At 71.8% G+C, this 51,650-nt stretch carries 49 protein-coding genes; 25 read left to right on the forward strand and 24 right to left on the reverse strand.

All coding sequences use genetic code 11. From position 1 onward, the window contains the following. The coding region (locus DLJ58_RS18980) for an MFS transporter (RefSeq protein ID WP_124858252.1) at positions 1 to 429 on the forward strand (429 nt) is incomplete at its 5' end. Between the two features lie 95 nt (positions 430 to 524). On the opposite strand, the gene DLJ58_RS18985 is transcribed toward DLJ58_RS18980, so the two are convergent. Both DLJ58_RS18985 and DLJ58_RS18990 read right to left on the reverse strand, forming a co-directional pair. Beyond that, positions 525 to 1,409, reverse strand: coding sequence for a S41 family peptidase (locus DLJ58_RS18985; protein WP_124858254.1), 885 nt, complete (start codon positions 1,407 to 1,409; stop codon positions 525 to 527). A gap of 57 nt (positions 1,410 to 1,466) precedes the next feature. Next, positions 1,467 to 2,132, reverse strand: coding sequence for a TetR/AcrR family transcriptional regulator (locus DLJ58_RS18990; protein ID WP_124858256.1), 666 nt, complete (start codon positions 2,130 to 2,132; stop codon positions 1,467 to 1,469). Between the two features lie 101 nt (positions 2,133 to 2,233). Between DLJ58_RS18990 and DLJ58_RS18995 the strand changes: the two genes are divergently transcribed. Beyond that, entirely contained in the window at positions 2,234 to 3,148 is a 915-nt protein-coding gene (locus DLJ58_RS18995) for an SDR family NAD(P)-dependent oxidoreductase (RefSeq protein ID WP_124858258.1), read from the forward strand. A gap of 36 nt (positions 3,149 to 3,184) precedes the next feature. Here DLJ58_RS18995 and DLJ58_RS19000 read toward each other — a convergent pair whose 3' ends face one another. From DLJ58_RS19000 to DLJ58_RS19020, 5 genes are all read right to left on the reverse strand, one after another. Then, on the reverse strand, positions 3,185 to 3,814 hold the full coding sequence (locus DLJ58_RS19000; RefSeq protein ID WP_124858260.1) for a VOC family protein: 630 nt from the start codon (positions 3,812 to 3,814) through the stop codon (positions 3,185 to 3,187). 37 nt (positions 3,815 to 3,851) lie between these two features. Continuing rightward, complete coding sequence (gene bla, locus DLJ58_RS19005; protein WP_124858262.1) at positions 3,852 to 4,775, reverse strand: class A beta-lactamase; 924 nt, start codon at positions 4,773 to 4,775, stop codon at positions 3,852 to 3,854. 22 nt (positions 4,776 to 4,797) lie between these two features. After that, positions 4,798 to 7,413, reverse strand: coding sequence for a rifamycin-inactivating phosphotransferase (rph, locus tag DLJ58_RS19010; protein WP_124858264.1), 2,616 nt, complete (start codon positions 7,411 to 7,413; stop codon positions 4,798 to 4,800). Between the two features lie 197 nt (positions 7,414 to 7,610). Further along, positions 7,611 to 8,312 carry a DUF4396 domain-containing protein gene (locus DLJ58_RS19015; RefSeq protein ID WP_124858266.1) on the reverse strand — a complete coding sequence of 234 codons (702 nt, stop codon included), beginning with the start codon at positions 8,310 to 8,312 and terminating at the stop codon, positions 7,611 to 7,613. Between the two features lie 145 nt (positions 8,313 to 8,457). Next, positions 8,458 to 8,994, reverse strand: a complete 537-nt coding sequence (locus DLJ58_RS19020; protein ID WP_124858268.1) for a TetR/AcrR family transcriptional regulator — start codon at positions 8,992 to 8,994, stop codon at positions 8,458 to 8,460. 66 nt (positions 8,995 to 9,060) lie between these two features. On the opposite strand from DLJ58_RS19020, the gene DLJ58_RS19025 reads away from it, so the two are divergent. The 3 genes from DLJ58_RS19025 to DLJ58_RS19035 all read left to right on the forward strand — a co-directional run bounded on the left by DLJ58_RS19025 (position 9,061) and on the right by DLJ58_RS19035 (position 10,288). Further along, positions 9,061 to 9,465 carry a nuclear transport factor 2 family protein gene (locus DLJ58_RS19025; RefSeq protein ID WP_124858270.1) on the forward strand — a complete coding sequence of 135 codons (405 nt, stop codon included), beginning with the start codon at positions 9,061 to 9,063 and terminating at the stop codon, positions 9,463 to 9,465. Positions 9,466 to 9,544: 79 nt separating this feature from the next. After that, the gene (locus DLJ58_RS19030; protein WP_124858272.1) at positions 9,545 to 9,829 is read left to right on the forward strand and encodes a hypothetical protein; all 285 of its coding nucleotides are present in this window, start codon (positions 9,545 to 9,547) and stop codon (positions 9,827 to 9,829) included. Between the two features lie 15 nt (positions 9,830 to 9,844). Further along, positions 9,845 to 10,288 carry a DUF5990 family protein gene (locus tag DLJ58_RS19035; protein ID WP_124858274.1) on the forward strand — a complete coding sequence of 148 codons (444 nt, stop codon included), beginning with the start codon at positions 9,845 to 9,847 and terminating at the stop codon, positions 10,286 to 10,288. 13 nt (positions 10,289 to 10,301) lie between these two features. On the opposite strand, the gene DLJ58_RS19040 is transcribed toward DLJ58_RS19035, so the two are convergent. Beyond that, positions 10,302 to 11,393, reverse strand: a complete 1,092-nt coding sequence (locus tag DLJ58_RS19040; RefSeq protein WP_124858276.1) for a winged helix DNA-binding domain-containing protein — start codon at positions 11,391 to 11,393, stop codon at positions 10,302 to 10,304. A 9-nt stretch (positions 11,394 to 11,402) separates the two neighbouring features. After that, the gene (locus DLJ58_RS19045) at positions 11,403 to 12,590 is read right to left on the reverse strand and encodes a DUF418 domain-containing protein (protein WP_124858278.1); all 1,188 of its coding nucleotides are present in this window, start codon (positions 12,588 to 12,590) and stop codon (positions 11,403 to 11,405) included. 158 nt (positions 12,591 to 12,748) lie between these two features. On the opposite strand from DLJ58_RS19045, the gene DLJ58_RS19050 reads away from it, so the two are divergent. From DLJ58_RS19050 to DLJ58_RS19060, 3 genes are all read left to right on the forward strand, one after another. After that, positions 12,749 to 13,417 carry a HEAT repeat domain-containing protein gene (locus tag DLJ58_RS19050; RefSeq protein WP_124858280.1) on the forward strand — a complete coding sequence of 223 codons (669 nt, stop codon included), beginning with the start codon at positions 12,749 to 12,751 and terminating at the stop codon, positions 13,415 to 13,417. 6 nt (positions 13,418 to 13,423) lie between these two features. After that, a complete protein-coding gene (locus DLJ58_RS19055; RefSeq protein WP_124858282.1) occupies positions 13,424 to 14,434 on the forward strand; it encodes a HEAT repeat domain-containing protein in 1,011 nt (336 codons plus the stop codon). Between the two features lie 109 nt (positions 14,435 to 14,543). Continuing rightward, on the forward strand, positions 14,544 to 15,023 hold the full coding sequence (locus DLJ58_RS19060) for a hypothetical protein (RefSeq protein ID WP_244219023.1): 480 nt from the start codon (positions 14,544 to 14,546) through the stop codon (positions 15,021 to 15,023). Positions 15,024 to 15,101: 78 nt separating this feature from the next. Here DLJ58_RS19060 and DLJ58_RS19065 read toward each other — a convergent pair whose 3' ends face one another. Beyond that, positions 15,102 to 16,112, reverse strand: a complete 1,011-nt coding sequence (locus tag DLJ58_RS19065; RefSeq protein ID WP_124858286.1) for a saccharopine dehydrogenase NADP-binding domain-containing protein — start codon at positions 16,110 to 16,112, stop codon at positions 15,102 to 15,104. Between the two features lie 93 nt (positions 16,113 to 16,205). Between DLJ58_RS19065 and DLJ58_RS19070 the strand changes: the two genes are divergently transcribed. Further along, positions 16,206 to 17,159, forward strand: coding sequence for a helix-turn-helix domain-containing protein (locus tag DLJ58_RS19070; RefSeq protein WP_124858288.1), 954 nt, complete (start codon positions 16,206 to 16,208; stop codon positions 17,157 to 17,159). A gap of 8 nt (positions 17,160 to 17,167) precedes the next feature. Here the strand turns inward: DLJ58_RS19070 and DLJ58_RS19075 are convergent, their stop codons facing one another. The 5 genes from DLJ58_RS19075 to DLJ58_RS19095 all read right to left on the reverse strand — a co-directional run bounded on the left by DLJ58_RS19075 (position 17,168) and on the right by DLJ58_RS19095 (position 22,452). Continuing rightward, complete coding sequence (locus DLJ58_RS19075) at positions 17,168 to 19,219, reverse strand: amylo-alpha-1,6-glucosidase (protein ID WP_124858290.1); 2,052 nt, start codon at positions 19,217 to 19,219, stop codon at positions 17,168 to 17,170. Continuing rightward, positions 19,216 to 19,584 (reverse strand): SCP2 sterol-binding domain-containing protein, encoded by a 369-nt coding sequence (locus DLJ58_RS19080; protein WP_124858292.1) that lies wholly within the window; start codon positions 19,582 to 19,584, stop codon positions 19,216 to 19,218. The genes DLJ58_RS19075 and DLJ58_RS19080 overlap by 4 nt, the downstream gene beginning before the upstream one ends. 81 nt (positions 19,585 to 19,665) lie before the next feature. Continuing rightward, on the reverse strand, positions 19,666 to 20,871 hold the full coding sequence (locus tag DLJ58_RS19085; protein ID WP_124858294.1) for a WD40/YVTN/BNR-like repeat-containing protein: 1,206 nt from the start codon (positions 20,869 to 20,871) through the stop codon (positions 19,666 to 19,668). Beyond that, positions 20,858 to 21,388 (reverse strand): RNA polymerase sigma factor, encoded by a 531-nt coding sequence (locus DLJ58_RS19090; RefSeq protein ID WP_386993815.1) that lies wholly within the window; start codon positions 21,386 to 21,388, stop codon positions 20,858 to 20,860. Before DLJ58_RS19090 ends, DLJ58_RS19085 begins: the two co-directional genes overlap by 14 nt. A gap of 53 nt (positions 21,389 to 21,441) precedes the next feature. Then, positions 21,442 to 22,452: a carboxypeptidase-like regulatory domain-containing protein gene (locus DLJ58_RS19095; protein ID WP_158629609.1), complete on the reverse strand. Its 1,011-nt coding sequence runs from the start codon at positions 22,450 to 22,452 to the stop codon at positions 21,442 to 21,444. A 241-nt stretch (positions 22,453 to 22,693) separates the two neighbouring features. On the opposite strand from DLJ58_RS19095, the gene DLJ58_RS19100 reads away from it, so the two are divergent. The 3 genes from DLJ58_RS19100 to DLJ58_RS19110 all read left to right on the forward strand — a co-directional run bounded on the left by DLJ58_RS19100 (position 22,694) and on the right by DLJ58_RS19110 (position 25,555). After that, positions 22,694 to 23,644 (forward strand): SRPBCC family protein, encoded by a 951-nt coding sequence (locus DLJ58_RS19100; protein WP_124858298.1) that lies wholly within the window; start codon positions 22,694 to 22,696, stop codon positions 23,642 to 23,644. 29 nt (positions 23,645 to 23,673) lie between these two features. Then, the gene (locus DLJ58_RS19105) at positions 23,674 to 24,846 is read left to right on the forward strand and encodes a zinc-dependent alcohol dehydrogenase (protein WP_124858300.1); all 1,173 of its coding nucleotides are present in this window, start codon (positions 23,674 to 23,676) and stop codon (positions 24,844 to 24,846) included. A 133-nt stretch (positions 24,847 to 24,979) separates the two neighbouring features. Continuing rightward, a complete protein-coding gene (locus tag DLJ58_RS19110; RefSeq protein WP_244219024.1) occupies positions 24,980 to 25,555 on the forward strand; it encodes a GNAT family N-acetyltransferase in 576 nt (191 codons plus the stop codon). A 31-nt stretch (positions 25,556 to 25,586) separates the two neighbouring features. Here the strand turns inward: DLJ58_RS19110 and DLJ58_RS19115 are convergent, their stop codons facing one another. Then, the gene (locus DLJ58_RS19115) at positions 25,587 to 26,612 is read right to left on the reverse strand and encodes a S66 peptidase family protein (RefSeq protein ID WP_244219025.1); all 1,026 of its coding nucleotides are present in this window, start codon (positions 26,610 to 26,612) and stop codon (positions 25,587 to 25,589) included. A 401-nt stretch (positions 26,613 to 27,013) separates the two neighbouring features. Between DLJ58_RS19115 and DLJ58_RS19120 the strand changes: the two genes are divergently transcribed. Next, on the forward strand, positions 27,014 to 27,400 hold the full coding sequence (locus tag DLJ58_RS19120) for a DUF2267 domain-containing protein (protein ID WP_158629610.1): 387 nt from the start codon (positions 27,014 to 27,016) through the stop codon (positions 27,398 to 27,400). 34 nt (positions 27,401 to 27,434) lie between these two features. On the opposite strand, the gene DLJ58_RS19125 is transcribed toward DLJ58_RS19120, so the two are convergent. Next, positions 27,435 to 28,913 carry a glutamate-cysteine ligase family protein gene (locus DLJ58_RS19125; protein ID WP_124858304.1) on the reverse strand — a complete coding sequence of 493 codons (1,479 nt, stop codon included), beginning with the start codon at positions 28,911 to 28,913 and terminating at the stop codon, positions 27,435 to 27,437. A gap of 153 nt (positions 28,914 to 29,066) precedes the next feature. Here DLJ58_RS19125 and DLJ58_RS19130 point away from each other — a divergent pair, with 153 nt between their 5' ends. Then, a complete protein-coding gene (locus DLJ58_RS19130; protein WP_124858346.1) occupies positions 29,067 to 29,405 on the forward strand; it encodes a DUF3817 domain-containing protein in 339 nt (112 codons plus the stop codon). Positions 29,406 to 29,427: 22 nt separating this feature from the next. Here the strand turns inward: DLJ58_RS19130 and DLJ58_RS19135 are convergent, their stop codons facing one another. Next, on the reverse strand, positions 29,428 to 29,967 hold the full coding sequence (locus DLJ58_RS19135; RefSeq protein ID WP_124858306.1) for a hypothetical protein: 540 nt from the start codon (positions 29,965 to 29,967) through the stop codon (positions 29,428 to 29,430). A 153-nt stretch (positions 29,968 to 30,120) separates the two neighbouring features. Here DLJ58_RS19135 and DLJ58_RS19140 point away from each other — a divergent pair, with 153 nt between their 5' ends. From DLJ58_RS19140 to DLJ58_RS19150, 3 genes are read left to right on the forward strand one after another with little or no spacing between them, the layout of a single operon-like run. Continuing rightward, a complete protein-coding gene (locus DLJ58_RS19140) occupies positions 30,121 to 31,245 on the forward strand; it encodes a baeRF2 domain-containing protein (protein ID WP_124858308.1) in 1,125 nt (374 codons plus the stop codon). Then, on the forward strand, positions 31,238 to 32,992 hold the full coding sequence (locus DLJ58_RS19145) for a thiamine pyrophosphate-binding protein (RefSeq protein ID WP_124858310.1): 1,755 nt from the start codon (positions 31,238 to 31,240) through the stop codon (positions 32,990 to 32,992). Before DLJ58_RS19140 ends, DLJ58_RS19145 begins: the two co-directional genes overlap by 8 nt. Before the next feature lie 49 nt (positions 32,993 to 33,041). Beyond that, positions 33,042 to 34,130 (forward strand): iron-containing redox enzyme family protein, encoded by a 1,089-nt coding sequence (locus DLJ58_RS19150; protein ID WP_124858312.1) that lies wholly within the window; start codon positions 33,042 to 33,044, stop codon positions 34,128 to 34,130. Positions 34,131 to 34,327: 197 nt separating this feature from the next. Here DLJ58_RS19150 and DLJ58_RS19155 read toward each other — a convergent pair whose 3' ends face one another. Continuing rightward, complete coding sequence (locus tag DLJ58_RS19155) at positions 34,328 to 34,558, reverse strand: CDGSH iron-sulfur domain-containing protein (protein ID WP_112587484.1); 231 nt, start codon at positions 34,556 to 34,558, stop codon at positions 34,328 to 34,330. A 145-nt stretch (positions 34,559 to 34,703) separates the two neighbouring features. Here DLJ58_RS19155 and DLJ58_RS19160 point away from each other — a divergent pair, with 145 nt between their 5' ends. Together DLJ58_RS19160 and DLJ58_RS19165 are read left to right on the forward strand one after the other, a co-directional pair. Continuing rightward, positions 34,704 to 36,146: a hypothetical protein gene (locus DLJ58_RS19160; protein WP_244219026.1), complete on the forward strand. Its 1,443-nt coding sequence runs from the start codon at positions 34,704 to 34,706 to the stop codon at positions 36,144 to 36,146. 222 nt (positions 36,147 to 36,368) lie between these two features. Continuing rightward, on the forward strand, positions 36,369 to 37,517 hold the full coding sequence (locus tag DLJ58_RS19165; RefSeq protein WP_124858316.1) for a SigB/SigF/SigG family RNA polymerase sigma factor: 1,149 nt from the start codon (positions 36,369 to 36,371) through the stop codon (positions 37,515 to 37,517). Positions 37,518 to 37,581: 64 nt separating this feature from the next. Here DLJ58_RS19165 and ctaD read toward each other — a convergent pair whose 3' ends face one another. The 5 genes from ctaD to DLJ58_RS19190 form a co-directional block, all read right to left on the reverse strand. Next, a complete protein-coding gene (gene ctaD, locus DLJ58_RS19170; RefSeq protein WP_124858318.1) occupies positions 37,582 to 39,573 on the reverse strand; it encodes an aa3-type cytochrome oxidase subunit I in 1,992 nt (663 codons plus the stop codon). Between the two features lie 124 nt (positions 39,574 to 39,697). Then, a complete protein-coding gene (locus tag DLJ58_RS19175; protein WP_124858320.1) occupies positions 39,698 to 40,426 on the reverse strand; it encodes an ATP-binding protein in 729 nt (242 codons plus the stop codon). A gap of 147 nt (positions 40,427 to 40,573) precedes the next feature. Then, entirely contained in the window at positions 40,574 to 41,032 is a 459-nt protein-coding gene (locus DLJ58_RS19180) for a DUF4383 domain-containing protein (protein ID WP_124858322.1), read from the reverse strand. 85 nt (positions 41,033 to 41,117) lie between these two features. After that, positions 41,118 to 42,284 carry a glycosyltransferase gene (locus DLJ58_RS19185; RefSeq protein WP_124858324.1) on the reverse strand — a complete coding sequence of 389 codons (1,167 nt, stop codon included), beginning with the start codon at positions 42,282 to 42,284 and terminating at the stop codon, positions 41,118 to 41,120. After that, complete coding sequence (locus DLJ58_RS19190; protein ID WP_124858326.1) at positions 42,281 to 43,297, reverse strand: glucosyl-3-phosphoglycerate synthase; 1,017 nt, start codon at positions 43,295 to 43,297, stop codon at positions 42,281 to 42,283. The genes DLJ58_RS19185 and DLJ58_RS19190 overlap by 4 nt, the downstream gene beginning before the upstream one ends. 195 nt (positions 43,298 to 43,492) lie before the next feature. On the opposite strand from DLJ58_RS19190, the gene DLJ58_RS19195 reads away from it, so the two are divergent. The 6 genes from DLJ58_RS19195 (at position 43,493) to DLJ58_RS19220 (ending at position 51,523) form a co-directional block, all read left to right on the forward strand. Next, the gene (locus DLJ58_RS19195; RefSeq protein WP_124858328.1) at positions 43,493 to 44,503 is read left to right on the forward strand and encodes a Gfo/Idh/MocA family protein; all 1,011 of its coding nucleotides are present in this window, start codon (positions 43,493 to 43,495) and stop codon (positions 44,501 to 44,503) included. Beyond that, positions 44,496 to 45,584: a zinc-dependent alcohol dehydrogenase gene (locus DLJ58_RS19200; RefSeq protein WP_124858330.1), complete on the forward strand. Its 1,089-nt coding sequence runs from the start codon at positions 44,496 to 44,498 to the stop codon at positions 45,582 to 45,584. Before DLJ58_RS19195 ends, DLJ58_RS19200 begins: the two co-directional genes overlap by 8 nt. A gap of 41 nt (positions 45,585 to 45,625) precedes the next feature. Then, positions 45,626 to 47,434: an ABC transporter ATP-binding protein gene (locus DLJ58_RS19205; RefSeq protein ID WP_124858332.1), complete on the forward strand. Its 1,809-nt coding sequence runs from the start codon at positions 45,626 to 45,628 to the stop codon at positions 47,432 to 47,434. Between the two features lie 75 nt (positions 47,435 to 47,509). Further along, the gene (secA2, locus tag DLJ58_RS19210; protein ID WP_124858334.1) at positions 47,510 to 49,801 is read left to right on the forward strand and encodes an accessory Sec system translocase SecA2; all 2,292 of its coding nucleotides are present in this window, start codon (positions 47,510 to 47,512) and stop codon (positions 49,799 to 49,801) included. Between the two features lie 181 nt (positions 49,802 to 49,982). After that, on the forward strand, positions 49,983 to 50,723 hold the full coding sequence (locus DLJ58_RS19215; protein WP_124858336.1) for a GAF and ANTAR domain-containing protein: 741 nt from the start codon (positions 49,983 to 49,985) through the stop codon (positions 50,721 to 50,723). A gap of 314 nt (positions 50,724 to 51,037) precedes the next feature. Beyond that, entirely contained in the window at positions 51,038 to 51,523 is a 486-nt protein-coding gene (locus tag DLJ58_RS19220; protein WP_124858338.1) for a DUF2231 domain-containing protein, read from the forward strand. The last annotated feature ends 127 nt before the right edge of the window (positions 51,524 to 51,650 follow it).

The following is a 51,650-nucleotide window of genomic DNA, read 5'->3' on the forward strand; positions in this document are numbered from 1 at the left end:
ATGCTGGGCGCTCGGCTCAGCCCTCGGCTGCTGATGAGCGTCGGGGCGACCACTTTCGCGCTGATCAGCCTGGTCATCTGGAACGGACCGACTGTCACCCGTCAACCCGAGTGGTACATCGGGTTGTTCATCCTGGTCGGCGCGCCTGGCATCGCGTACGCCAGCGGGGCTTTCGCGCAGATCCAACAGAGCGTGCCCGACACCGAGCTGGGCCGGGCCTTCGGCGTCTACTACGCGATCTTCAATGCCGCACAGGGGCTGGGCATGGCGGCTGCCGGCCTGCTCGGCGACGTGCTCAGCGTCGTGCTCGTGCTCAACGTGCAGGCCCTGCTGTACCTGGCTTCCGGTGCGATCGCCTACTTTGGCCTGCGCTCCGTCGGGCAGCAGCGTCACGCCGTGCGACGGCGCGCCACCGTCGACGTCGGGTAGGCCATGCGCGCGGCGGTTCGGCGGCAGGCGCGGTCCACGACCTCAGTCCGGCTGCTGCGTCGGCGGCCTCGCAGCGGCCGCCGACGCAGCCGCGCCTATCCGCCCGAGATGGCCTTGAGTGCCGTGTCGAGTGCCTGGTCCGCCGGGACGGGTACGTCGGGGAGCACTCCGACGCCCTCCCAGTTGGTGCCGGTGACGCTGTTGATGGTCCGGGCGGTCGGCACGGTCACGAGGATGTGTTCGGTGACCGGGTGGCGGGCCGTCGGATGCGCGCCGCCACGCGTCGTCTCACCGACGACGACGGCCCGGCCGTGCGCCTGAAGGGTGTACGCCACGTCCTCGCCCCCGGAGAACGTCACCGCGCTGGTGAGCACGTGCACCGGTCGGTCCGTGTAGCGCGGCGCGGGCAGGTGCGCGGTCGTCCAGAACTGGCGGGTGGCGCCGGTGGACCGCTCGTAGAAGTCGTTGAGGTGCACCTGGTCGTCGCGGAAGAAGTAGCTGCACCACATCGCGGCTCCCTCCGGTGTTCCGCCGGAGCAGGCGCGCAGGTCCAGGATGAGCGCGGTGCTGAGGGCGACCAGTTGCATGGCCGCGCCGATCGCGGCGGCGCCTTCGTCGGCGTACGCGATGCGCCGCACGTCGATGAGCCCGACGTTGCCGTCCAGGTGCTCGACCCGGCGGATCCCCTGGTTCTCCGCCCTGAGCAGCGCGAGGAAGGCGGCCCGACCGCCGTCTTCGTCGGCTGGATCCAGCGACTGCGGCTGGTCCGACCACAGCAGCCGCAGATGCTTGTCCGGGCAGACTTCCTGAAGGTGAGCGGTCACCGTCTCGCAGAGCGCCGGCCCGTCGAGGTTGTCGTACTCGCCTGCCGCGAGGCGGCGCCGGATCGCGGCGTCGATGTCCGCGACCCTCTCAGGAAAGACGTACCCCGCCTCGATCCGGTCCAGGGCCTGCCCGATCATCTGTTCGTTTGAGAGCACGGCGGGCCACGGTAGACCGCAAACAGCCTCATGGCCACCGAGTTTCGCACTGGGGCTTCAGGAGCGCGGCAGCATGCCCACGAGCGAGGTGATGATGGCGAGCCGCAGGGCTGTCCGCAGGTCGACATGGTGGACCGCGAGCGCCGGCTCGGACTCGTAGACGGCGAGCAGGCTCGGCGGCGGTGTGGTGTAGGCGGACAGCGCGCCACCCATGATCAGGGTGTGCAGGCAGAACAGCTCGGCGTTGTCGCCGACCTCGGGCAGGTGCCGCCGGACGAGGTCGGCCATCACTGCCAGCTGGCCCAGTGCTGCCCGCTTGTGCCGGCGGGCCACCTCGACCGAGACGTTGTGTTCGAGTACCCCGCCCTGCGCGCCGAACAGATCGCAGAGCACCGTCTGGGAGGCGAGCGATCGGCTGAGCACGTCGGCCGTCTGCTCCGCCCGTTCCATCGCCGGCCGGCTCAGGTCGACACCGTCGGCCAGCTCCTGCTCCAGCTCGGCCAGCCAGGTCGTCGTCCGGTCGTCCAGCAGGTCGAGCAGGATCGCCTCGCGGGACTCGAAATAGCGCAGCACCGCCGTCTTGGCCAGGCCGACCCGCCGGCTCAGCTCGTTCAGGGTCACCTCGGCCACCGGCATCTCGTCGAGCATCGCCGAGGTCGTCTCCAGGATGGCACGGCGTCGGACCTCACGCTGCTCCTCGCTGCGTGCCCGCTGGAACGTCATGACGCCAATCCTAGCTTAGGTACCGGCGGTCCCTTGACAGCGTACCGGTGGTACCTTACCGTTTCAGGCATAAGTTACCGGCGGTACCTAAGGAGCTTGAGATGAAGTGGACCGAGCAGCAGATCCCGCGCCAGGACGGCCGGGTGGCCGTGGTCACCGGCGCCAACACCGGGCTGGGCTTCGAGACCGCCCGGCGGCTCGCCGAGCGCGGGGCGTCGGTCGTGCTGGCCGTGCGCGACACGGAGAAGGGCAAGGCGGCCGCCGCCCGCATCAACGGCGACGTCTCCGTACGGGAACTGGACCTGACCTCGCTGGAATCGGTGCGCGCCGCCGCGGCCGGCCTGCGCGCCTCCCACCCGCGGATCGACCTTCTGATCGACAACGCTGGCGTCATGTACACCCCGAAGCAGAGCACCCGCGACGGCTTCGAGATGCAGTTCGGCACCAACCACCTGGGGCACTTCGCGCTCACCGGCCTGGTGCTCGACCTGCTGCTGCCCGTGCCCGGCTCGCGAGTGGTCACGGTCAGCAGCGTCGGCCACCGCATCCGCGCCGCCATCCACTTCGACGACCTGCAGTGGGAGCACTCGTACAGCCGGGTCGGCGCCTACGGCCAGTCGAAGCTCGCCAACCTGATGTTCACCTACCAGTTGCAGCGCCGGCTCGCCGCGCACGGCACCACCGTCGCGGTCGCCGCACACCCCGGCGTCTCCAACACCGAACTGATCCGCAACGCCCCGGCGGCCGTCCGCCGACCGATCACCTGGCTCGCCCCGGTGATCACCCAACCCGCGACGGCCGGCGCACTGCCCACCCTGCGGGCCGCCACCGACCCGTCGGTCCTCGGCGGGCAGTACTACGGCCCCGACGGCCTCGGCGAGGCGCGCGGCTACCCGAGGCTGGTCACTTCCAGCCCCGACTCCTACGACGTGAGCCTGCAGCAACGCCTCTGGGCCGTCTCGGAAGACCTCACCGGCGTGCGGTTCCCGGTGGGCGAGGCAGCCGTCGCGGTGTGACCGTGCCGAGGGTGGGCGGGTGGCCTCGAGATTTTGTTAGTCGCGGCCCACCCAGGTAGCGACGCACGCCTCGTTGCCCTCGGCGTCGGCAAGGACCCACCACATGGGCGCGTGCGCGTCGGAGACCAAACGGCCGCCAGCGGCCAGGGCAGCGGCGATGCGAGCCTCTGCCTGATCGTGCGGGACGGCTATGTCAAGGTGCATGCGGCTGCGTTGTGGGCGCTCCTCGTCCATTGGCTGCAACCCGAAGCCCGGGCCGCGGCGTGCCGGGTCGAACAGGTAGTCGTCGCCGATCTGGCGATAGCCGAGCAGCGCTCGCCAGAACGGCAGCACGTCCGCGCTGGCGAGTGCGTCGAGGGTGATGTTGATGAGTTGCACGGCGGTCGGGTCGGCGCGGATGTCCAGCTCCTTGGCGGCGGCCGAGATCCGCCGGGCCAACGTGATGTCGCGCCGAGTCAGGCTCACGGTGACGCCGGTGCCGCGCAGGTCGACGCTGAGGTACTGCTGCTGGGTCTCGTCGGTGAGTCGGCCGATCTCATCGACGAGCGCGATGCCCTTGGCCAGCGAGCCGGTCGGGAAGTGGGCCGAGACCAGGTGGTAGAGGGAGCGCCAGTCCTCGACTCCGTCGGCCGCGTGGAAATGTGCGGCTCTGATCTGCGCAGTCATGGCCGCGAACCTAACATCGGTGGTGTTACGCACGGCTTCACAGCTGGGCGACGACCGCCCGGGTGGCCTGGGCGATGAGCGCGTCGTCGGGGGTGGCGTCCTTCGTGTCGCGGCTGGTCAACACCGCCAGCACGATCGGGGCCCGGTCGGGCGGCCAGATCACCGCTATGTCGTTGCGGGTGCCGTACCCGCCGGTCCCGGTCTTGTCGCCGACCACCCAGCCGGCCGGCACTCCGGCGCGGACCAGCGCCGCGCCGGTGGTGTTGCCCCGCAGCCAGCCGATCAGCACGTCATGGTCCGCCGGTTCCAGGGCAACCCCCACTGTGTACGCCCGGAGGTCGCCGGCCAGGGCCCGCGCCGTGCTGGTGTCCCGTTTGTCGCCCGGTGTTCCCTCGTTCAGCGCGGTCTCGTACCGGGCCACGTCGGTGACCGTGTCGCCCAGCGCGCGCAGCTTCGACTCGAACCCCGCTGGCCCGCCGAGGTGGCGCAGCAGCAGGTTGCCGGCCGTGTTGTCGCTGTAGCGCACGGCGGCGTCGGCGAGGGCGCGCAGGCTCATGCCCTCGCCGACGTGCTTCTCGGTGACGGGGGAGTGCGCCACCAGGTCCCGTGCCGGGTACCGCACCACCCGATCGAGCTGGGCGTCGGTGGTGCCGTCGAGCACCTCGGCGGCAGCCAGGGCCTTCCACGTCGAGGCGTACGCGAACCGCTCGTCGGCGCGGTACTCCACAGTGCGACCGGTGCCCGTGTCGACGGCGTAGATCCCCAGCCGCGCCCCGAACTGCTCCTCCAGCCGGCGGAACTCCTGATCGGCGGCTGGCGACGGTGCGAACGTCACCTCCGGGCTCGGCGTCGTCCGCGACTCGGTGGAGTCGCGGCCGCCGCCGCTGCTGCACCCCGCCAACGACACCACTGTCGCCGCCGCGGCCACCACTGTCGCCAGACGCCGGACCGGGACCGCCATGTCACTCCTCCTGAGGGTGCCGTCAGGGCAGGATCTCGACGTACCCGTCACTGCCGTGCACGCGGATCCGCTGCCCGTTGCGAATCAGCCGGGTGGCGTCGAGCACGCTGACGACAGCCGGCAGGCCATACTCCCTCGCGATCACCGCGCCGTGCGTCATCAACCCGCCCACCTCCGTGACCAGGCCGGCGATGCCGACGAACAGCGGCGTCCAGCTCGGGTCCGTGTGGGCCGTGACAAGGATGTCACCCGCTTCGAGGTCGGCCTGCGCCATGTCCAGGATGACGCGGGCACGTCCCTCGACCGTCCCGGAGGACACCGGCACACCGGCCAGGGCGCCGGCCGGCACGTCGTCGCGTCGGTACGACCCAGTGATCGCCTCGCCGTCGGAGGTCAGCACCCGGGGCGGGGTGAGCGCCTGGTGCGACCGGAAGGCGTCCCGGCGCTGCCGGATCAGCTCGTCGTCCACCCGGTGCGAGCGCACCACCTCGTGGAACTCCTGGAACGTGAGGTAGAAGACGTCTTCGGTCTCGGTGAGCACCCCGGCGCCTACCAGGCGCTCGGCCTCTGCCAGCAGGGCCTGCTTGTAGACGAAGTAGCGGCTGATGATGTCGTACTTCGGGTACTCCCGATAGCCGATGAAGGCCCGCACCCGGTCGATCATCCGCGCGGCCTCGTCGGCCTTCTGCTGCCCGTCCGGCAGCGCCCGCAGGCGCGTCAACACCTCCTGTGCCTGCTGCCGCGCCTTCTGCCGGCCCTGCTCGAAGCGCCGCCGGGCTGCGCCCGGCTCGAAGAGCTTGATGTTGTCCAGCAGCACGGGCACGAGCGTGCCGGGGCGTTCGCTCCACCGCGGCCTGGTGATGTCGATCTCGCCGACGCAGCGCATCCCGTACCGGTCGAGGTACGCCTCGATGGCGGCGCGCGCCTCGGCCCCGCCCGTGACCTTCGGCAGGTCGTCGAGGAAGTCGTCGTGCGCGACGTCCTGGAGGAACGCGACCACCTCCGGATACGGACGGATCACGTCGGCGACGTCGAGCAACGCCAGCCCCATCTCCGACGTGACGTTGCCGGGGGCGGAGAGGGTGAGGGTGTCCGCGGCGTTCTTGTCGCCCAGCCACTCGTGCAGCCGGTCGTTGAGCCACCAGGTGGCCTCCATGCCCGCCATGATCGCCTGCATGTTCAACGGATCACTGAGGACCCGCTTGTGCTCCTGGAACGCCTCATGCAGGAAGTCGAACAGCGCCGTACCGGTCACCGTCGCGATGTTGCGTCGCAGGGCGGCGATGGAGGCCTCGCTCCGCTCGATCAGCTGGGGAACGATGGCCGGGTCGGCCTCGCCCGAGGTGGACGGGCCGCCGGTCGTCGGCCCACCCCGACCGGCCTGGTCCGGCAGCGTCGGAACGAAGTCCCGGCGGTCGAGCAGGGTCTCCAGCGCGTCGCGCATCAGCGGATCGTCGCGCCCCGCCATCTTCAGAAAGCCCGCGCGGCTGGCGGGGGAGGCCAACAGTCGAGTGGCGTCGACGAACAACCTCCCGCCGGCCGCCAGCATCGGGGCCATGGCGGTCAGCTGCCACATGGAGAGCCCCAGCGGCCGCATGGCGTCGGTCATCATCTGCTGGTGACCGACCGAGAGATAGACGTGGTTCTCCTGGTCATCGGCCGCCGGGATCGGGAACAGCGTGGTGATCGGCCGGCTCTGCACGATCTGGAAGTCGTCGTCGACCAGGCACCATTCGATGTCCTGCGGGCGGCCGAAGTGCGCCTCGATCCGTCGCCCGATCCGCACCAGCCGCAGCGCCTGAGCCTGCGTCAGCGCCGGCTGCTCCTGCCGCTGCGGGTCGATGGCCACCTCCCGCGTCCCGCCCTCCGGCAGCGCGGCGACGGCACGCTCTTTCGCGGCGACCGTGCTGGCGACGACCTCACCGTCGCGCACCGTGAAGACGTCCGGGTTCACCAGGCCGGACACCAGGGCCTCGCCGAGGCCGAAGCTGGCGTCCACTGTCGCGACCTTCCGGTTGCCCGTCACCGGGTCCGCCGTGAACAGGATGCCGGAGGCATCCGGGAAAACCATCTGCTGTACGACGACAGCCATCTGCACGGTCCGGTGGTCGATGCCGTTGCGCAGGCGGTAGATGACGGCCCGCTCGGTGAACAGCGACGCCCAGCACCGGCTGACGTGCCGCAGGATCGCCTCCGGCCCCACCACGTTCAGGTACGTGTCCTGCTGCCCGGCGAAGGACGCCGTCGGCGTGTCCTCCGCCGTCGCGCTGGACCGCACGGCGTAGGCGGCCCGCTCGCCGAACCGGGCGAGCGCGCCGGTGATCGCGGCGGCCAGGTCGCCCGGAATCGGTGTCTCCTCGACGCTGCGGCGGATCTCCGCGCTGAGCGTGCTGATCGCCTCCCGGTCGTCCGGGCTCAGGTGCGACAGCTGATCGAGCCGATCGTCGATCGACGGCGTCTGCGCCATGATCCGCCGGAAGGCGGCCGTCGTGACGCAGAACCCCGCCGGCACCCGGATGCCGTCGATCCGGGACAGCGCGCCCAGGTGCGCGGCCTTGCCGCCGACGACCGACACCTGCGTCTCGTCGACCTCTCGAAGATCCAACAGTGGTGCCCGGTCGCTGCGGTCCCCGTCCATCGACAACACACCCACGTCGCGCCCCCGTTACCTCGTTCGTGCTGGTCCGGCCGCCGATTCTGCGTCACGACCGGGGTCTTGCCGCAAGCCCCCAGGTGCGGTATACGTTAGAAGTGGCAGGGAGAGTGATCTCCTTGCCGCTTGTTTTTGTGCCGCTTGTCCTTGCCGGGGCGGCCGAGCCGGCGAGCGGGCCCCGTTCAGTCGTAGGGGAGTCGGCGCGGCTCGATTCTCAGCCCTCGGCCGAGCTGCCAGGAGGCGGTGGGCCAGGCCGCGACGAAGCCGGCTATCAGCCCGAGCTGACCGGCGAACCAGAACGTGGGGCTGTCGGGTCGCAGGTGTGGCTCCGGAAAGACCACGCGATGCGCGAGGGTCAGCCACACGAACAACGCCACCTCGAACATGGTGATGGTCAGCAGCTCGATCCTGCCGACGTTCGACAGCGCGTGCCAGACCTTCCCCAGGCTGCGACCCGGCCCGGCGAAGTACCGGAAGAGAACGGCGATCGTCACCGCCGTCAGATAGTCGCCGGCGTAGCCGACCCACAGCGGGTCCTCGGCCGGGTCGAATCTCACGGCGTACAGGGCGACCTCGGCGACGACGAAGCCGAGAGCACAGTGTGCACCGCAGCGGGACACATGGGTGACGACGATGCCCCGGCGGGGCCGTCGCGGGTGCCCCTCCTGCCGCCGTCGAGAGAACGCCTCGGGCCTGCCCCAGTTCCAGTAGAGGCGGACGGCGGCCGGGCCGATGTAGAGGACGGTCACCAGCCAGACGATCTCCATGACCCGGACCGGCTGACGGTGTCCGCGCAGATAGGTGTCGGCCAGCACGACCGCGAAGCTGACGACGCCGACCGCGAGCGAAGCCCAGGAGAGCGCTACGAGCCAGGTTGGCTGCATCCCCGCCCCTTCCGCCAGCCGGGCGAGTCTTTCATGTCGTACTCGTCCGGATCGGCGGATCGGGCGTTCCCGCGTGCGGGCGCGGACGGATCAACCCTCCCCGGCCTCGCCGCCGGTCCGTCGTGGAGCCTGCCGTCCGCTGCGGTCAGTCGCGCTTCAGGCCGGCGAAGACGACCGTGAGCGTACGGGCTTGCAACTGCTGGTCCCACCCGCCATGCAGCGCGCCCTGGCACAGGCTGGTGAGGAGCGCCATCGTCTCGGGAAGCCGTACCGAGTCGGCGACGGCTCCGGCGGCTCGCGCCTGTTCCAGCAGCCTGCCCACCGCCTCCTCCAGGTGACCTACCGCGTCGGGAAGCCGGATGTCCACCCCGGACCCGGCGAGCAGGTCGACGACGGTCTTCTTCGCGGCGGCCTGCGCCACCAGGTGGGTGAAGAACGTGAAGAGGTCGCGTTTCCCGGCCTCCTCGACGAGTTGCGCGAGCAGTCGCTTCATGATCGCGGCGAGCAGGTCGTCCTTGGTGGGGAAGTGCCGAAAGACCGTACCGATGGCAACGCCGGCCCTCCGAGCAACCTCCTCGGTGGACGCGCGGGTGCCGAACTCGGCGAAGATCGCCTCGGCGGCGTCGAGGATGCGTGCCCGGTTGCGCTGCGCGTCGGCACGCAGCGGCGACCCCTCTATCAAAGTGAGTCTCCACTCATTATTCTCGAACGGTAAGTCGAGTCACGACTCATTATCCAGGAGGACGACGTGACACCAAGCGAGATCTTCGACAGCATGCGCGCCCGGTGGCTCGCGAACCTGCCCACCTACGAGGCCGACTCGCTCGCCGACGACGTGGTGCTTGAGACGCCGTTCGCCGTACCCGGCCGCCCTACCCGTATTGAAGGAAAGCAACGGGTCCTTGAACACACGCAGGCGGGCCGGGCGATGTTCCCGGTCCGGTTCGACGACTGCCGCAACGTGGTGCTGCACGAGACCGCTGATCCCGAGGTGATCGTGGTCGAATACGAACTGGTCGGCACCCACACGGCGACCGGGCTGACCGCCTCGGCGCCGTTCATCGGGGTGCTGCGGAGCCGAGACGGCAAACTTGCCCACTGGCGCGAGTATCAGCACACCCTCGCCATCGCTCAGGCTGTCGGTCAGGCGTAGGTCATCGCGTTCCTGCCGTTCTCCACGTCGCTGCTCGCCGACGCGTTGCGCGGAGCAGGGGCTGCGCGCTTCGGTCGTCGTGTACGGCGGCACACTGTGGACCGCCGCAGCCCTTTTCAACATCGTGTGGGCGCACCTGCGCCGGGCCAAACTGCTGGATCCCGGCCTCGGTCCCGTCGGTACGCGGGCCATCGGCCGCCGGTTCGCGCTCGCGCTGGTCTGGATCGGCTCCGGCATCATTGTCGGCGCGTTCGTGCCGATCGCCGGTGTGGCCATCATTGCCGCGTTCCTGCCCGCCTACTACCTGCCCATCCGCGGCGAGTACGGCGAGAACGACGACACCGCCGAGCAACCGGCCGTCTGAATTAGAGTCGGCGGAATGCGGATCAGGATCGACGGCAGCGATCTCCCAGGTCGGCGTCCCGGCGCGGAGGCCGATGCGTTGCGGCTGGGCAACGTGCACGTCGGGGTTCAACGCAAGGTCGAGGTCGTCGATCAGGTGCCGGCCGACGGGGCAAGCGCCACCTGGTCCTTCGAGGTGTCCAGCCGTGAGATCGATGGAGCACTCGACGTCGGTGGCCCCTGGGTGCATGGCCGCCCCGGGGCGCGGTTTCTCTATCTGAGCTGGGGCGCGGTGACCCAGGACGGCTTCGCGATGTTCCGACGGGCCAAGTTGATGTTCACCGACGTGCCGACCGAGCTGCTGCGCGCCGCCCACGAGGGCAACGGGACGCTGGTCGGCCGGATCGGGTTGACCGATGCTGCCGGTGGGCCGATCTGCGCTCGGCTGCACCCGCCCGCCGTCGCCTGGGCGGTGGAGTGAGTGCAGTCGAAGGCTAGCTGCCGAAGTCGACGCCGTTGAGGGAGACGGAGCGGTACGCGGCGAGGTGTTCGGCCTGCGTGGTGATGGCCTTACGCGTGGCGTCCGACAACCGGTGCCACGGCTGGACGGCGACCGTGAACGTCCTGCCGGACTTTCGGGGACGCCAGGTGCCGACCAACTCGCCGTCGACCAGGACGGCGCCGGGGCGACCCAACACCGGCCACAGCTCCTTGGCGTGGGCGGTGTCCGGCACCAGCGTTGCCCGGTCCTTGGCCTGCAAAAACAAGTCGAACGGGCCGAGCAGTCGGGTGACCCTGCCGTCGGCAGACTCCAGCGCCTCCTCGTCGGCGGCCAGCAGTGAGCGGGCCTCGCGGTCGACCGTCACCTCGATCACATCCTCGGGCCAGTGCGCCTTCACGTCCTTCACCGGGGCGTCGAGGTAGTCGGCGACCTGTTTCGGGGTGGCCGGACCGAGCAGGCGAAGATACGCGCGGATGAGGTCGAAGCGGTCACCCGCGGCGGCTGCCTTCCTGAACCCGGTGATGCGCCGCAGGACCGGGGGTGAGGTGCCGAGCTGCAACTCCAGTCCGGCCCGCACGGCGGCGAGCCGGAACGGCATCTCGTAGAGGTGCGTGGCATCGCACGGACGGCAGAACCGCAGATAGGGCTCGGGCAGCATGGTGGCCAGGCGGCCGGAGATATCGCCCTTGACCGTCGGCGTGCTGACGATGGCACGCATCCGGTCGGCGATCTCGTCCAGGGCCGCGAGAGTGTCGATGCCGGCGGCCTTCAACGGTTTCGCGGCGTCGTAGATGCGCTTGCCCGCGTCGGCCTCGGAGAAGGGTTCGACGGCGGCCGCCACCTTCGCCACGTCGGCCCGGCGGTAGAGGTGGGGAGCGCCCCGTACCGTCCACAGCAGGACCAGATCCGTGTCGGACACGGCGGTCACGTCGACCCCGCGTACCGCCAGCGCCCACCGCGCGCCGTCCGGGCCGGTGTTCTGCACGCCGAGGTCCAGGACGGCGGTGTCGGCGAGGGTGCCCTCGTCCCGGTCGAGCTGCTGGGCCCGGACCCGGAAGTTCATCACCTGGTGCCGATCGACCATGTCAGCACCCTAGTTGGGGCGGCGCTCCCGGTGGGTCCAGGCGCGCAGCGCCCATTCGACGGGGCCGTACCGGAACCGCCGCAGCCACCACGAGCTGACCATCAGCTGCACCGCGAAGATCACCAGTGCGATCAGCAGTGTCTGTGCCGGCGAGGTACGGCCGACCAGACCCCACCCGAGGCCGGTGAAGACGAGCACGCACATGAGCGACTGGGCCAGGTAGTTCGTCAGGGCCATCCGCCCAGCGGGTGCGAACGCGCCCGCGAGGCGCGGCCGCCGCGTGAACAGGCGCAGCAGGGTCGCGGCGTAGGCGGCGGCCAGGAACGGCGCGGTGACGATGCTGACCATCACTCCGGTCAGGTCGGCCGTAGAGCCACCGACCGCGAACACGACGGCGCCGGCCAGACCGATCGGATACCCCACCCGTTCGCACCGGCGCAGCAGATCCTCGTGGGCGGGCACGGTGGCGAGCAGCCGGTGCTTGCCGGCGGCGAGGCCGACGAGGAACGCCGCGAACGCCAGGGGCCCCTGCACGGCCAGACCGCCGATCATCGCCGGCATCGACCGCAGGTGCTCCAGGACGACATCGCCGAGGCCGCCGCCCAGGGCCAGCGTCGAACGCGCACCGGCGCTGACCGCGGCGGCCTCGTCCGGAACCACTGTGGCACCGAGGACCGCGGCGATCCCGACCACGAAGGCGACGCCGCCGATGATGGTCGCCGCCGCGACCAGCGCGGTGCGGGGCTGGATCCGCCGGACCGCGAGCAGCACGAGACCGAGCAGCGCGTACGTGGTGAGGATGTCGCCGTGGAACAGCAGCACCGCGTGCGGTACGCCGAGAACGAACAACCCGCAGAGCCGGCGCAGGAACGCCGGGCGGAACGCCACTCCGCGCCGAGCCGCGGAGTCGAGTTGCAGGGTGAAGCTGTAGCCGAACAGAAAGGCGAACAGCAGGTACGCCTTCATCGCGAACAACAGCTCCACCGCGCCGGCGATCAGCAGGTCGACTGCGCCGTGCGTCGGATCGTCGACCAGGTGGAAGTCGTAGCCGGAGCTGAAGAACGCGATGTTCACCAGCAGGATGAGCAGCAGCGCGCTTCCGCGCAGTGCGTCCACGACGGTGATTCGGGCGAGGGTGTCCCCGGGCGAGGGCTGTGGGTGGCCGTCGCCCGGTCGGTCGAGCCGGGTCACATTCATGATGTCCAGCCTCCGGAGCGTGACCCGCCGCCGTGAAGTGGTTTCGTCACACGGACCGTCGTGACGAAAAGGCACCATCCCTGCGTGAGCAGCAGTGAGGACGGGTTGACCTTGACACAGTGACAAGGTCTTCACTGGGGTGGAAAGGGGTGATTCCGATGACCACGCCAAAACAGGACATGAACGCGATGAGGGTTCTCCGCGGGCTGGAGAACAGCGACTCGTCGGTGCGGCTGCGCGCGGCACTGACGGTCGGCACGGCCCCCGACCCGCAGCTCATCGACACACTCATCGAGCGATGCGCGGTCGAGCCCGAGTTTTCCGTACGCGAGATGCTCACCTGGGCCCTCCTGCGCCACCCACCGGACCTGACCGTTGCGAAGCTCACCGATGAGCTCCACTCGGAGCGTGCGCAGGCCCGAAGTCAGGCGTTGCACACCCTGTCCAAGATCGGGGACCGGCGAGCCTGGCCGGCGATCAGCCGGGCACTGCTGACCGACACCGACGACGAGGTGGCGCGCAGCGCCTGGCGCGCGGCGGTTGTGCTCGTACCCCCCGGTGGGGAGCCCGAGTTGGCCGCGGTGTTGTCGACGCAGCTCGGGCGGGGCGGGCGTGAGATGCAGTTGAGCCTCAGCCGGGCGCTGATCGCGCTCGGCGAGGTGATCATGCCGATCCTGCACGCCGCGATGGCGGATCTCGACCCGCGCGTACGCGCGCACGCGGTCGCCACACAACGGCTGATGCAGGACCCGGATGCAGGGTTCGAGTTCGCGATCGAGGCGGCGAAGCGTGTCGTCGCCCTCGGCCCGACGGGCGAGAAGGGATGACGCCAGGTGTTGATCGGTGAGGTGGCGCGACGGTCCGGGGTCAGCGCGCGCATGCTCAGGCACTACGACGCGCTCGGACTGGTCCGGCCCACCGGTCGCACCGGTTCCGGCTATCGCGAGTACACCAGCGAGGACATCCGACTGATCTTCCACGTCGAGAGCCTGCGGTCGTTGGGCCTGTCGCTCCGTGACGTCCGCCGCGCGCTCGACGATCCCGGCTTCACCCCTGCCGAACTCGTCAACGACCTCATCCGGCGGACGCGACTCCGCATCGCGGACGAGATGGAGTTGCTCACCCGACTCCGTCGGATCGGTGCCGCGGACCCCGCCGACTGGGAGGACGTCCTGCATGTCGTCACACTCCTGCGGGCACTGGGGTCGGACAGCGCGGGCACCCGCCAACGCGCCGCCCTGTCCTCCGTCGGCGAAGGGCCGGTGCCGGTGGAGGCACTTGTCGAGGCGGTGCTGAGTGAATCGGACCCGAACGTCGCCGGAGCCCTGCGCTGGGCGCTGGCGCAGTCCGGCGACGGCGGGCTGGCGCTGCTGGCCGAGGGCCTCGGCTCACCAGATGCCGAGGTACGCGAGCGTGCCGTCCAGTCGGTCGCCGAGATCCCGCACGCCGCCGCGACCGACGTGCTGCGCGACGCCCTCGCCCACCCCGACATCGTGGTCCGCGGGTACGCGGCTCTGGCGCTCGGCGCGCGCGGAGTGGCGGACGCGCTTCCCACCTTGATCGACATGGTTGTCGAGGAAACCAGGGATGCCGACGCTGCCGACGCGTTGAGCCTGCTGGCGGCCGATCCCGCGCTGGCAGACCAGATAGCGGACCGGCTCGTTGCCTGCCTCGGGCAGAGCGGCGTCGTACCGTCTGCACGGCGACGGCTGACCGAGGCGTTGGCGGACATCCCGGGAGGCGCCGCCGTACGTGCGCTCAGCGAGCTGTCGCACGACGAGGACCGCGCCGTCGCATTGACGGCGACCTCCATCCTCGCGCTCCGTGACGCGGCTTCACCATGACCGGACACTGTGGAGCCGCCCAGAGCGTGCGAGACGCCGGGCAAATTGATCGTCATCTGGACATCGGCTATCGTCCGCGTCCGTGAAAGCTTCCCGTCTTGCCTCAGCCATGTTGATCGTTGCCGTTTCGACGGCCCTCGCCGCCTGCGGCGACACCGACAAGGCGACGACCGCCGGATCCACCACGCCCGCTCCCACCTCCGCAGCCCCGTCCGTGGTGGCCACCTCCGCTGCCGCCACTTCGGCCTCTTCACCCGCTGCGGGCGCGGCGACCGACAAGCAGCTCTGCGCGGCGGTGAAGAAGGCCAACGACAAGATGAGGGCCGAGTTGGTGAAGGTCGCCACGACTGGTGACGCGTCTGCGGCGGACTTCAAGAAGATCCTGACTGGGCTGGAGCAGGAGGTGACCACGGTCGCCGCGACCGGCGACGGCAAGCTGGCCGACGCCCTGCGGACGTTCGGCGCCGAGGCGGCCAAGGCCGCGGCCGCGGCGGATCCGGCGACCGCCGCCGACAATCCGGCCTTCGAGAAGGCCGGCAAGGACGTCAGCGCCGCGTGCAAGGCCGCCGGGGTCAATGTGATCCTCTGACCGACGTGATGCGATGACGGACGGCCCCCACGCCTGACCGGGGGCCGTCCGTCGCTCCGGGTGGCCAGATTGTCGGCCTCAGTCGCTGACCGGCTCGACGCGGATGGTCGGCGACAGCGCGCGCAGGAAGTCGGGCGCGTCGAACATCTCGCCGGCGGAGGCGACGCCGCTGGTCCTCGTCCGACCATCGAGGACGCGCCGAACCGCCTCCACGGCCAGGGGCGCGCTGACGGCGTAGATGTCCCGGCCACTGGCCACGACGCGGCGGCGCGCGTCGCCGCGACGCACGATGACGTCGACCGTGAACGTCTGCGCTGACCGGCCCCGCCCGTCGACCGCGACCGGCGCCGCCGCGGCAGCCAGGTCGGTGGTGGCGTCGACGGTCATGTACGTCCGGACCTCGGGAATGACCAGGTGACGGGGGATGGTGACGACGTCGGCCATGGTGAACTCCCCGAGGACGGTGCGCCGGCCCAGCGGCGCGGGGAAGTCCCAGTCAACCCTCGGCAGCTCCCCGCCGGAGTGGTACTCCAACCGGCCTTCGATGTAGCGGACCCGACGGCCGGCGCGGCGCTCGCGGGAGACGACGCCCGCGGCCACCGTCCCGGCCGTCGGGTGCCAGCTGCTCAGTCCGTACGCGACGTGCGCCTCGTCGGCCGACGTCCAGTCGCCCATCGCCGTCGTCGCGAGCAGGTCACCGAGCCCGCCGAAGAAGGCCATCGCCGGGACCACCGCGACACCCGCCGTCCGGGCGCGCTCGGTGAAGTGCGTGAACGTGTCGAGGTTGGCCTCGATCTCGGCCGCCACGTCCACGTACGGGATCCCGGCGCGCAACGCGGCCTCGATCACCCCGGCGGCGGTCGACGCGAACGGGCCGGCGCAGTTGATGACCGCGTCCACGCCGGTCAACGCCACGTCGAGCGAGGCCGGATCGTCGACCGAGGCCACCCGGTAGCCGAGCCCGAACGCCGCCAACTGGCGCGGGTCGCGGCCCACCGGCAGAGCATCGAACCCCTGCTCGCGCAGCTCTGCCATCACGAACCGCCCGGTGTGCCCGTACGCCCCGAACACCGCCACCCGGTAACCCATCGCTGCCCCCTCGAAGATCGACTGGGACCAGCCTCCCGCAGCGGTTGGCGGCCGACCAGTGTCGGGAACGCCAACCCCCGTACAGTTTCGGACATGGCCCTTGTCGCAATCGCCGCCACCGACGGGATGCTGCACTTCGAGCTGGCCCTGGCCTGCGAGGTCTTCGCCCACGACCCCTCCGGCCTGGCCGACCCCTGGTACGACGTGGCGATCTGCGGCCCCGGCCCGGTCCGGGTCGGCCGCTTCCTGGTGGCGCCCGACGACGGGTTGGACCGCCTAGCCCGAGCCGACACCGTGATCGTCCCGTCGGTCGAGGACGTCGACGCGGACGTACCCCCCGACCTGCTCGACGCCGTCCGCGCGGCCCACCGGGCCGGCGCCCGGATGGTCTCCCTGTGCACCGGCGCGTTCGTGCTGGCCGCCGCCGGGGTGCTCGACGGGCTGCGGGCCACCACGCACTGGGCGCACACCGAGGCGCTGACCGCCCGCTATCCCCAAGTACGGGTCGACCCGGACGTGCTCTACGTCGACAACGGCACCGTGCTCGCCTCCGCCGGCAAGGCCGCCGCGATCGACCTGTGCCTGCACCTGATCCGCCGCGACCACGGCTCGACCGTCGCCAACGCCGTCGCCCGCCGCCTGGTCGTGCCACCGCACCGCGCCGGTGGTCAGGCCCAGTACGTCACCACCCCGGTGCCGGCCCGTGACGAACACCCGCTGGCCACCCTGTTCCCGTGGGCCCTGGCCCGCCTGGACCGGCCGCTGACCGTCGAGGACCTGGCCCGGCAGGCGAACATGAGCTCCCGCAACCTGGCCCGCCACTTCCGGTCGGCCACCGGCACCACCCCACTGCTGTGGCTGTCGACGCAGCGCATCCGCCGCGCCCAGGAGCTGCTGGAGCAGACCGACGACAGCATCGACGCCGTCGCCGAGGCGGCCGGCATGGGCACCGCCGCGACGCTGCGCCGACACTTCCACCGCACCGTCGGCGTACCGCCGGACGCGTACCGGCGCACCTTCCGGGCCACCGGGCCAGCCGTCGGCTGACCGTTCCGTCAGCGCTGGTCGGGGCGTTGACGGGCGAACGCGTCGCGCTTACCCCAACGGCCGGGGATGTCCAGGAGCGCGATCCGTCCGAAGGTGGCGGGCAGCGCCGGGTCCACGGCCAGGTGATCATCGTGCGGGTTGATGCCGAGCATGGTGCGGATCAGCAGCATGCAGGCTCCGCTGGACCACGCCTGCGGACTGCCGGCGGTCGGGTACCGGATCGGAAACTTGGTGGTGTCGCGGTCGAACCCGCCGAACGCCTCGGGTAGCCGACCCTCGAAGTAGGTGGCGGCGGAGAGGATGCCCTCGGCGATGCGGGCCGCCTCGTTGCCGAACCCGTAGCGGCGCAGACCCCACGCGATGAACGAGTTGTCGAACGGCCAGACCGTGCCGTTGTGGTAGCCGAGCGGGTTGTAGCGGCGCTGCCCCTCGGCGAACGTCCGCACCCCCCAACCGGAGAAGAGCGCCGGCCCCATCAGGTGCTCGACCACCCGAGGCGCCCGCTCCGGTGGCACGATGCCGCTCCACAACAGGTGCCCGATGTTGGACGACAGGCTGTCCACGGGGGTGCCGTCGTGGTCGAGCGCGAGGGCGTAGAAGCCGCGGTCCTCCAGCCAGAACTCCCGGTTGAACCGCTCGTACAGGGCCGCCGCCTCGCTCTCCAGCCGATCGGCGAAGGCGGGATCCCCCCAGAAGGTACGGGCCAGTCGGGCCCCTCGGATCTTCGCGTCGTAGGCGTACCCCTGGGTTTCGCAGGTGGCCCTCGGGAAGCCCGGCAGCCGGCCGTCGGCGTAGGAGATGCTGTCCCAGGAGTCCTTCCAGCACTGGTTGTCCAGCCCGGTGGCGCGGTTGCGTCGCTGGTACCAGATGTAGCCGGTGGAGTTCAGGTCCGCGTACAGGTCGATCCAGGCCAGGGCCGCGCGGGCCTCGTGCTCCAACTCCGTCACCAGCGCGGTGTCGCCGCTCCACCGTTCGTACTCGTCGAGCAGCACCACGAACAGCGGCGAGGCGTCCACAGTGCCGTAGTAGGGGGAGTGTGGCTGCTCCTCGAACGCGGCCGACTCCCCGTAGCGCAGCTCGTGCAGGATCCGGCCCGGGTCCTCCTCCAACACGTCGTCGGGCCGGACGCCCTGCAACGACGCGAGGATCCGCAGTGTCGGTGGGGTCAGCGACGGGGCGACCGGCAGGGTCTGCAGGCAGGTCAACAGGCTGTCGCGGCCGAACAGGGTCATGAACCAGGGCAGGCCGGCCGCGGGCACGCTGGCCCCGCCGAGCGAGAGCGGGGCGAAGCGCAGCGCCGCCAGGTCCACCAGGCTGCGGTGGTAGACCTGCTGGAGACCCACGCTGTCGGTGTCCAGGGTCGGGGCCGCCGCGACCCAGGCCTGCATGCTCGTGGGCAGGGTGGAGTCGTCCGGCCGGAGGGCCCGCAGGGCGGAGCGCAGGTCGACGCCGTCCGGGCGCAGCGCCAACATGACGGCCTGCAACCGGGTGGACCACTGCTGCCCGGGGCGCAGCCGGACCGCGAAGGCAAGGCCGTCCGGGCCGAACTCCGCGGGCTCGCTGGCCGACACGACGACCTCACGTTGGTAGGTGCCGCGCCGGTAGCCCAGGCGCAACTCGTTCGGGCCGACGTGCGTGTAGTGCGCGCCCCTCTTCTCGCCGATGTCGAACTTGATCTCGAAGATGTCGGCGAAGTCGGCGGCCACCTCCAGACGCACGTCGAGCGTCATGTCCTGCTCGCCGTAATTGAAGATCGTCAGCGACTCCGTGAGGTCCGGGCCGATGCGCCTGCGCCGAATGGCCGACACGTCGGCCTCCACGTAGTCCACCGCCGCGCCCGGCACCACGAAGAACGTCACCTCGAAGTACTGGCTGTCGTCCACCGACAACGCGGTCATGCACTCGCCGTTGACGGTCAGCCTCCAGCGGGACAGGAAGCGCGTGTCAGCGGCGAAGAGGCCGACCGGGGTGCTCGGGGACGACTCCACGTCGCCGCTGCTGTCGGACACCATGAAGGTGTTCCCGTCGATGCACGCCACGGTGCCCGCGATGTCCCTCATCGGTCACGTCCCACTGTCGGATCCTCGCGCTGAAGCTGCCCGGGCTCTCGCGGAAACAGCCGCCCGATGCGCAACGCCAGGGCGAGATCACCGTCGACCATGATCTCGCCCCGGGTGATCGCCGCCAGCCCGTTCACCTCGCCCCGCGCCATCGCCTCGGCGAGCGGCGCGGACACCTTGATCACGGTGGTGGCGGGGGCACCGCTTCGGGTCACCCGCATCCGGCCATGATCGATTTCGAGCAGCCACTGCTCCAGGTTGCCGTCGTCGCGGATGTCGAATCGCACGCTGCCACAGACCTTGCTGAACCGTGGATCCTGGCCAGCGACCGTCAACCGCTCGAAGAAGGCGCTGGTCTCCGACATCCCACCTCCCCGGCCGCTGGTAAGAGCGGATGCCGGCTACCCGCTGTCGCGCACTCCTAACGCCGGGTGGTTCCCCCTTGTTCAGGGTGCGAGCGAGAAGCGGGTCCAGGTGGTGGCGTCCGTGGTGACGAGGACGTGGTCCGGCTCGCCCGTCGACCCGTCGTCACGCCCGAAGAGCCAGGCGTAGCCCGGCGCGACACTGACCGCGCCGACGAGCCGGCCGTACTCCCGGGCGACAGTGAAGGTCCGCCCGTCGTCCCGGCTGACCAGCAGCCGCGCGCGGCGGTCGGCTTCGGTGCCCCCACCGGCAGTGATCGCCAGCAGGGACCGGTCCGACCCCACCGTGAGGTCGTAGTGCACGTGCGTCGGCAGTTCGGCACCGGTGTCCGTCCAGGTCTTCGCGCCGTCGGTGGTCCGCAGCAGCCGCATCCCGCCACCCGCCGTCGACGGTTCGGTCAGCACGTACCCTTCCCGGTCGTCGATCCCCACCGCCGTGATCACGCCCCCACCGTCGCCCACCTCCCAGGTGGTCCAGGTCGCGCCTCGGTCGGCGCTGCGCGCGACGGTCGACCCCTGGCCGACACCCGTCCGGTACGTGGCCCAGATGCTGCCGTCCGCTGCCGGGTAGAGGCTGAACAGCGGAAGCAACGTGGGCGGAGTGGTCAGGCGGTACACCGTTCCGCTCGACGGGTCCACCGCCAGCGGCTCCGACACCGGCGCGCAGCCGAATCCGCAGGAGACCGGTCGGGCCGCCGCCGGGAAGGTGGGCACGGCGACGATCGCCGAATCCGCGACCCGCCAGGTGCGGCCGTAGTCGGTGGAGAGGTGGGCCAGGCCATAGTCGGTGACCAGGTAGGACCGCTCACCGAGCACGGAGAAGCCAACGGCGCTGCTCGGCGTCCCGGCGGCGGTGTCGGCCGCACATCGGGTGCCCTCGAAGCGCGCTGCGTCCCAGTCCGACCAGGTGCGGCCGTCGTCGCCGGTGTACGCGAAGCGCACGACGCAGCCGTCCTGCCGCACATCGACCCCGGAGTCGGGCCCGGTCAGCGTGAACTGGCTGAACTGTGCACCTGACGGTGTCGGCGGGTCGGCCGGCGCGGCCCGGTCCGGCTCGGCCACCAGCGGTACGACCGTCAGCCCGGCCAGTACGAACAGTGCGGTCGTCACCATCGCGACCGACCGGCGCCGACGGGATCGGGCGGTGGTTCGCAGCTCGTCGAGGGGCGGCTGCGACACGGCCTCGGTGACCGTGTCGACGTCGAACCCGGAGAACTCACGACCGGACATCGATCCTCCCGGTTTCCGTAGCGTCGGTGTCGGCGAGCAGCGCCGCCAGGGCGACCCTGCCCCGCGACAACCGGGACTTCACCGTCCCGGACGACACGCCCAGCGTCGCGGCGACCTCGTCCACCGGCAGGTCGACGAGGTAGTGCAGGGCCAGTGCATCTCGCTGCCCCTCGGGCAGCACGCGCAGCGCGGCGAGCAGGGCGAGGTGCTCCGGGGAGTGGTCGGCGACGGCCGGCGGCGGACCGATGCGGCGCAGCAGCCCGTCGAGCATCCGACGGCGGCGGTACCGGCTGCGGGCCCAGTTCACCGCGACCCGACGCAACCAGGCCTCCGGGTTCTCCAGCCCGGCGAACCGCCCTGGCGCCATCAGCGCCCGGGTGAACGCCTCCTGGACCGCCTCCTGCGCCTCGGTCAGGTCGCCGGTCACCGCGTACAGCTGGACGACCAGGCGTCGGAAACAGCTGGCGTAGAGCTCGGAGATCGGATCGCCGTCGGACACCGTCACCCCCTTCTTCACCACTCCCACCAACGGGCCCGGAAGAAGGTTGCGACGGCCGGCCAGAATCCGGGTCAGTCGAGGTTGAAGTCCACCACGACCGGCGCCCGTCGGACCCGCACGACAGTCGCGGCGTCGAAGCCGGCGGCGTCGCGGTGCCAGACCGGCGGGGCGTACGCGCAGTCGCAGCGCAGCTTCACCCGCTGCCCGGGCAGAAGGCGCAGGGCGTAACCGCTGCCCACGTCGGCGACGCCGGCCAGGTCCCCGGTGGCCGTGTCGAACGCGATCACCTGGGCGTAGGTGGCCAGCTCGTCGACCACTACCGCTCCGCCCAGCGGCGTCCCGGCGGGCAGCGCCTGGTTCAGGGTCGCCGTCTGGTGCGCGCGGACCCGCACCGGCCGTGCCTGCTGCCGACCGCCCACCCCACCGGACCACACGGTCGCCAGCCCGGCGGCGGCGAACTGCACGGGCCAGTGGTACGGCCCGAGGCCGCTGATCGTGTAGCGGCCGTCCTCGTCGGTGGTCGGGCCGTGGTCGTCGTACTTGGGATGCGGCACGTACGGCACGACCATGACCCGGGCGCGGTTGACCGGTGCGCCGGTCGCCGCATCGGTCACCACTCCGACGACGGTGCCCGGCGGGTCGAGCCGGACGGTCGGCGCGTCGGTCACCGTGCCGGCCCGGACCTGGACCACCTGTGCCCGCTCACGGTCGCCGGTGCCGCCGTGCCGGCCCACCCACTGCCAGCCGTGCGTCGTCGTGTCGTAGGGGCGCACCAGCAGCCGGTACCTCCCCGGGGCGACGTCTCCGCTCACCAGCACGCCCAGCTCGTCAGCGCAGCCCCCGTACCGGCCGAGTTGGTCCTCGCCGAGGGTGACGGCCGCCAACGCCGCAGCGTCCACCGGGACCAGCGCGGCGCAGGCCCGGGGGACCGGCGCGCCGCTCGTCGCGTCGCGCACGACGGTGCGGACGCCGCCGGGCGCGGACGACCCGGGGGTACGCGCGGCGGCCGGCGCGGCGGCCTCCCCGACGAGCAGTGCGGCGGCGATGGCGACGGTCAGGTGGCGCAGCAGAGCACGGCTCACGGGGATGTCCTTCCAGCGGCGCGGCAGGTTGAGCCGAACGTAACGGTGTTCAGGTGATCCAAATCGGTCAATGTCGCGATGTCGACCGTTGCCGCAGGCGTTCCCGCCCACACCGCCCGGATCGGACGTTCTGCCTCGAACCCGGCGCGCGCGGCACCTGTTCGACATAGCGTCACGGGGCGGGGACCACCGCCGCTCCCGCCGGCGGACCGGCGGCGACGCCCACCGGAAGGGATCGGACATGAGTAGTGTCGACACCGTGCTCCTGTCGGAGCTGGACGGGCCGGTGCCGGCGACGCTGCCGAGCGCGCTCGGCCTGCTGAGCCTGGCCCTGGGAGTGGGCGCGCTGATCGCACCCGGACCCGTCGCGCGACTGACCGGGGTGGACGACTCCCCGGCCGCGCGGTCCGTGCTTCCGGCCATCGGCCTACGAGAGTTGGGCAGCGCCGCCGGCCTGCTCAGCGGCCGCCGCCCGGCCGGCTGGGCCTGGAGCCGGGTGGCCGGAGACGCCATGGACCTCACCCTGCTCGGGCGGGCCCTCGCCGACCGCAGCGGTGATCGCCGCCGCCGGGTCGCGCTGACCACCCTCGCCATCGCCGGCATCACCGCCGTCGACGTGCTCGCCGCCGTGCGCGTCGGGCGGGCTCGACGGGCCCGCGCCCGGGTGATCCGGATGCAGATCGCGGTGACGGTGAACCGGTCGCCCGCCGAGGCGTACCGGTTCTGGCGGGACATGGAGAACCTGCCCCGGTTCATGGCGCACCTGGAGTCCGTCCGCGCCGACGACCTGCGCCGCTCGCACTGGATCGCCCGTGGCCCCGCCGGGCACCGCGTCGAGTGGGACGCCGAGATCATCGACGACCAGCCGAACAAGTCGATCACCTGGCGGTCTCTGCCCGGGACCCGGGTGCCCAACGCCGGCCGGGTCCGGTTCGTGCCCGCGCCCGGTGACCGGGGGACCGAGGTGCGGGTGGAGCTGCGCTACGCGCCGCCGGCCGGTGCGCTCGGCCGAGCGGTGGCGAAGCTCTTCGGCGAGGAACCCGAGCAGCAGGTCCGCGACGACCTGCGCCGGTTCAAGCAGGTGCTGGAGACCGGTGAGGTCGTCCGTTCCGAGGGCAGCCCCAACGGCATCTCCGTACGCCAACAGGCCATGCAGCGACCCGCCCAGCCGCTGCCGTCGTCCCGCCGCTGACCGCCCGAGCTCTCCGAAAGGCACCGAGAATGAAGGCCACCGCCTGGATGGGCACCGACAGCGTCAAGGTCATCGACGTACCCGACCCGAAGATCATGAACGCCCGGGACGCGATCGTGCGGATCAGCACCACCGCGATCTGCGGCTCCGACCTGCACCTCTACCACGGCTACATCCCCGCTATGCGCAAGGGCGACATCCTCGGCCACGAGTTCATGGGCGAGGTGGTGGAGGTGGGCCCACAGGTCCGCAACCTCGCCCCGGGCGACCGGGTGGTGGTGCCCTTCCCGATCGCCTGCGGGCACTGCTCGTCCTGCCAACGCGGCCTCTACTCGGTCTGCGAGAACTCCAACCCGAACGCCGGCATCGCCGAGAAGATCATGGGGCACTCGCCGGCCGGCATCTTCGGCTACTCGCACCTGCTCGGCGGCTACGCCGGCGGCCAGGCCGAGTACGCCCGGGTGCCGTTCGCCGACGTCGGCCCGGTCAAGGTGCCCGACGAGATCAGCGACGACCAGGCGGTCATGCTGGCCGACGTGTTCCCGACCGGCTACATGGGCGCCGAGATGTGCGACATCAAACCCGGGCAGGTGATCGCCGTCTGGGGCGCCGGGCCGGTCGGCCTGCTCGCCGCGGCCAGCGCCCGGCTGCTCGGCGCGGAGCGGGTGATCGTCATCGACCGGTTCCCGTACCGGCTGCGGCTGGCCGAGGAGCACATCGACGCCGAGACGATCAACTACGAGGAAGCCGACGTGCTGGACACCCTCAACGAGATGACCGCCGGCCGAGGCCCCGACGCGTGCATCGACGCGGTGGGCCTGGAGGGCCACCACGGCAACGCCGCCATGTACGCGTACGACCGGGCCAAGCAGGCCGCGCGAGTCGAGACGGAGCGGCCGTTCGCGCTGCGACAGGCGATCCTCGCCTGCCGCTCCGGCGGGGTGGTCTCGGTCGTCGGCGCGTACGGCGGCTTCGTCGACAAGTTCCCGATGGGCGCGTTCATGAACCGCTCGCTGATCATGCGGACCGGTCAGTGCCACGTCCAGCGCTACACCCGGCCGCTACTGGAGCGCATCCAGCGCGGCGAGATCGACCCGAGCTTCATCGTCAGCCACCGGATGCCGCTGCGTGACGCTTCGAAGGGCTACAAGATCTTCCAGAAGAAGCAGGACGACTGTACGAAGGTGCTGCTCAAGGTCTGACCGGCGGCCAGGTCTGCCGGCGGGGGAGTTCTTCGCGCGCTGCCTTTGGAGCTGATGTCGCAAACGATTCAGCCCGCCTGCGAGCACACGGCGCCGAACCCAGCCCTGGCTCTGCGCAAGCTAGCGTGTCGCCATGGAGAGTGGTGACATGTCGATGTCTGTCTCGGCCGATCTCACTGTCCGGCTACGGCCGGTTGCCGAGCCCGACCTGGCGATCTTCCGGCGGCTCCGCACCGAGCCGGGCCTGATCGGTCTGGACTGGGCCGGCTTCAGCGACGCCGGGGCGCCGGCACGGCGGTTCGCCGTCGACGGCTACCTCGGCGAGGACGACGGACGGCTCGTCGTGGAGGTCGAGCAGGAGCAGGCCGCCGCCGGCATCGTCAGCTACACCGCTGGGCGTTACGCCGGACGGGCGTCGTACTGGGAGATCGGCATCGTCCTGCTGCCGCAGTGGCGGGGGAGAGGCATCGGCTGGCGCGCCCAGGCGTTGCTCTGCGACTACCTCTTCCACCACAGCCCGGCCCAGCGCATCCAGGCCGGCACGCACCCGGAGAACATCGCCGAGCAACGGGCGTTGGAGAAAGCCGGCTTCCAACTCGAGGGCGTCGTACGGGCCAGCGAGTTTCGGGCTGGCCAGTGGCGCGACGGCTACCTGTACAGCCGGTTGCGCGACGACCCGTCCCCCTGGGACCAGACGCCGCAGGTCTGACCCCTGGGACCAGACGCCGCAGGTCTGAGCTCTAGGCCTGGCGCGGGCGGACCCCCGGCTCCACCGTCAGGGTCCCTGCCGTGGCGTCGATCGTGGCGCGCGAGCCCAGCGGCACGGTGAGCTGCCCGTCGCCGTGCCCCAGCCGTAGCCCGCCCAGGACCGGCACGCCAAGGTCGTACAGGCGGTCCTTGAGCACCGCCGCCGTGTCCCACTCGCCCGGTTCACCGACACTGTTGGTGATCTGCCCGATGACCACACCGGCGACCCTGCGCAACACGCCCACCCGGCGCAGCTCGGTCAGCATGCTGTCGATGCTGTACGGAGCCTCGTCCACGTCCTCGAAGAAGAGGATCGCGCCATCGAACTTCGGGGAGTCCTCCGCGCCGAGCGATGTCGAGATCAGCGTCAGGCAGCCGCCGAGCAGGGGCCCCGATGCCCGCCCCGGCACCACCACGGAAGCGGCTGTCTCGGCCGGATCCCGGGAGATCGTGACCGGTGCGGTGGTCATCACCGCCCTGCGGAGCGCCTCGGCCGACTCGGGGCCGGTACGGGCATCACTCCAGTTGACCATGGGGCCGTAGAAGGTGACCAGGCCCGTCTCGCGCCAGAGTTTGCCGTGGATGCTGGTGATGTCACTGAAACCGACGACCACCCGGGGATCCCGGCGCAGAACGGACACGTCGATCTGATCGACGATCCGCTGCGTGCCGTAACCACCTCGGGCGGCGAAGACGGCACGAACGCCCGGGTCGGTGAGCGCGGCGTTCAGGTCGGCCAGCCGCTGCGCGTCGGTGCCGGCCAGATAGCCGTATCTGGTGAAGACATGCCTGCCCAGCTCGACCTCCAGGCCCCAGCTCCGCAGGATCTCGATGCCACGGGCCATGTTCGTGGGGTCGGGCGCGCTGCCGGGCGACACGACCCGGACCCGGTCACCGGGTGCCAGCGCCGGTGCCCGCAGGACGCGCTTCGCACCGACCGGCGCGGCCTGCGCGGACGCGGCCTCCGCCGAGCCGACGAGCACCGCGCCACCGGCTGCCGCCGCTCCCATCCGCAGCATGTGTCGACGGGACAGGGGCACCCGCGCGGGCCCCTGGATCGCGGCTGGGTCTGTTCCAGAAGTGGCCACCGGCGTCCCCTCATCGTGATCAGACGATGCGTGCGAGCTGCCACAGCCTACGACAATCATCAATGCCAAGAGGGGTCCACAAGGGACAATGCCCGCCCGGGCGAACGCGCGGTGCCCCTGCACCAGCGGAAGCGCTCCAACACGGCCCGACCTGGCCCAGCTGGCAAAACGAGTGACGCCTGGTTCGCGACAGCTTGCGAGGCCCCGCCCACCGACGACGGGAAAGTCCGGGTCCGCGCGCGACTCCGTTTGTCGCCGCAGAGCCTGGGAACTCGCCCCGTTCGTCCGCAGGCAGGCCTGACGGCATGCCGACGAGACCGAAGGAGCGGGGCATGGAGTACGAGCAGATGATCGCCACGGTACGACAGCGCGCGGGCCTCGGTGAGAACGAAGCCGTGCGGTCCATACAGGCCGTCCTGTCGGTGCTCGGTGAACGGCTCGCCGGACAGGAGGCGGACAACCTGGCGGCGCAGCTACCGGAGCGGCTGAACGGGTCCGTCACCCGCAACCCGCAGGGCCGCCGGTGGGACGTCGGCGAGTTCCTGAAGAACGTCGGGGACCGCGAACAGGTCGCGAACGCGGACCACGTGCGTCAACACGCCCAGGCGGTGCTGCGTACCGTCGCCGAGGCGCTGAACGACGACGAGCGGAACGACCTGCTCGCCCAGCTCCCCGGCGGCATCATCGATCTCTTCGGTGTTCCCACCCCGCGAGGCTGAGCCCCGCGCCGATCGGGCCACCCGTCCGGTGTGCTCACGGGATCGGCCACTCGTGCACCGGCCGGTTGCTGTGCATCAGGTCGACGTAGTGTCGGACCACCTCGCGCAGCGCCTCCGGCCGGTCCAGGTGGTCGGCCGACTCCAACCGGTGCAGCGTCTCCACCTGCCAGGTCGCCCCGTTGCGGCCAGTCAGGCAGCGCTGCTCGATGATGCCGAGCAACCGGTCACGCTCGGCCGGGTCGAGCCCCCACCGGTCCAGGCCGTGATGCGCCACCGGCAGCAACCGGCGCAACACCAACTCGGTGACGGGCAGGTAACCGAGACCGGGCCAGAAGACCTGCGCGTCGATGCCGTGCCGGGCGCAACTGGTGAAGTTCTCCTCGGCCGCGCTGAACGACATCTGCGACCACAGTGGCCGGTCCGACTCGGCGAGGGCGCGCACCAACCCGAAGTAGAAGGCGCCGTTGGCGATGGTGTCCAGCACGGTCGGGCCGGCGGGCAGCACCCGATTTTCCACCCGCAGGTGCGGCCGGCCCCGTGACACGTCGTACACCGGGCGGTTCCACCGGTAGACGGTGCCGTTGTGCAGGCGCAACTCGGCCAGATTGGGCACCTCACCGGCCGCGAGGGCCTGCGCCGGATCCTCCGGATCGCAGACCGGCAGCAGCGCCGGGAAGTAACGCACGTTCTCCTCGAACAGGTCGAACACGCTGGTGATCCAGCGCTCGCCGAACCAGACTCGGGGGCGTACCCCCTGGGCTTTGATCTCTTCCGACCGGGTGTCGGTGGCCTGCTGGAAAAGCGGAATGCGGGTCTCGCGCCACAGCTCCCGGCCGAAGAACAGCGGTGAGTTCGCGCCGACCGCGACCTGGATGCCGGCCACCGCCTGGGCGGCGTTCCAGTAGTCGGCGAACTGGGCCGGGCTGACCTGAAGATGGAACTGGGTGCTGGTGCAGGCCGCCTCCGGGGTGATCGTGTCGGCGGTGACCGCCAAACGCTCCACCCCGCTGATGGCGATCGGCAGGTCCTCGCCGCGGGCCGCGAAGATCTGCTCGTTGAGCAGCTTGTAGCGGGGGTTGGCCGACAGCGTCTCGGCGGTCAGGTGCTCGGGCCGCAGCGTCGGCAGGATGCCGATCATGACCATGTGCGCGCCGATCGCCCGAGCCTTCACCTCGGCGGCGTTGAGGCTGGCCCGCACGTACTCCTCGAAGTCGGCGGTGCCGGTGCCGGTCAGCCGGCGCGGCGGGACGTTGATCTCCACGTTGAACTGGCCCAGCTCGGTCTGGAAGCTCGCGTCGGAGATAGCCGCCAGCACGTCGGCGTTGCGCATCGCCGGATTCGACGCCTCGTCGACCAGGTTCAGCTCGATCTCCACGCCGGTCATCGGCCGGTCGACGTCGAAGCGGGACTCGCGCAGCATCTCGGCGAAGACATCCAGGCAGCGGCGGACCTTGTCGCGGTACCGGGCTCGATCCTCTCGACTGAAGGTTCGTACGCCGACGTCCTCGCCCATGGTCACCACCCCGTCACCGCTGGTCCCCCTAACCTCGCACGTAATCGCCGGGCGGGGGAAGACCCGAGGACCCTTTCCTACCCAACTGCCCGCCCCGTTAGCCCAGCCAGAGCGGACCGATAGCATTGCGGGCCGAGAGGTGGTGGCGTGCGGATGCGCGAGAAGGTGACCCGGCTGTTCGTCGCGGCGGCGATCGCCGAGGCCTGCTCCTGGCTGGCCCTGCTGGTCGGCATGCTGGTCAAGTACGGTCCGCCGGACAACGAGCTGGGCGTCAAGATCTTCGGGCCGATCCACGGCGGCTTGTTCGTCGCGTACGCCCTGCTGGTGCTTGCCGTGGCCCGGCTGCACCGGTGGAGCCTGCTGGCCACGGCGGTGGCCCTGGCCAGCGCGGTGCCGCCGTTCGCCACCCTGGCCTTCGAGCGCTGGGCCCGCCGCCGGGGCATGCTCGGCGTCGACCGGCAACCGGCCCGCGAGCCCGCCCCGGTCGGCTGAACCACCGACCCGCCGGGGCCGGTCAGGTCAGCGCGGAGCAGGCCGCGACGCCGGCCAGCAGCAGCGTGCCCAGGAACGCCTGCAACAGCAGCGGCGGCCCGAGATGCGACCAGAGCGTCGCCGTACGCGGGGTCAGCAGCTGCCCGGTGGTGAGATTGACGATCCGTTCGATCCGGGGCGGCAGCTCCGGGTCGCGTTGCGGGCGCAGGGTGAGCTGCACCTGGTCTGCCGGGTGCAGGGCGCTCTGCGGCAACTGACCGTGCAGCTCCACCTCGCAGAGCTGACCGGCGGCGTTACGTAGCCGCACCGGGGTGACCAGGTATTCCGGACCCTGCTTCAGCTCCTTCCAGCGACGGCGGGTGCCGCCGCCGCCGAACGAGAAGAGCGAGCGCAGCAGCAGGGCGGGCAGCCGGGCGAAGGCCGCCGCCGCGAGCACCGCCACCAGCACCGGCTGACCGATACGCACCTCACGGGTGTAGCCGTCGAGCAGGCGGATCAGCCGCCCGGTGACGATTCGTTCCGTCGGGTGCACGATCCGTCGGGTATCGAGTCCGTTGTCCATTCCCCCACCACCGAGAGTCCGCTTGTGTTCACAGATCGTATCGACGTCCTCGGTTGAACGACGTGAATGAAACCTGGTCACGGGCTCACGGCCGCGAGGTGACATCCCCGGCGACCCGGGTAAGCGGGGGGCCGAGCTGGAAAGGGGTCGAGCATGCAGCTGTCCTTCCTGCGCCCGCTCTACGACCGTCCCGGGCCGTGGTGCTCGGTGTATCTGGACGCCTCCGCGGACACGGAGGACGCCCATCCCGCCTTGGATTTGCGCTGGCGTGCCCTGGAGCGCAGCCTGGCCGAACAGGGGGCGGACGAGGCGAACATCGCCGCGCTGGACCGGGTGGTCCGAGGTCATGATCCGATGGTCGGGGACTACGGCCTGGCGGTCTTCGCCAGTCACGGCCGGGTGGTGCTCTCCGACTACCTGTCCGCGCCGCCAGTGCGGGACCTGGCCCACGTGGGGCCGCTGCCGCACGTGATGCCGTTGCTCGCCCAACGCGGCGAGCAGGTGGCCTGGGTGCGCGTGCTGGCCGACCGCACCGGCGCGGACGCGATCGCCATCAGCGCCGGTGGGGTTCCCCGGAAGGCCCACGTCGTTGGTGGGGAGACCTTCCCGGTGCGCAAGCCGCAGCCCGGTGGCTGGTCTCAGGACATCTACCAGAAGGCCGCCATGGAGGCCTGGCACCGCAACGCCGGCGACGTCACCGCCGCGACCGTTGAGCTGGCCGAGAAGGTCGGCGCGGAGGTGGTGGTGGTGGCCGGCGACGTTCGGGCCACCGGCATGATCGCCGCCCAGATGCCCGAGCGCTGGCAGGACCTGATGGTCCGCACCGACGCCGGCTCCCGGGCCGCCGGCGCCGACCTCACATTGCTGGACGACCTCACCGTGCAGACCATCGCGGAGATCGCCGACCAGCGGATCAGCGCCGCGCTGGACAAGTTCGGCGTGCAGGAGGACGTGGGCGGCGGCCTCGACGCGGTCGTCTTGGCCCTGCAACGCAACCAGGTCGACACGATGATCATCGTGGACGACCCGTCGGCCAACGGTGAGCTGTGGATCGGCGCGCAACCCACCGAGATCGCCGTCGACCCGGGGCAGTTGGCCGCCATGTCGGTCGCCGACCCGCAGCGGGTACGCGCGGACGCGGCGCTGGTCCGAGCTCTCGTGGGCACCGACGCGGCCTTGACCGTGCTCGGCCCCGACGAGGCGCCCGACCTCACCGACGGCGTCGGCGCGGTACTGCGCTACGTCGACCCCAGCACACCGGGGCGCGGCAATGGTTGACCGAACGGTTGCGGACGTCGTGGTGGAGCGGCTCCTGGCCTGGCGGGTGCCCCGCGCCTTCGGGTACCCCGGCGAGGCGATCGCTCCACTGGTCGACGCGCTGGACCGCACCGGCGGTGAGCCGGCGTTCATCCCGGCCCGGCACGAGGAGACCGCCTCGTTCATGGCCACCGGGCACGCCAAGTTCACCGGCGGCATCGGGGTCTGCCTCGCCACCCAGGGCCCCAGCGCCGTCCAGCTGCTCAACGGCCTCTACGACGCCAAGCTGGACAGCAAGCCGGTGGTGGCCATCGTCGGGGAGGACATCTCCGGGCCGCTCGGCGGAGCGCACCAGGAGATCGGGCTGAGCCGGCTCTTCGGGGACGTGTGCAACCAGTTCGTCCGGTACGGCCGCAGCCCCGATGAGGTGGGAACGCTGCTGGACCAGGCGTTCCGTACGGCGGCGGCGACCCGCAGCCCGACGTGCGTGGTGCTGCCCCGACAGTTGCAGGAGGCGCTGGTGCCCGACCTGCAGTCGTACGGCGCCGGGGTGATCACGGCGACCCCGGGCGAACCGCTGGCCCGGGTCCTGCCGCACGAGGTGGACCTGGACGCCGCCGCGCAGCTGCTCGGCGGCGGCCAGCGGACCGCGATCCTGGTGGGCCAGGGTGGTCGGGACGCAGCCGCCGAGATCATCGAGATCGCCGACCGGCTGGGCGCCGGGGTCGCCACCTCGCTGCTCGGCAAGCCGGTGCTCGACGAGCGGCTGCCGTTCCACACCGGGGTGCTCGGCGAGGTCGGCACCCCGGCGGCGGCCGAGCTGATGGGTGGTTGCGACACGCTGCTGATGGTCGGCACCAACGACCCGTGGACCGACTACTTCCCCATGCCCGAGCAGGCGCGCACCGTGCAGATCGACATCGACGGCCGCCGGATCGGCACCCGCTACCCGGCCGACGTGCCGCTGGTCGGTGATGCCGCCGAAACGCTGCGGGCGCTGCTGAGCCGATTGCGCGGCCGGTCCGACCAGCAGTGGCGCGCCACCGTGGAGAGTTCGGTGGACCGCTGGCGGGAGGTCGCCGCCGAGCGCGCCGCAGCCGCCGCGGACCCGGTCAACCCGCAGCTCGTTCTGCAGGAGTTGTCCGCCCGGATGCCGGGCACCGGCGCGGTCGCCGTCGACGTCGGCTCGGTCCTCTACTGGTACGCCCGGCACCTCACCCTGCCACCGGGGGTCAACGCGCAGCTGTGCGGAACCCTCGGCTCGATGGGCTGCGCGCTGCCGTACGCGGTGGCGGCCAAGCTCGCCGCGCCCGACCAACCGGTGGTCGCGCTGGTCGGTGACGGGGCGATGCAGCTCAACGGGCTCGCCGAACTGATCACCGTCTCGCACCTCTGGCAGCAGTGGCGCGACCCGCGACTGGTGGTGCTGGTGCTCAACAACCGGGACCAGAACGGCATGGGTGGCGGGCGACAACTGTCGTCCGACCCGACCCGCCGCCGCCCCGACGTGCCGTACGCCGGGTGGGCCCGGCTGCTGGGGTTGCACGGGGTTCGGGTGGACCGTCCGGAGCTGGTCGGCGCGGCCTGGGACGAGGCCCTCGCCGCGGACCGCCCCTGCGTACTGGAGGCGGTCGTCGACCCGACGGTGTCCCTGGCGCCGCCGGAGCCCGCCTTCGCCGACCTGCGGGGCCTGTACGCCGACGGCGCTCCGGCCCGGAAGGTCCGCGAGCAGGTGGAGGTCAGCGCGAACGCCGACGACCTCGTTTAGCCACCTCGGACCAGGGCATGAGTAGCGGCCCGACGACGCTGGAGGTCCCATGTCCGAGCCCGCCGACCGCCGCTACGGTCCGGCGCCCCTGCCGATGGCACGGGGTCCGCTCTCCGCAGCGGCCGTGGAGGCTCTGCGGCGCTCGCCGCACGACCTGCCGGCCGATCTCGGCGTCGGCCTCTACCCGGCGGACCCGATCACCGACGAGGACCTGCAGCTGATGCTGTTCCTCTGCTACGAGCTGCACTACCGGGGCTGGCTCGGGGTGGACGAGTCGTGGGAGTGGCAGCCGACGCTACTGGCGCTGCGTGCCCGCTGCGAACGGGTCTTCGAGGCGGCGCTGCGGCGGCTGGTCGGCGTGCCGTCGGTGCCCGCCGCCGGGGTGGCGGCCGGCCTGGCCGAGCTGGTCGCGGCCGACGACGGTCCGGCGCTGGCCGCGATGCTGCAACGCCGCGCCGATCTCACCCAGTTCCGCGAGTTCGTCGCCCACCGCTCCGTCTACCACCTGCGAGAGGCGGACCCGCACAGCTGGGCGCTGCCCCGCCTCGGTGGCCCGGCCAAGGCCGCGCTCGTGGAGATCCAGTCCGACGAGTACGGCAACGGGCGGCTGGACCGGATGCACGCCGAGCTGTTCCGGAGCACCCTCGACCGGCTGGGCCTGGACACCGGTTACGGCGCCCACATCGACGTGGCGCCGGCGGTGACGTTGGCGACCAACAACCTGATGTCACTGTTCGGGCTGCACCGACGGTTGCGCGGCGCGCTGCTCGGGCACCTGGCCGCGTTCGAGATGACCTCCTCGCTGCCCAACCGTCGTTACGGCAACGGCCTGCGGCGGCTCGGCTTCGACGAGGTGGCCACCCACTTCTACGACGAGCACGTCGAGGCCGACGCGGTCCACGAGCAGATCGCCGCGCACGACATGTGCGGCGGCCTGGTCCGCGTCGAGCCGGCCCTCGCCCCCGATGTGCTCTTCGGCGCGGCGGCCGGGCTCGCGGTGGACCGGCTGTTCGCCGCGCACCTGCTGGACAGCTGGGCCGCCGGCCGCAGCTCGCTGCGCGCACCGGCCCCGCCGGCCGTGCCGCCCACGGTCTCGCTTGTCGCGTCGCCCGAGGTGGCCCCGCCCGCGTTCGTCTGATCCGAAGGGCTTGTCAGAGGGCGTGCCGCCCCCCGGTGGGGCCGTGCCGCCCCGGGTCCGCCCTTTGCTCTGCACCCGCCCACGCACCACACACGGTCCGTAACTGGCGCGTGGGCGGGTGCAGAGCAAAGGGGACGTGCCTCTGGTGCGGCCCCTCCGCGCCCTCTCGCTGCGTGACGCGACGCGACGACGTGGGGTCAGCCCTCGCGGGTGGTGCCCGCGCGGAAGTTGATCGCCTTGTGGGTGCCGTCGCAGAACGGCTTGAGCGCCGACTTGCCGCACCGGCACAACGCCACAGTGCCCCGCCGCGCGTCGATGCGCTCGCCGTCCGGGGTGACCAACGCGAAGTCGCCGCGGACCAGCAGCGGTCCGTCCTCGTACGGGGTGATCGTGGCGGCGGCTGGCTCGCTGGTGTCGTCGGTGCGCATGGCCCCGGAAGTGCCCGTCCTGGCCCTGGCGAAACCCGCGCCGCCGAACGCCGGTGATGACCGGGGCACCCCGCTGAGCAGCGGAATGTGCCGCCGGGAGGGTGATGCCCCGTTTGAACCCCATCGGGACGGGAAGCCGGGCCGCGTGGTGAGCGAACGAGGCAAGGTGGGGCCGGTGCACAAGGTGCACAAGGGGCTCACGGCCGATGGCGCCGGTCTCGCCGGCGACCGGGTCGTGGCCGCGGGCAGCTCCGCCCGGGTGCTGGTCGCCGCCACCGCCCGGGCACTGCGCGGGGTCGACTGTGCCGACCTCGGGCAGACCGGGCCGACGTCGCGGTTCCCCGGTGCCCCCGAGCCGGTACGCCGTGCCGCGGTCACCCGCGCCGCCGGCAAGGTCGCGCTCACCGTGGCCCAGATCGACGAGGTGGACGCCGCGAGGGTGGCCCGGTGGTTCGTCGACCAGTACCCCCGCCGGCGCTACCCCGGGGTGCTGATCGGATCTCCGCACGGCGCGGCCGCACACCTCGCGGTGGCCCTCGGCGTGCCGTGGCTGCCGGCGGGCTTCGAGATGACCGTGCATTGGTCCGACGGCGGGGTGGACCGCCCGGCGGACGCCGCGGAGCACGGCGCGGCACTCGCCACCCGGTTGCTCGCGGGCAACGCCGACCTGCACCTGCGCCAGGTGCACTGCCCGGCCAGCCATGGCGCGCTCGCCGGGGCGACCGTGTCGCTGACCGCCGCGTGGAGGGCCCTACCAGCCGCGTACGCGCGGTTCCTGGCCGACCGGCTGGTGCCGGGTGCCCCCGTGCTGCTGGTCCGCGACGCGCGCACCTGGCCGGTCCTGGAGCGCGGGCCGGGGCACAGCTTCCAGGTCGGCTGCCCTGGCAGTGGGCTGGACCCGGTGGACTTCCACCCGGACAGCCACGCGTTGCGGCAGGTGTTGCGCTCCGTCGGGGGCGACGCGACGCGGTGGGAGCCGCCGGAGGTGTCCGTGCCGTCGGCGTACGCCGAGCACGGCGTCGACTCGGGCTTCGAGTTGGCCGCGGGGGACTGGTCCACCCGGAATCAGCACCCGCTGCACCGGGTGTTGGTGCCCCGGCCGGCGGCGCTGAGCGCGGGCGTGGCCGACCTGTACCGGCGGTGGCTGCGGCGCGCCGGCAAGACCGGTGACCGGTTGGTGGTGGAATGCGGTCGACTGCTCGACCCGTGGCAGGTGGTGCGGGCGGGGCTGGTGCCGTACTGGTGTGAGAACGCCACCCGCCGCAGCGTCGACGAGGCCGAGTGGTGGCTGGCCGGCAGCGAGGCGTTCAGCTCGGTGGACGTGTTGCCCGAACCGCCCGGGGTGCGCTCACCCGCGCTGGCCGGGTTGCCGCAGTGGCTGGCCGTCGCCGGGTTCGGCCGACGGCGTCGGGCGTTGGACCGCACCACCGCGCGGGGTTACCCGGTCACCTCGGTGCCCACCCGCCGGGCCACCGAAGTGCTGCGCGCCCAGCCGTACGACCTGCCCGCGCCGCCCCCGCTGGGGGTCGCCGAGGCGCTGGCCGTGCTCCGCGACAGCGGCGGCCACCAGGGGTTGTTGGTCTCCTGAGACGGAGGACGCCGAAACATCCTCGCGAACCCGGGGTCCCGTGATTGAGTACCTACGGAGCGGGAACATCGCTGGCTGCGACGGCCTAATTGCGCTGCGTAGAGGCGGTGTCGCCCGCTGGCATCCCAGTCACTGACCCACTTTCCGGCCCGGTGCGTGGCTCGACCACGCGCACGACCGGTTTCCCGATCCGGGCGGGGGACCTTCCTGAGGGAGGCGCGGATGTTCGGACAGACGAGCACGACCACGACCACGACCCCACCACCACCCAGCGATCGCGGTCTGGAGGACCTCGACGCGGCGGCGATGGCGTACGCGGCCCGGATCGCCGGGCTGCCGCCGGAGCGGCGGGGGGAGGCCCGGGACGACCTGGTGCGCTTCGCGCTGCCGTTCGCCGGCCGGCTGGCCCGCCGGTACCGGGGACGGGGGGAGCCGCTGGAGGACCTGGAGCAGGTGGCCCGGCTGGGCCTGGTCAACGCCGTCGACCGCTATGACCCCGAACGGGGCTCGTTCACCGCGTACGCCGCGATCACCATCGTGGGCGAGATCAAACGGCACTTCCGGGACCGTACCTGGGGCGTGCACGTGCCCCGCCGGCTGCGGGACCTGATCCTCGAGGTGGGGCAGGCCACCGCCGCACTCACCAGCGAACTGTCCCGGGCCCCGTCGGTGGCCGAGCTGTCGGCCCGGCTGGAGACCCCGGAGGAGGAGATCCTCGCCGCCCTGGAGTCGGCGGCCGGCTACAGCCCGGCCTCACTGAACGCGCCGGTGGGTGGGGAGAGCTCCGCCGAGTTCGGGGACCTGGTCGGCGAGTCGGACAACGCGTTGGAGTCGGTCGACGACCGGGTGACGGTGAGCGGCCTGCTGCACCGACTGCCCTGGCGTGAGCGACGGATCCTCGCGATGCGCTTCTACGGCAACCAGACCCAGGCTGAGATCGCCGCCCGGTTCGGCATCTCGCAGATGCACGTGTCCCGGCTGCTGTCGCGGGCGCTCACCTGGCTGCGCCAGGCGATGCTCGCCGACGCGCCGCCGCCGTGGCAGAACGGAGCCGCCGAACCCGACCCGGGCAAGACCCGGATCTCGGTCAAGCAGAACGGCGACTCGGTGGTGGTCGAGGTCGGCGGCGAGATCGACCGCGACGGCGCGGACCAGCTGCGCCGGGCCATGCTGGAGGCGGTCACCGGCCAGCCCAGCGAGGTGGTCGTCGACCTGGTCGGCGCGGGTGGCTTCGACGCCGGTGGGATCGCCGCCCTCATGGCCGGTCGGGACGCGGCGGAGCGGACCGGGGTGCCGCTGCGGCTGACCCGGGTCCAACCCGCGGTACGCCGTTCGCTCACCGCCGCCGGCCTGGCGCCGGCCCGGGACTGACGCACACGGACAAGCGAAGGGCCGACACCCCGCTGGGTGTCGGCCCTTCTGCGCGTACCCCTGGTCAGTGCTCTTCGGGGTTGCCGTCGCTGTGCGGGTGCCGCCAGCGCTCGTGCGGCTTCGGCGCGTCCTCGGCGTCCTGCGGCGGGTCGCTCTGCTCGAAGCTCGGCCGGCGGACGCCCTCGGGCTCCGGTACGTCCACCGGGCGGGCGCCGGAGCGCGGCGCCGGCTGGTAGTCGACCGCGTCGCGTGCGCCGTGCGCGCCCTCGGCGGACGGCGACTCCGGGGCGTGGTGCTCCATCCGGAACTCCTCGGCGAGGTGCTGTGGCGGCTTGGTGACGCGCTGCGGCAGGTCGCGGCCCAGATCGGCGACGAGGGGGCCGTACTTCAGGTCGAACGCCGGACGTTCGGAGCGGATCCGGGGCATCCGGTCGAAGTTACGCAGGGGCGGCGGGCAGCTGGTGGCCCATTCGAGGGAGTTGCCGAAGCCCCAGGGGTCGTCCACCGTCACCATCGCCCCGTACCGCCAGGACTTCCAGGCGTTGTAGATGAAGAACAGGGTGGACAGGCCGAGGATGAACGAGAAGATCGTGGAGATGGTGTTCAGGGTGGTGAAGCCGTCGGTGGGCAGGTAGTCGGCGTACCGGCGTGGCATGCCCTCGTTGCCCAGCCAGTGGTGCACGAGGAAGGTGCCGTGGAAGCCGATGAACATGGTCCAGAAGTGCGCCTTGCCGAGCCGCTCGTCGAGCAGCCGCCCGGTCATCTTCGGCCACCAGAAGTAGTAGCCGCCGAACAGGGCGAAGACCACGGTGCCGAACACCACGTAGTGGAAGTGCGCCACCACGAAGTAGCTGTCGTGGGTGTGCCAGTCGACCGGCGGGCTGGCCAGCAGGACGCCGGTGAGGCCACCGAGCAGGAAGGTGACCAGGAAGCCGATGGCGAACAGCATCGGCGTCTCGAAGGTGAGCTGACCCTTCCACATGGTGCCGATCCAGTTGAAGAACTTCACACCGGTGGGCACCGCGATCAGGTAGCTCAGGATGCTGAAGAACGGCAGCAGCACCTGGCCGGTGGCGAACATGTGGTGCGCCCAGACCGTCATCGACAGCACGGTGATGGCGATGGTGGCCAGCACGATCCCGGTGTAGCCGAAGAGCGGCTTGCGGGAGAAGACCGGGATGATCTCGGTGATGATGCCGAAGAACGGCAACGCGATGATGTACACCTCGGGGTGGCCGAAGAACCAGAACAGGTGCTGCCAGAGCATGGGGCCGCCGGTGGCCGCGTCGTACACGTGCGCGTTGAGCAACCGGTCGGCGGAGAGCGCCAGCAGCGCGGCGGCCAGCAGCGGGAAGACGAGGATCACCAGCACGCTGGTGAACAGCATGTTCCAGGTGAAGATCGGCATTCGGAACATGGTCATGCCGGGGGCGCGCAGGGTCAGGATCGTGGTGATCAGGTTGACCGCACCGAGGATGGTGCCGAGCCCGGAGACGACCAGGCCGAGCACCCACATGTTCGCGCCCACTCCGGGGCTGTTCTCGACACTGCTCAGTGGGGTGTACGCGGTCCAGCCGAAGTCCGCCGACCCCTGCGGGGTGAGGAAGCCGCCGACCACCATCAGCCCGCCGAAGAGGTAAAGCCAGTAGGCGAGCGCGTTGAGGCGGGGGAACGACACGTCCGGCGCGCCGATCTGGATCGGCACGATGTAGTTGGCGAACCCGAACGCCGCGGGCGTGGCGAAGAGCAGCAGCATCACCGCGCCGTGCGAGGTGAAGAGCTGGTTGTACTGCTCCGGGGACAGGATCTGCATCCCCGGGCGGGCCAGTTCGGCCCGCATCACCATCGCCTCCAGGCCGGCCAACAAGAAGAAGGCGAAGGAGGTCAGCAGATACAGCAGGCCGATCTGCTTGTGGTCGGTCGTGGCGAGGAACTTGATCAACGAGCTGCCGGGAACCGGTGCGCGTACCGGTCCCGGGAAGCCCCCGAAGCGGGCCGGTGCCAGGATCGCCGGGCCCCGATCTCGACCGGGTTCTGTGGTTACCCGCTTGGGCATGGCTGCTCACCCCGTCGTGACGGCAGAAAGGACGGGCGTGCTCTACCCACCCTCACACCATGTAACCAGCCAATGACGGTAATTTCGGGCAGATCGCCAGGACCGGTGCAAGCACCTCGAACGCTCAGGTTGCTGGCAGCATCGCCCAGACGGCCTTGCCCTGACCGGCCGGCACGCTGCCCCACCGCTGGGTCAGCTCCCGGACCAGCATCAATCCTCGCCCACCCTCGGCGTACAGGTCCGTCCCGCCCGCACGGGCCTGGGCGCTGCTGCCGTCCACCACCGCCAGGTGCAGGTACGGCCGGCGCAGGGTCACCGTCACCTGCATCGGCGTGCCGGCGTGGCGCACCACGTTGCCCACCAGTTCGCTGAGCACCAACGCCGCCGGCCCGGCCGCGTCGGGCAGGTTCCACCGCGCGCACGCGTCGGTGACCAGCTCCCGGGCCCGCCGGCAGGCCCCGGCCACCGGCTCCAACCGGGCCCGCATCCGCAGCGTGGACGTCGTGCCGGCCAACCGGGTCGCCTCCGCGCAGTCCGCGGACACCGGGAGCACCCGGCACGTGGTCGACTCGGCCAGCCATCGTGCGGCGATCGGCGACGGGGAGCAGAGCAGCACCGGCACCGCCGGCCACTCCTCGGCCCGGCGGGCGGTCGCGGCGAAAACGGACAGCGCCAACCGGTCCTCCACGCTCACCCCGGCCATGTCGACCACCAGCGCCTCCGGCTGGTCGACCAGCGCGTCGCTGAGCGCCCGGTGCACCGAGCGCATCGTGCCGAGGTGCAGCGGACCGGTGAGTCGGACGACCGCCACCGGTGCCGTGGTACGCACCTCGCAGGTGATCCCGCTCGACATCGGCGCCTCAATTCGCTGCTGGGTCGGGATCTGCCAACTACCCGAGGCCCTTCCCGCTCAAACCGGACCGACGGCGGGGCGAGGCAGGTCACGCCCCGCGCCCCCAGGTCAGCGACGGAGCCGGCGGGTCAGGCCGGGGGTCGGCGGTCAGCGACGGGGCCGGCCGGTCAGGATGCCCAGTGCGATCATGCCGACGCCGAGCCCCAGGTGCAGCCAGTCGTCGGCGTCGTTGACCGGCAGCACGTTCGCCCCGGTGTCGTGGTCCACCGCCAGCCCGTAGAGCCAGAGCACCAGGTAGACCGCGCCGCCGCCGATCAGGAACGCCCGAGCGCCGGTGACCGTCCGGGCCAACAGCAGACCCGCCACCCCGTACGCCAGGTGCACCAGATTGTGCAGCACCGACACCTGGAAGACGCCGAACAGGTACGCGCCCGAGTCGTGGCCGGCGAAGCGCAGCGCGTCCATGCCGGTGGTGATCCCCGGCACGAAGCCGAGCACGCCGACCAGCAGGAACAGCACCCCCACCGTCGCCGCCGCGCGACGGACCGGCGGTTTGCCGTCGGCCGGGTTGGGTCGGGCCCGGGAGTGCGCCATCGGTCCGACCATTCCCGGCTCCTCGTCGCGCGGCGGGCATGAGCGCTGCCGGCTACCCGCTGGCGCGACCGGCAAACCGGGCCGGCCCCGCTGGCGGTCAGGCCGGCAGCAACCTCGGCGCGCTCGCGGACTGCCGGACCCGCTCGTACAGCTCGACGTAGCGCTGCGCCATCACCGCGGGCGTGAAGCGCTGCGCGGCCACCCGCCGGCACTCGTCGGGGTCGAGCAACTCGGCGGCGAGGACGAGGTCAGCCAACTCCTCCTCGTCGGCGGTGAGCAGCCCGGTACGGCCGTGCTCGATCAGCTCCGGCAGGCAACCCCGAGCGGTGGCCACCACCGGCGTACCCAGGGCGAGCGATTCGACGACCGCCGTGCCGCCCGGCTCCTCCCACCGCAGCGGGAACAGCGACGCGCGGGCGCTGGCGAGCAGGTCGTCGCGCTCCTGGCCGGCGACGGTGCCGACCCAGCGGACCAGGTCACCGTCGACGTGCGGCGCCACCTCGTCGAGGAAGAATCGCACGTCCGGGTTCTGCCGGGCCTCGTCGCCGGCGGCGGCCAGGTCGGCCGGCCGGTGGTACGGGCCGACGGGGCCGGCCAGCACCAGCGGAATACCGACCCGGTGCGCGAGTCGGGCACCCACGTCCTGCCCCTTGCCCGGGTTGATCCGGCCGAGGATGAGCAGGTGCTCGCCCTTGTCCGGTCGGGGCCGCCGGTCGGCGTCGACGGCGAGCGGCGTGGACAGGTGCACGTGCCCCACCGAGTGCTCGCGCAGCGCCAGCGGGGCGCGGGCCAGCTGCGACGCGGAGACGCCGTTGACCCGGACCCGGTCGCCGCCGTCCAGGGTGCCGTAGAGCGCCGGGTGCTTGGCCAGGTCCCAGTGCAGGGTGTGCAGGGTCGGCGGTCCGGCCGGCCCCATCGCGGCGAGGGTGGCCAGCCCGACCGCCTCGACGTGATCGTGCACCAGGTCGATGTCGTCGCGGGAGTGCAGCTCCCGGACCACGCCGGCCAGGTGCGCCTGGGCGATCCCGCAGACCTGGTTGTACGGCCGCTGCAATGCGGCGAACTGCCCGTCGGGGAAGACCGAGATCTGCTCGTCCACCGGCAGGGTGCTGCTGCCCACCGAGGCGAGCACCACCCGTACGCCGAGTCGCCGCAGCTCCGGCACCAGCGTGGCGATGACGTTCTCGATGCCGCCGTAGCCGGGCGGTGGCACCGACAGCCACGGGCCGGCGTTCATCAGCACCGTGAGACTCCTCGCGCTCATGCGGCGGCCACCCGGCGGCGGGGCACCCGGTGGCGCAGTTCGGCCAACGGTGGGCGCTCCTCGATGGACACGTCGCTGACCACGATCTCGCGGTCCAGGTTCGGCAGGGTGTCCGAACCACCGCGACGGAACTGGGTCAGCAACGCCTCCGGCGCGAATCCGGGGGTCGCCCAGCCGCGCCGTTGCAGCCGGGACCACGCGGTCAACATGATCTGCGCGGACATCCGGCCCAGGGCCGCGGTGTCCTGGTGGCGGTGCTTGCGCTCACCGAGGTCGACCTGCGCCAGCGCGTCCAGGCCGACCAGGTCGAGCAGGTCGATCATCATGGCCGTCTCCACCCCGTACCCGGAGACGAACGGCACCTGGGCCAGCACGTCCCGGCGACCCGCGTACTCGCCTGCGAGCGGCTGCACGAAGCCGGCCAGCTCGGGCCAGAAGAGGTTGAGCAGCGGTCGGGCCATCAACTCGGTCACCCGGCCCCCGCCGTCCTGCTCCACGCTGGCGGTGCCCACCAGAGGTCGGTGGTAGAAGCCCTTCACGAAGTCGACCGACGGGTCGGTCAACAGCGGGCCGAGCAGCCCGCTCACGAAGTGCGGCCGGAACTCCCGCAGGTCGGCGTCGATGAACGCCACCACGTCTCCCTCTGCGGCGGCCAGCCCGGCCCAGAGCGCGTCGCCCTTGCCGGTGAGCCGGGGCAACCCCCGGGTCATCGCGTCCTGACTGACCACCTCCGCGCCAGCGGCACGGGCCACCTGCGCGGTGCGGTCCGTCGAGCGGGAGTCCACCACGATCAACTCGTCGACCAGGGCCACCCGATCCATCAGGTGCTCCCGGATGGTCGACACGATCGCGCCGACGGTGGCCTCCTCGTTGCGGGCCGGCAGCACCACGCTGACCCGGGTCTCACCCTTGGCACGCAACAGCCGACGGGCCGGCCAGTCCGCCGCAGCCGTCGTCCGGTACGTGGCCCACGCCTCCACCACCGGTGACACACTCGATGTCGTATCCCGCACGGGCACCCCCTCCGTTCGTGCGTGGAAAAACCAAAATTGGTTGTTCCCATTCCTCATCACGCGCTAACCGCATTCTGGGCAACAGCTTGATCACAGAGGTGACGACAATCCGTTCCCGGGGGATGAACGTTTGATTGCGCACAGCTCAGGGGACTGCTCCCAGCGCAGATGAAAAGCCTTCGAAGGGGTGTCGGAATGCGGAAATGCCGGGTGGGTCTGGTCGGAGCCGGTGGCGTGGCACAACGCCACGCGCGGGTCCTGGCCGGGTTCGACGACGTCGAGCTGGTCGGCGTCACGGACGTCGCGCCGGAGGCCGCGTCCGCGCTGGCCGAACAGCACGGCGGGCGGGCCTGCGCCGACGTCGCCGAGCTGCTGGCCGCCGAGCTGGACGCCGTGTACGTCTGCGTGCCACCGTTCGCGCACGGCCCCGCCGAGGAGGCGGTGATCGAGGCCGGGGTGCCGATGTTCGTGGAGAAGCCGGTCGCTGTCGACCTGAGCACCGCCGAGCGGATCGCCGAACTGGTCGCGCGGCGTGGGCTGCGCACCGCCGTCGGCCACCACTGGCGCTACCTGAGCGTGCTCGACCAGGCCCGCGACCTGCTCGCCGACCGGCCGGTGCGGATGGTCAGCGGCGCCTGGCTGGACAAGGTGCCGCCGGTGGCGTGGTGGTCGCGGCGGGACCGCTCCGGCGGCCCGGTGGTGGAGCAGGCCGCCCACGTGCTCGACCTGATCCGGGTTCTGGCCGGCGAGGTCACCGAGGTCACCGCGTACGGCAACGGCACCCCACCGCCGGTCGACGGCGCCGACATCGACTCGGTGACCACTGCCGCGCTGCGCTTCGCCGACGGCGCGGTCGGCACGCTCAGCGCCGCCTGCGTCCTCGGCTGGAAGCACCGCGCCGGCCTGGAGATCCTCGCCGACGGGCTGGCCCTGGCGATCACCGAGGACGGGCTGTCGATCCGCGACGCCGACGGCGAACGACACGTTCCCGCCGACCCGGAAGCCGCCCGGGTGGCGGTGGACCGCGCCTTCGTCGACGCCGTCCGCGGCATCGGCGACGACGTGCGCGTCCCGTACGCCGAGGCCCTCGCGACCCAGCGCCTGGCCCTCGCGCTGGCCGACTCGGCCCGTACCGGCGCCACCGTGCGGCTCGCCACCGCGACCGCGCCGACGGTGCTCGCCAACGGGGTGACCGTCGATGCGTGACAAGGTCGTGGTGGTCACCGGCCCCGGCCGGGTCGACCTCGTCGAGCAGGACGCCGCCCCGTTGCGCCCCGGCACGTTCCGGGTCGAGACGCTGTTCAGCGGTGTCTCCGCCGGCACCGAGCTGAGCTACGTCAAGGGCACGAACCCCTACCTGAACGTCACCTGGAACGCCGACCTGGGCCTGTTCCAGCCGGGCGCGGCCAGCACGCCCTACCCGGTGACCCGACTCGGCTACATGCAGGTCGGCCGGGTGGTGGAGAGCGAGACCTCGGCCATCGCGGTGGGCACGGTCGGCGCGATGACGTACGGGCACCGCACCGGCTGGCTGGCCGACCCGGTCGCCGAACGGTTCGTGGCGCTGCCCGACGACCTGGACCCGCTGCTCGGCGTCTACGTCGCGCACATGGGCCCGATCTGCGCGAACGGTCTGCTGCACGCCGCCGCCGATCTGCACGGCACCGACGTCCGAGCGCTCGGCGACGGGGTACGCGGCCGACGGGTCGCCGTCGTCGGCGCCGGTGTCGTGGCGCTGCTGACGGCGTTGTTCGCCCGGCGTAACGGTGCCGCGTCGGTGGTGGTGCTCGACCCCACCCCGCAACGCCGCCAGGTCGCCGAGGCCCTCGGTCTGGAGACCCTCGACCCCGACGCGGACGACCCGGCGGTGGTGCTCAAGACCCGTTGGGCGCACACCGCCGGCGACCGGGGCGCCGACGTGGTGTTCCAGTGCCGGGGGCAGGCGTGGGCGCTGCACCTCGCCCTGCGGCTGCTGCGGCCCCAGGGCACCGTCATCGACCTCGCCTTCTACCAGGGCGGCGCGGACGCGGTCCGCCTCGGTGAGGAGTTCCACCACAACGGGCTGTCGCTGCGCTGCGCCCAGATCGGCCGGGTGCCGCGCGGGCTCGCGCCAACCTGGGACCGCGAACGGCTCTCCGCCGAGACCGTCGACCTGCTCAGGACGTACGGCGACACCATCCGCAAGCACCTCGTCTCGGCGGTGGTGCCGTTCGACGAGGCGCCCGCCCTCCTCACCGACCTGGCCGACCGTCGCCGCCAGGAGCTTCAGGTGGTGCTCGCGACCTGACCCGCGTTCGCCGCGTGCCGGGGGCGGCTACCGTTCGCGACATGAGCACAGTGCAGGACCGGCCGGTTTCCGGCGACACCTTGACCGACCGGCCGGTCGGCGGCAGCCCCGGGGGCCGGTCGGTCGGCCTGGCCGCGTTGCTGCCGTACCTGCGGGAGCACCGCGGCACCCTGGTCGTGGTCGGCGCGCTGTCGCTGATCGGCTCGGCGGCGTCGCTGGCGCAGCCGCTGCTCACCCGGTCGGTCCTGGAGCGGATCGGCGCCGAGCAGGGCGTCTCCCAGTTGGTGGCGGTGCTGGTGGCTCTCGTGGTGCTCGGCGCGGCGATCGGCGGGCTGCGTGACTACCTGCTGCAACGCACCGCCGAAGGAGTGGTGCTGGGCACCCGGCGTCGGCTCGCCGGCCACCTGCTGCGGCTGCCCATCGCCGAGTACGACCGCCGACGCACCGGCGACCTGCTCTCCCGGGTCGGCTCGGACACCACGCTGCTGCGCGCGGTCGTCACCTCCGGGCTGTTCGAGACGGTCACCGGTGCGGTGACGGTGGTCGGCGCCGGCACGGCCATGGTGCTGCTCGACCCGCTGCTGTTCGGCGTCACCCTGCTCGGGGTGGCGCTGGGGCTGGCCTTCGCCGCCACCTTCGCCCGCCGGGTCCGGGCGCTGGCCCGGGTCGCCCAGGAGCGGATCGGCGAGATGACCTCGGCGGTGGAGCGGGCCATCTCGGCGGCCCGGACCATCCGGGCCAGCCGGGCCGAGACCCGGGAGACGGAGACCGTCACCGGCAGCGCGCGGGAGGCGTACGCGGCGGGGCTGCGGGTGGCCCGGGTGCAGGCGCTGGTCGGCCCGATCGGCTCGGTCACCGTGCAGGGCGCGTTCCTGCTGGTGCTCGGCATCGGAGGCGCGCGGGTCGCCGCCGGGGCGATCTCCGTCGGCGACCTGGTCGCGTTCGTCATGTACCTGTTCCTGCTGGCGCTGCCGTTGGGTCAGGTGCTGCGGGCGTACACCCAGTTGCAGTCCGGCCTGGGCGCCCTCCAGCGGATCGAGGAGATCCTCGCGGTGCCCGCGGAGGGCGCGGACGACCGCCCGGCTTCCGCCGCCGCGACGGCAACCCCGCGTCGCCCGACCCCGATGATCGAGTTCGACCGGGTGGGCTTCGGCTACCCGGGCGGCGAGCCGGTGCTGCACGAGGTCAGCTTCGCGGTCCCCGCCGGCACCCGGACCGCCCTGGTCGGTCCCTCCGGCGCCGGCAAGTCCACCCTGCTGGCCCTGGTCGAGCGCTTCTACGAGGTGAGCGCCGGCGCGGTCCGACTCGACGGCACCGACGTACGGGACCTGCCCCGCGACGCGCTGCGGGCCCGGCTCGGCTACGTCGAGCAGGAGGCTCCCGTGCTGGCCGGCACGCTGCGGGAGAACCTGCTGATCACCACCCCGGACGCCACCGACGACCGGTTGCGCGACGTCCTCGACGAGGTCAACCTGGGCCACCTGGCGCAGCGCACCCCGCTGGGCCTCGACGTGCAGGTGGGGGAGGGTGGCGTGCTGCTCTCCGGAGGTGAGCGGCAGCGGCTGGCCATCGCCCGCGCGCTGCTCGCCGGCCCGCCGGTGCTGCTGCTCGACGAGCCGACCAGCAACCTGGACTCCCGCAACGAGGTCGCGCTGCGCCGCGCCATCGACGCCGTGGCCGTCCGGCGGACCCTGTTGATCGTGGCGCACCGGCTGGCCACCGTGGTCGACGCCGACCAGATCGTCGTCCTCGACGGCGGCCGGGTGGTGGCCGTGGGCACCCACGCCGAACTGACCGCCACCGACCCGCTGTACCGGGAACTCGCCAGCCACCAGCTGCTGGTCGGCTGACCGCGCACCAGGAAGGCCAACTTGCCGGGCGGCCGGGCCGCGCGCGCCGCCCGGAATCGCGTACCGTTGCCGCTCATGGGTGTGTCGCAACGGTTCAAGAGCAAGTTCCGGCGGTTCCTCCAGCGCCCCGGCTCGACCGTGGATCTTGCTCCGCTGGAGAAACTGCTCCCGGCGATCGAGGCGCGCGAGGCTGAGCTCACCGCGCTCGACGACGCCGAGCTGACCGCGGCCGCGGGTGCCGCCGCTGGTTACGAGGAGATCTGCGCCGTCGGCCGTGAGGCCGCCCGCCGTGGCCTCGACCAGCGGCCGTACGACGTGCAGCTGCTCGGCGCGATGTCGCTGCTCTCCGGCAAGGTCGCCGAGATGGCCACCGGTGAGGGCAAGACACTGACCGCCACGATCGCCGCGTACGGGCACGTCCGGCTCGGCAACGGCCCGGTGCACGTGCTCACCATCAACGACTACCTGGCCCGCCGCGACGCCCAGTGGATGGAGCCGGTCTACACCCTGCTCGGCCTCACCGTCGGCTGGGTCAACGAGGCCTCCACCCCGCAGGAGCGGCGCGACGCGTACGCCTGCGACGTCACCTACGTCTCGGTCAGCGAGGCGGGCTTCGACTACCTGCGCGACCAGCTGGTCACCGACGTGGAAGACCGGGTGCAGCCCGCGTTGACCACCGCCATCGTCGACGAGGCCGACTCGATCATGATCGACGAGGCCCGGGTGCCGATGGTCCTGGCCGGCGCGGTGCCGGGCGAGCAGGACCCGGTGCACGCCGCCGCCGCGCTCGTTCGTGGCCTGCGCAAGGGCAAGCACTACACGGTCGCCGAGGACGGGCGCAGCGTGGCGTTCACCTCCGCCGGCCTGGCCGCCATGGAGGCCAAGCTCGGCATCGACCTGTACGACGAGGAGCACGTCGCGCAGCTCTCCGCGGTCAACGTGGCGCTGCACGCGCACGCCCTGCTGCACCGTGACGTGGATTACATCGTCCGGGACGGCTCCGTCGAGCTGGTCGACGAGATGCGCGGCCGGGTGGCCCAGCGCCGCCGCTGGCCGGACGGTCTCCAGGCCGCGGTCGAGGCCAAGGAAGGGCTGGACGCCACCGCCGAGGGCGAGGTGCTCGGCACCATCGCCATGCAGGCGTACATCGCGCTCTACCCGAAGGTGTGCGGGATGACCGCCACCGCGGTGCTCGTCGGCGACCAACTGCGGGAGTTCTTCAGCCTCGAGGTCGCGGTGATCCCGCCGAACACCCCGTGCATCCGCGAGGACGAGCCGGACCGCATCTACGCCACCCGGGCGGAGAAGGACGAGGCGCTCGTCGACGAGATCCAGCGCGCGCACGCCAAGGGGCGGCCGGTGCTGATCGGCACCCTGGACGTCAAGGAGTCCGAGGGGCTCGCCGCCGGGCTGAACGCCGCCGGGGTGCCGTGCGTCGTACTGAACGCCAAGAACGACGACGAAGAGGCCGCGATCATCGCCGAGGCCGGCGCGTACGGCGCGGTGACGGTGTCCACCCAGATGGCCGGCCGTGGCGTCGACATCCGCCTCGGCGGCAGCGACCAGACCGACCAGGAGCGGGTCGCCGAGCTGGGCGGGCTCTACGTGATCGGCAGCGGCCGGCACGACAGCCGCCGGGTGGACGACCAGTTGCGCGGTCGGGCCGGCCGGCAGGGCGACCCCGGTGGTTCGGTCTTCTTCGTCAGCCTGGAGGACGACCTCGTCGTCCGGCACGCCTCCGACTCGGTGCCGGCCTCACCGCGGATGAACGCCGACGGCCTGGTCACCGACGAGCAGGTCGACTACGCGGTGGAGCACGCCCAGCGGGTCGCCGAGGGCGTCAACCACGAGATCCACCGCAACACCTGGCGCTACAGCGTCGTCATCGAGCAGCAGCGCAAGGCCCTCGCCGCGCGCCGGGAGCGGCTGCTGACCAGCGACGTGGCCGCGGTGATGCTGCTGGAGAAGGAGCCCGAGAAGGCCGGCGAGATGGACGAGGACCTGCTCGCCCGTGCCGCCCGGTCGATCGCGCTCTACCACCTGGACCGGCTCTGGGCCGAGCACCTGGCCGAGCTGTCGGAGGTCCGCGAGGGCGTGCACCTGCGTGCGCTGGGCCGGCTCGACCCGCTGGACGAGTTCCACCGGGCCGCGGTGCCGGCGTTCAACGACCTGATCCCGGAGATCGAGGCCCGCACCATCGCCACCTTCACCGAGACCGAATTCGATGAGGACTGGCAGCCCGACGACGGCACCCTGGTCCGGCCCACCGCCACCTGGACGTACCTGGTGCACGACAACCCGTTCGGGTCCGAGCTCGATCGTCTGATCGCGTCGATCGGGCGGCGGCTCAGCGGCGCCTCGCGCTGACGTACCGACCGTCGGGGCTCCGACCGCGCCTCCGCGCGCGACCGGGGCCCCGATTTACGCCGTTTCGACCCAGGTTTCCCAGGGTAGTAGGGCTGGTCGGTCGAGTCGGGAGAGAGCAGACGATGACACAGGTGACGATGCGTACCGGGCAGGCACGGGACGGCACGGAGGCTGCGAACCGGTGAACCTCGACACGCGGGAACCGGTGGTGCACACCCTCGGCGTCCTGGAAGCAGCCGCCCTGTTACGGGAGCTGACCGCCGGGCTGATCGCTCTGACCGACTTTGACGAGGCGCTGCTGGCCCTGGTCCGGGTCACCCGGGACGCCGTCGCCGGGGTGCGCTGGTGCGGGTTCACCGCCCTGCGGGCCGGCGAGCCGGCCGGGGTGGCCGCCTCTGACGAGGGGCTGGCCGGGCTGGACGACCTGCGACACGGGCCGGACACACCGGCGATGAGCGCGGTCCACCGCCGCGAGATGATCCTCGCCGCCGACCTGACCGGTGAGCTCCGCTGGCCGGCCTGGACGGCGCACGCCCGCGACCTCGGCGTACGCGGTGTGATCTCCGCACCGGTCGACATCGACGACCAGGTCATCGGGGCGATCAACCTGTACGCCGCCGCGCCGGACCTGCTGACCCCGCAACACCAGTTGACCGCCATGCTGCTCGCCGAACACGCCGGTCTGCTGCTCGCCGCCGTCCGCGACCGCGGCCGGCAGATGACCCTCGCCGGGGAACGGGACGCCTCACTCCTGCACGACGGGGTGGTGGGCCAGGCCGTCGGTGTGATCATGACGCAGCGCGGATGCCCGCCGGCCGAGGCCCTCGACGTGCTGCGGACGGCCGCCTCGTCGCTGGACATTCCGCTGCGCGAGGTGGCCGAGCGCCTTGTCCGGACGGTCTCCCGCCAACGCGACAACTGACCCCGGCCGCTAGGGCCGCGTGGATCGCGGCGGCCGCTGGGGTCGCGTGGGCCGCGGGTCGCGTCGGCCGCTGGGGTCGCGTCGGCGGTGTGATCCACTCGGGTTCCTGGAAATCGCGGTGTCACGGGTCGGCGGACGCCCCGACTTCCTGAAACCCGAGTCGATCAGCCGGCGGTCTGGCCGTCCGGCCTCGGCGGGCGCGGCCACGGTGCCCGTTCTCCCTGTCGGCGGCGAGTCGGGCGGCATCGTTTCGCCTCGACCGGCCCCGGGTAGCACTCTGGTCAGGTGAGCTGCGCCGACCTGGGGGAGGACCGATGCAGAGCAGGCTGCGGGTGCAGGGGCACCCGATCCAACCGATGCTGGTGACGTTCCCGCTCGGGCTCTTCGTCAGCGCCACCGTCTTCGACCTCACCGACGTGATCGGGGGGCCCGCGTTTCTCGGCGAGGTCGGCTACTGGACCAGCGTCGCCGCCCTCGTCGCCGCCGCGCTGACCGCCGTGGCCGGCATGGTCGACCTGTGGGACGTGCCGGGCGACCGTACCCGCCGCACCGCCGTCGCCTTCAACCTGGTGAACGCGGTGATGGCCGCCATGTTCCTGCTCACCTGCCTGGTCCGGTCACACTCCCCGCAGCGCGGCGCGTCCGCCGCGATCCTGGTCACCGAACTGGTCGCGTTGGCCGTCGGCGGGGTCGGCGTGCACCTGGGCGCCCGGCTGATGCGTCAGTTCGACAGCGGCCGCGCCGAGTCCGGCAGCCTGGACGCGCTGGCTGGCTCCACCGGCGAGATCGCCCGCCCCTGACCCGCCCTGCCGGCGGGTCGGGTCAGCGGGCCCGCTCGGTGGGGTGCGGTCAGGGCCGAGTCCAGATGGTCCAGTCAGTGGGGCCTGCTCGGCCGGTGGGGTCAGAGACTGTCCCTTATACACATCT

It is taken from the genome of Micromonospora arida (assembly GCF_003857035.1).
In the GTDB taxonomy this organism is placed as follows: domain Bacteria; phylum Actinomycetota; class Actinomycetes; order Mycobacteriales; family Micromonosporaceae; genus Micromonospora; species Micromonospora arida.

Bases quoted from the DNA above. Each gene is read 5' to 3' on its own strand.
- DLJ58_RS18990 (WP_124858256.1), bottom strand. From the start codon at position 2,132: ATGACGTTCCAGCGGGCACGCAGCGAGGAGCAGCGTGAGGTCCGACGC.
- DLJ58_RS18995 (WP_124858258.1), top strand. From the start codon at position 2,234: ATGAAGTGGACCGAGCAGCAGATCCCGCGCCAGGACGGCCGGGTGGCC.
- DLJ58_RS19000 (WP_124858260.1), bottom strand. From the start codon at position 3,814: ATGACTGCGCAGATCAGAGCCGCACATTTCCACGCGGCCGACGGAGTC.
- bla (WP_124858262.1), bottom strand. From the start codon at position 4,775: ATGGCGGTCCCGGTCCGGCGTCTGGCGACAGTGGTGGCCGCGGCGGCG.
- rph (WP_124858264.1), bottom strand. From the start codon at position 7,413: ATGGACGGGGACCGCAGCGACCGGGCACCACTGTTGGATCTTCGAGAG.
- DLJ58_RS19015 (WP_124858266.1), bottom strand. From the start codon at position 8,312: ATGCAGCCAACCTGGCTCGTAGCGCTCTCCTGGGCTTCGCTCGCGGTC.
- DLJ58_RS19035 (WP_124858274.1), top strand. From the start codon at position 9,845: ATGCGGATCAGGATCGACGGCAGCGATCTCCCAGGTCGGCGTCCCGGC.
- DLJ58_RS19040 (WP_124858276.1), bottom strand. From the start codon at position 11,393: ATGGTCGATCGGCACCAGGTGATGAACTTCCGGGTCCGGGCCCAGCAG.
- DLJ58_RS19045 (WP_124858278.1), bottom strand. From the start codon at position 12,590: ATGAATGTGACCCGGCTCGACCGACCGGGCGACGGCCACCCACAGCCC.
- DLJ58_RS19050 (WP_124858280.1), top strand. From the start codon at position 12,749: ATGACCACGCCAAAACAGGACATGAACGCGATGAGGGTTCTCCGCGGG.
- DLJ58_RS19060 (WP_244219023.1), top strand. From the start codon at position 14,544: ATGTTGATCGTTGCCGTTTCGACGGCCCTCGCCGCCTGCGGCGACACC.
- DLJ58_RS19065 (WP_124858286.1), bottom strand. From the start codon at position 16,112: ATGGGTTACCGGGTGGCGGTGTTCGGGGCGTACGGGCACACCGGGCGG.
- DLJ58_RS19070 (WP_124858288.1), top strand. From the start codon at position 16,206: ATGGCCCTTGTCGCAATCGCCGCCACCGACGGGATGCTGCACTTCGAG.
- DLJ58_RS19075 (WP_124858290.1), bottom strand. From the start codon at position 19,219: ATGAGGGACATCGCGGGCACCGTGGCGTGCATCGACGGGAACACCTTC.
- DLJ58_RS19080 (WP_124858292.1), bottom strand. From the start codon at position 19,584: ATGTCGGAGACCAGCGCCTTCTTCGAGCGGTTGACGGTCGCTGGCCAG.
- DLJ58_RS19085 (WP_124858294.1), bottom strand. From the start codon at position 20,871: ATGTCCGGTCGTGAGTTCTCCGGGTTCGACGTCGACACGGTCACCGAG.
- DLJ58_RS19100 (WP_124858298.1), top strand. From the start codon at position 22,694: ATGAGTAGTGTCGACACCGTGCTCCTGTCGGAGCTGGACGGGCCGGTG.
- DLJ58_RS19105 (WP_124858300.1), top strand. From the start codon at position 23,674: ATGAAGGCCACCGCCTGGATGGGCACCGACAGCGTCAAGGTCATCGAC.
- DLJ58_RS19110 (WP_244219024.1), top strand. From the start codon at position 24,980: ATGGAGAGTGGTGACATGTCGATGTCTGTCTCGGCCGATCTCACTGTC.
- DLJ58_RS19115 (WP_244219025.1), bottom strand. From the start codon at position 26,612: ATGCTGCGGATGGGAGCGGCGGCAGCCGGTGGCGCGGTGCTCGTCGGC.
- DLJ58_RS19120 (WP_158629610.1), top strand. From the start codon at position 27,014: ATGGAGTACGAGCAGATGATCGCCACGGTACGACAGCGCGCGGGCCTC.
- DLJ58_RS19125 (WP_124858304.1), bottom strand. From the start codon at position 28,913: ATGGGCGAGGACGTCGGCGTACGAACCTTCAGTCGAGAGGATCGAGCC.
- DLJ58_RS19130 (WP_124858346.1), top strand. From the start codon at position 29,067: ATGCGCGAGAAGGTGACCCGGCTGTTCGTCGCGGCGGCGATCGCCGAG.
- DLJ58_RS19135 (WP_124858306.1), bottom strand. From the start codon at position 29,967: ATGGACAACGGACTCGATACCCGACGGATCGTGCACCCGACGGAACGA.
- DLJ58_RS19140 (WP_124858308.1), top strand. From the start codon at position 30,121: ATGCAGCTGTCCTTCCTGCGCCCGCTCTACGACCGTCCCGGGCCGTGG.
- DLJ58_RS19145 (WP_124858310.1), top strand. From the start codon at position 31,238: ATGGTTGACCGAACGGTTGCGGACGTCGTGGTGGAGCGGCTCCTGGCC.
- DLJ58_RS19150 (WP_124858312.1), top strand. From the start codon at position 33,042: ATGTCCGAGCCCGCCGACCGCCGCTACGGTCCGGCGCCCCTGCCGATG.
- DLJ58_RS19155 (WP_112587484.1), bottom strand. From the start codon at position 34,558: ATGCGCACCGACGACACCAGCGAGCCAGCCGCCGCCACGATCACCCCG.
- DLJ58_RS19165 (WP_124858316.1), top strand. From the start codon at position 36,369: ATGTTCGGACAGACGAGCACGACCACGACCACGACCCCACCACCACCC.
- ctaD (WP_124858318.1), bottom strand. From the start codon at position 39,573: ATGCCCAAGCGGGTAACCACAGAACCCGGTCGAGATCGGGGCCCGGCG.
- DLJ58_RS19175 (WP_124858320.1), bottom strand. From the start codon at position 40,426: ATGTCGAGCGGGATCACCTGCGAGGTGCGTACCACGGCACCGGTGGCG.
- DLJ58_RS19180 (WP_124858322.1), bottom strand. From the start codon at position 41,032: ATGGTCGGACCGATGGCGCACTCCCGGGCCCGACCCAACCCGGCCGAC.
- DLJ58_RS19185 (WP_124858324.1), bottom strand. From the start codon at position 42,284: ATGAGCGCGAGGAGTCTCACGGTGCTGATGAACGCCGGCCCGTGGCTG.
- DLJ58_RS19195 (WP_124858328.1), top strand. From the start codon at position 43,493: ATGCGGAAATGCCGGGTGGGTCTGGTCGGAGCCGGTGGCGTGGCACAA.
- DLJ58_RS19200 (WP_124858330.1), top strand. From the start codon at position 44,496: ATGCGTGACAAGGTCGTGGTGGTCACCGGCCCCGGCCGGGTCGACCTC.
- DLJ58_RS19205 (WP_124858332.1), top strand. From the start codon at position 45,626: ATGAGCACAGTGCAGGACCGGCCGGTTTCCGGCGACACCTTGACCGAC.
- secA2 (WP_124858334.1), top strand. From the start codon at position 47,510: ATGGGTGTGTCGCAACGGTTCAAGAGCAAGTTCCGGCGGTTCCTCCAG.
- DLJ58_RS19220 (WP_124858338.1), top strand. From the start codon at position 51,038: ATGCAGAGCAGGCTGCGGGTGCAGGGGCACCCGATCCAACCGATGCTG.